This window comes from Paenibacillus sanguinis 2301083 = DSM 16941 (assembly GCF_000374825.1).
GTDB lineage: Bacteria > Bacillota > Bacilli > Paenibacillales > Paenibacillaceae > Fontibacillus > Fontibacillus sanguinis.
The window spans coordinates 79,048-136,718 of sequence record NZ_KB895378.1 but is presented as its reverse complement, the minus strand read 5'-3'; the positions used below and the strand labels follow the sequence as shown (position 1 = coordinate 136,718).

The following is a 57,671-nucleotide window of genomic DNA, read 5'->3' as shown; positions in this document are numbered from 1 at the left end:
GCAGAGAATTCGGGGAAGATTTGGGCATCCCGCCATGCTTGAACAATAGGGCGAAACCATTCGTCGACGCCGGGACCGCCGCCCCAGGAGTTGTTGACGACATCGGGAGCCAGCTCGGGATGCAGGTTGCCTTCAGCATCTACCGGAGCCAGCAGCCATTGCCCACCGTCAAGAATAATGGCGTCCGTGGTGCTTGGGTTGAAGATGCGCACGGCAATCCATTTTGCCCCCGGCGCAACCCCGATCTGATTAGAGCCGTCCGGCTCTGCTCCAACCATGGTTCCCATGGTATGTGTGCCATGGCCATCCGTATCCGCCGGCAGGGATGCGCCGCTATGCGGATCGTACCAGTGCAGCTCGGGGTCGACGATATTGCCGGAGGCGTCGAAGCCACGCCATTTGCTCTGCAACGCGGGATGATTGTAATCCACCCCGGTATCCAGATTGGCTACGACAATACCTGTTCCGTCGATGCCCCTATCCCATACCTGAGGGGCCCCGACCTGGTCGATATTCCATTCGACACTGGCCGGGCTTGGCGAAGCCGGATCAGCATGGGTCGCTTCCTCCACCTTGGAGGAAGTGGCGTCCGGTGCGGATTTATCAATTTCTACCTTCTGCAGGTAGCGCTCTTCATTGGGCAAGATTTTCTCCACTTCGGGGAAAAGGGCGATTTGCTCCAGCACCTCCTCGGTGCTTGTCACGGCGATGGCATTTACGATAAAGTAGCTTTTGTACTCCTTCACCTTGCCAGCTTGCCGGGCTTTTTGCAAATAGCTATCCAGCCCCTGCTGGGTACGGGAAGCGGTGGCGCGCAAAGCGCTGACAACGGAGCTTCTAGCGGCTAGCTTGGCCGCCGAAGGCGTGGCCTTCTCTAGCTGCGCCTTCTGCAAAGCCTGCTTGGCAACGGAGGCTGTATCCGTTTGTTCCTTGAATTTTACGAGATAAGTCACATAATCATCCTGCTTGAACAGGGCTTGCAGCTTGTTATCGATTTTCGCTTCGGCAATTTGGGGAGCATTTGCCTTCAGATTGATTTGGCCCGCAGCGTCGGAGCTTTCGGCATAGGTCGAGGGAAGAAAAGTAAGCACAAGAAGGACCGACATACCGAGTGAGAAAGATTTGCGGAATTTTCTGAATTTAAACAACTTTTCCACTTCCTTTACTTGGTTTTGTGCTTTGGACATGTTCTGATGGTTCCATCAAGTTGCGGACTTGTTTGGACTTTACTTGGATGTGGGGTAACGACATGAGGGCAGTGAAGCAGATCATATGTTTTTTTCGATCACCTCCTTAAACATAGAGTAGTGATTCGATTTTCCCATAGTCTGGTTGTGAAGGAATTCTAACATGAAATAAACGTTAAATTTCCTTTTTTCGTAAAATGAGGTATAAATCGAGGTGATAGAGCTAGTATATATCTGTAAAATCAAGGTTACAAGTATTAATTTATGAAAAATATACATTTTCTCTCATAAAAATAGGGATATTTTACTAATTTCTCTTAAACTTTCGCAAATGTGTGTTAGCTATCTTGACATTTGTTGGTTTACACTTTAGATTTGGTTATAACAGGATATTGCGGATGAAGATCTTGGGAGAGTCTGCCCGAATGTGTGGCGGCACCGAAGGAGCAAGGAGACGGCGATGCAACCCGTCACCCGAATCTCTCAGGTACAAGGACCAGGATCGGACGCCACTCTGGAGAGAGCGTTAAGCCACCCAAGAGGTACGTGCCACTGCAACGAGAACTTCGTCAGTGGCGTTAAACTTTCAGGTAACGGGGACAGGGAGAAGGGCAGCAGCCTTTTTTCCTGTCCCTTTTAATTTGGAGACGGCCTGAGGGCAGTCTCGACATTCGGGAGAGATCAACGATGCGTTTCAAAAATGTGTTCTCTATTATTGGACCTGCGATGATTGGGCCATCCAGCTCGCACACGGCGGGGGCGGTACGAATCGGGAGGTTTGCGCGGCAGGTATTCGGCGGTCAGCCGGATATCGCAGATATTTGCTTCTACGGCTCTTTTGCCGAGACTTACAAAGGGCATGGAACAGACCTGGCTGTAGTGGGAGGAATCCTTGACTATCGTACAGACAATGAAGGAATTCGTGAATCCCTGCAAACGGCAGAGGCTCAAGGAATCGAGGTGCGATTCTCCACCGGAGTCCTGCCCACGGCCCATCCCAATACGGTCAAGATTTTGTTGTCGAACAAGGAAGGCCGGCAATCGGAGGTGATTGGCGCCTCCATTGGCGGAGGAACCATTGTAATTCGCAGCATTGATGGCTTCGAGGTCAAGAGCTCGGGCGAGCTGCCAACTCTGATCGTGGCTCATGCCGACCGGCAGGGCGTACTGGCGGGCATCACGGCATTATTCAGCCATGCTGATGTCAATATTGGTTACATCACGACAGATCGGAAGGGAAGAACGACCGAGGCATTGACGGTTGTAGAGGCCGACTCCGGTATCCCCGCGCAGCTTGTGCAGGATGTCCAGCAACTTGCGCATGTTAGTCGTGTATCCTATATACATCTGAAGTAAAGAAAGGATGGGACCGATGCGGTTTCGGAATTTACGGGAATTAGTAGATTTATGCGAGAAGGAATCCAAGACCATTTCAGCCATCATGATCGAGGATCAAGCGGCGGAAAGCGGCCAGACACAAGCGGAAGTGCTTGCTGCGATGGGTGAATATTATCAGATTATGAAGTCGGCTGTGCATAAGGGCTTAACAGAGGACATCACCTCGACAAGCGGATTAACCGGAGGGGATGCCAAGCGGGTTGATCAATACCGCAAGGCGCAGCAAGCTTCCGTCGGAGACAGCGCCAGTCAGGCGATGGCCTATGCCTTGGCGGTATCTGAGGTGAACGCCTCGATGGGGCGGATTGTGGCTACACCTACGGCAGGATCGTGCGGAATTATACCGGGTGCCTTCGTCAGTGCACAGGAGCGCTTTGGTTGGGAGGATGAGCATCTGGTTCGTGGTTTATTTTGTGCCGGGGCTATAGGGTATGTTATTGCCAACAACTCCTTCATTTCCGGAGCAGAGGGCGGCTGTCAGGCCGAGGTAGGCTCCGCCATCGGGATGGCGGCGGGTGCCATGGTTGAACTGCGAGGAGGAACCCCGGAGCAAGCGGTGCATGCCGTAGGGCTGGCGCTCAAAAATACGCTGGGACTGATTTGCGATCCCGTCGGAGGTCTGGTGGAAATTCCTTGCATCGTGCGTAACGGCTTTGGTGCAGTGAACGCCTTGGCCGCGGCGGATATGGCTTTGGCCGGCGTTCGCAGCGCCATTCCGTCCGATGAAGTCATTGACGTGATGCTGGAGGTAGGCTTAGCGATGCCAAGCCGACACCGGGAGACAGCTCAGGGAGGGCTGGCCCAGACACCAACCGGTCGTAAAATTATGAAGGAACTGCGCAACTCCAAGCAACCTCTATAAGGGAAGAGCCTTTGGCTGTCTCCCGTTCAGGACCGTAACCTCATATGGAGGGGAGGTCCTTTTTGCGTATGGCTGGCATTGGCGCAGCAACATATCTGTTATTCTTTTACCGTCATAATTGTGTATAATGTTTGCGGAATTAGCAATCGCGTTATGTGGAATGGAAGGGATGAAGCAGCCATGACGAATATCCTGATCGTGGAAGACGATATGAGCTTGAATAAAGGGATTGCACTTACACTGGCCCGCGACGGGGTTGTGGCGGAGCAGACATACACTTTGGCTCAGGCGAAGGAACGGTTTGCACGGGGCGGCATTGATTTGATTGTTCTTGACGTGCGCTTGCCCGACGGAAGCGGCTTTGATTTTTGTGCGGAGGTAAGAGCGTCGTCTCAGGTACCGGTTATATTTTTGACCGCCAATGATTTGGAGCCTGACATCGTGACCGGTTTTGAACTGGGCGGGGATGATTACGTAACCAAGCCATTCAGCTTAATGGTATTGCGCTCACGAGTGATGGCAGTGCTGCGCCGATGTGACCCGGGACGAGAAGATAAGCTGCTGGCCGGGGAACTGTCGCTTGATTTTGGGAGAATGGAATTTCGCAAGAGTGGGCAAAGCCTTTCGCTTAGCGTGACAGAACAAAAGCTGCTGAAGATGCTTGTGGTTCATCGCGGACAAATCCTTACCCGGGAGCAGTTAATTGAAGCAGTATGGGGGCAGGATTCGGCGTTTGTGGATGAAAATGCGTTAACGGTAACGATCAAGCGGCTGCGCGCCAAGCTGGAAGAGCAGCCTGCTGCGCCAAAATGGATCAAAACCGTCTATGGTCTGGGGTATATGTGGACGGAGGAGGGGGGACGATCATGAAGCGAATAGTCATCCGGTTAAGCTTTGGCCAAATCTATGTCTTGCTGTTTGCGCTGCTGGCCGTATTATGTGCGGGTTGCGTGGGAGCGGGCGGGATGCTGGCAGGAGCAGGCGGCTCGTTTATCCAACTGGCTGTTTCCTTTGGCGTTGCAGCGGTGCTGCTGTCTGCCTTGTTCGTCTGGGCGTTGAAGACGAAGGTCACCGCCATATTTGCCAAGGTGGACGAGATGATCGATGCGGCGATGAGCGGACGGAAGCGGCAAACCGGTTACGAGGAGACGAAGCTGTCATCATTGGAGCATAAGCTGTATCGGTACATGCAGCTTATGCAGGAACGGGAGCGGCAAGTACAGGCTGAACGGGGACAAATTCAAACGCTGGTATCCGATATTTCGCATCAGACGAAAACGCCGCTGGCAGGTATTCGGCTTTACAGCGAGCTGATGGGAGAGCTTCCACAGCTAGAGGAACAGGCGCGAATGTATGCGGCTGAAATTCAAGCCGGGGCCGCCAGGCTGGATTGGCTGATTCGATGCCTGTTCAAGCTGTCCCGACTGGAAACAGGGCTAATCACGATTCAGCCCCGCTTGTCTTTGCTTACGGACACGATCAAATCTACGGTCTCCTCAATTCAGGCTGCGGCAGCCAGGAAGGATATGGATATTCAGATTTCCTGCCCTGAGGTCATCTATGCCATGCACGATTCAAAGTGGACCGGAGAAGCACTGTTTAATCTGCTGGAAAACGCCGTGAAATACACCCCTAGCGGTGGGGAAATCCTGGTCACTGTGCAAGAAGGGGAGATGTTTGTCCGTATCGATATTGCCGATACCGGACCGGGTATCGCAGAGAGTGAGTGGGCCCATATTTTCCAGCGTTTCTATCGAAGCCCAAGGGTTGCGCAAGTGGAGGGCATCGGTATTGGACTCTATCTGGCCCGGGAGATTGTGATGGCCCAGGGAGGGTACATGAAGGTCATGTCCAAAGAGCAGCAAGGCTCCGTCTTCTCCGTCTATCTTCCTGCTATTCTGACCTGATGTGGAATGTGACAAGGGCGTTACTTTTGAGACACGGTACAGTTAGATTGGTTTGCTAAAGTGGGTTTGTACCCGAAAGGGACAGACTTTGTTAAGCATAGGAGGTGGCGGGTATGCCTATCGTGCAAACCATACAGTTGAAGAAGCATTACGGCCAGGGAAGCACCGTGGTCAAGGCGCTGGACGGTATCAATCTCAGCGTTGAACGGGGAGAATTTGTAGCCATTGTCGGAACCAGTGGAAGTGGAAAAAGCACGTTGTTGCATATGCTCGGCGGGCTGGATCGGCCGACGCAAGGCCAGGTGTTGATTGATGACCATGATTTGTTCGCTATGGATGATGAGGAATTAACGATTTTTCGGCGCAGGTCGGTTGGCTTTATCTTTCAGAGCTATAATTTGATTCCGATCCTGAACGTCTATGAGAACGTGGTGTTGCCTATCGAACTGGATGGGGCGACAGTGGATCAGGCCTATGTGGATGGCATTATCTCGGCGCTGGGGCTGGAGGGGAAGAGAGATCGTCTTCCATCCAATCTGTCTGGCGGACAGCAGCAGCGGGTGGCTATTGCCCGTGCGCTTGCGACCAAGCCGGCTATTGTGCTGGCAGATGAGCCAACCGGCAATCTGGACAGTAAGACCAGCCAGGAAGTGCTCATTCTGATGAAGCAATTAAGCGAGCGGTTTGGGCAAACGATTGTGATGATTACCCATAATGAGGAAATTGCCCTGATGGCAAATCGGGTTATTCGGATTGAAGACGGGCTGGTTCAGAATCGCTCCAATGTTACCGGGGAGGGGCAGAAATGATTGCCACGAACAACCGTCAGGCCATTCGACGCCTTGCTGGTCAAAGCTTAAAGGCGAACGTTGCCCGGAATATCGTTATTATCTGTGCCATCGTATTGACGACGCTGCTGCTTACGTCGGTGTTCATGCTGTCTTTTAGTCTGAACGAATCCATGCAACGAACCCAGATGAGGACGTCGGGCAGCGACTTCCACGGCAGCTTTAAATATTTGCCTTCCGAGGAGGCCGAGCTGATCCTTCAGCATCCTCTGATCAAGGAATACGGCAAATCGCTTATGGTGGGGCAGGCCGTTGGAGAGAGCTTCCGGGATTACCCGATGGAGATTAATTATATTGACCAAAATGAGGCCAAGCACAGCTTCATTCAATTTACAGCCGGAGGCTTGCCCGAACGGGAGCAGGAAATTGCTCTCAGTGATTGGGTCCTCCAGCGGCTTGGCGTGATCCCCGAGTTGGGGGCCAAGGTCAAGCTGGACCTTGATATCCACGGACAGATCGTAAGCAAGGAATTTATAGTCTCCGGCATATACCCCTCGGATAAAAATCTGCCCATGGCGGCATTGGCTTTTGTCTCAAAGCCATTTGCCGACAAAAATCTGGCCCACATTGACCCCAGACAATCGCGACTGCAGGGCAGCTATGAAAATACGACCCGACTGGATGTCATGTTCAGCAATTCGCTGGGAATCGAGAAGAAGCTGCAACAAATTTTGGCGGATACCGGGGTGGATGCTCCCTATGGAGTCAACTGGGCTTATAGCAGTGTAGGTTTGCAGGAGGACCCGGAGAACGTAGTGCCGTTCATCGTCCTCATTCTCGTCATTATGCTGAGTGGCTACCTGCTAATCTATAATATTTTCCATATTTCTGTAGTAAGGGATATCCGGTTTTACGGATTATTAAAAACCATTGGCACCACGCCACGTCAATTGCGTCGCCTGATTACGATTCAGGCACACCGGTTGTATCTTCTGGCGTTTCCCTTTGGTCTTGCTCTGGGCTACGGGCTGGGGGTCTGGCTCATGCCCTTGGTATTGCAGGCTTCTACGGAGCGGGTGGAGTCAGCCTTGTCAGCGAATCCGCTGATCTTTGCTTGTTCGGCATTGTTTGCCTATGTAACGGTACGTGTAGCAGCCAGCAAGCCAGCCCGAATGGCTGCGAGAATCGCACCGGTCGAGGCGGTGAAATTCGCCGGAATCGGTAGCCGCATAGGAGGGGGAAGCAAGCGGTCCACGCATGGGGCCAAGGTTTACCGCATGGCGTTTAGCAATCTGCTGCGGCAGAAGAAGAAGCTGTGGCTGATGCTGGCCTCCTTGTCGCTTAGCCTGATTTTGTTCAATATCATCTTTACCGTCATCTCTTCGTTCAGTATCAATCAATATCTGAACAGCTTTATCGCAGGCGATTTGGTGGTCAAGGAAAATGGCGCTGATTCAAGCGGCGGAGCAGAGATCGCGTTAACAGAGGAACTGTGCCAGCGCCTGAGTGAGGTCGAAGGGGTCGTCAGTGTGGATAAAGTGTACTACAGCTCCGATACCCTGAAGCTGAATACGGGAATTCGCCAAATACTGGAGCCGCTGGCGGCCAGAGAGGACCCGGAAGCACCCGTATTATCCTCGATCCTTGAGAGAGGCGAGGTTCCGTTGCAGCTTCATGGTCTTGATCCAATATGGTACGGCGTAGTTGGGCCGCGTGATATCGTAGCCGGCAGCTTTGACGCCAAGCGCTTTGCGTCAGGCGATTACGTGGTGATCACGGAAGCGCTGCTTGGTTCAGAAAAATATGCTAGCTATTACCAGCCGGGGGACAGCTTTATGCTAGATACCGGGAAGAGCTATGAGGTGATGGCGGTGCTGCAATCAGACGGGCTGTATGCCGCGGGAACACAATTTTACGAGCTTGGCGGGTTTAATGTGTATTGGCCGTCCCAGGAATTCGTCAACGTAGTCAAGGATCCGGTGATCTTGTCAGCGACCGTTAATGCGGAAGCCGGGAAGCAGGGGCAAGCGGAAGTGGCTGTTCGATCAATGCTGGACTCCAGTTCTAGCCTGATGGTCAAGTCCCGGGAGGACTACAAGGAAGAAATGCAAAGCTTCATCCGTATTTTCCAGACGATTGGATATGGATTAAGCCTGATTATTGCCTTAATCGGTATTTTAAATTTTGTCAATACGGTCATTACGGGCATGCTCTCTCGCCGGAACGAATTCGCTATTCTGGAGAGCATCGGCATGACCCGCAAGCAGTTGAAGAGTATGCTCATGTATGAAGGACTTTATAGCGTAGCTTTGACCGGACTGGTAGCTGGCACAGCAGGACTGGGCTTGACTTATGCGGTGGCTAAAGGCATATCCTCCAATCTGGCCTTTACGCAATTTCAAATGCATCCACTGCCTTTGCTTGGCACGCTGCCGGTGCTGGCTGTGTTGGCCTTGATCGTCACCTTGGCCGCTTATCGAAATATGTCCAAGTCCACGATGGTGGAACGGTTGCGGGAAGCCGAATAATACAGGTGAGCAAGCTTGTACTTTTTTTCTTTGCAGGGAGGTCCAAGGCATTATAAACTGAAGGCAGTTGCTGAAGTTGGACAAGAGAAAAGGAGGCACATTCATGCTTACAATCGATTTGTCAGGGAAGGTAGCTCTGATTACTGGAGCCACGGGCCAGTTGGGACGGGTGATGACGCGTACGCTAGCCGCTTGTGGGGCGAAGGTCATCATTCATTTTATGAGCAATGAAGCCAAGGCGCAGGAATTGCTGCAAGAAGTGGAGCAGTCCGGAGGAGCAGGGATGATGGTCCGGGGCGATATCACCAAGGAAGCGGACATGGCAGCTATTCGGCGGCAGGTTCAGGCAAAGCTTGGCGACCCGGATATTGTGGTAGCGAACGCGGTTATTCAATATGGTTGGACCTCTGTTCTGGAACAGTCCGCCGAGGATTATGTCAGTCAATTTGCATCCTGTGTCCTGCAAAGTGTCTTTTTAGCCAAGGCCTTTGTCCCGGGAATGATCGCCAAGAAGCAGGGAAGATTCATCGGCATTAATACGGAATGCGCCATGCAGAATTTCCCGACTCAATCCGCCTATGTAGCGGGCAAGCGAGGCATGGATGGTGTGTACCGCGTGCTTGCCAAGGAGGTTGGAGAGCATGCGGTGACGGTGAATCAGGTAGCACCGGGCTGGACGATTGGCGAGCGGGACCGCAACTTGTCGGAACGCAATGACGCAGATTATATAGACGGCGTTCCGCTTAAGCGGCGTGGTGAGGACCAGGAGATCGCCAATATGGTAGCCTACCTGGCATCCGATCTGGCGGCATTTATTACAGGGGCTTATATTCCGGTCAACGGCGGCAATGTGATGCCAGCTATTTAGAATTCAGAATATGGTTATCGGGAAGACTGGTAGCGCAAGGATAAGGGAGATACCTTAAGCCTTGCGCTTTTTTTGTTGTTACTCCTTCATTGAATTATTAAATATATATTAAAAATTGGTGACACAGGTTAAATGATAAGCTATAATTTACAGGTGTAAAATAGATGTAACAGTGGTTTGAAATAAGTGATACAGGATAGCGGTTCCTGAGGAAGGGGAAGATGCATATCATCACTTTGGAGCATGTCAGCAAAACCTATAACCTGCAGGATGGTGTGCTGGAGGCGGTGCAGGACGTGTCTTTGCATATTCCGAAGGGAACGATACACGGCATTATTGGAGTCAGCGGTGCAGGCAAGTCGACCCTGCTGCGGATGATGAATGGACTGGAAGTCCCCGATCAGGGTCTGGTAACCGTGATGGGTCAGACGTTGTCCGGGTTGGATGAAGGTCAGCTGCGGCAGTTGCAGCGGTCCGTGGGGATGATTTTTCAACAGTTTCATTTACTCGGCAACCGGACGGTTGGCGGTAACGTTGCTATCCCTCTTGAATTGTCCGGTGTTCCCAAACGGCAAAGAGCCGAGCGGGTGCGGGAATGCCTGCGGTTTGTAGGACTTGAGGATAAGATCAGCCAGTATCCGGCAGGGCTAAGCGGAGGCCAGAAGCAACGGGTGGCGATTGCCAGGGCGTTAGTAAGCCGCCCAGAGCTTCTGCTATGCGATGAACCCACTTCCTCGCTGGACCCGAAGACCACCGCCGAAATTCTGGAGGTGCTGCTTCATATTCACCATTCGTTAGGTGTGACCATTGTGATTGTTACCCACGAGATGGACGTAGTACGAAGTATCTGCCGGGAGGTATCCGTGATGGAGAACGGACGGCTGACCGATGCCTTTGCCTTGAAGCCGGCAGAGCTTGAGCCGGGCCAGCAGCTGCCATTTACTGCTTCTTACCGGGAGCAGCTGCTGGGGAGAACGGAGGGGCGCGGTGTTTGACGTAGCCTTAATGTGGGAGAGCTTCCTGCAATATCGCTCTCAGATTGGCGAGGCGATTGGCGAGACGTTCATTATGGTCGGGATTGCGATGCTGGCCGCAGTCTTGCTAGGGCTTCCGACGGGAACGCTGCTGTTCCTGACCGGCAAAGGGCAGCTCTACGAGAACAAGCTATGGTCCAATCTCTTGAATGGTTGTGTCAACGTCATTCGTTCGTTCCCGTTCCTGCTGCTGGTGGTGTTCATGATTCCGCTTACCCGGCTGATTGTCGGCACAGCGATTGGAACGCTGGCCGCCTCTGTTCCACTGGCGGTTGTGGCGATAGCTATTTATGCCCGGTTTGTCGAGCAGTCGCTGCTGGATGTGCCACGGGGGGTTACCCAATCAGCCCGCTCCATGGGGGCCTCGCCGCTGCAAATCGTATTTAAATTTCTATACGTGGAGGCGCGCTCCGGCCTGGTGCTGGGTCTTACCTCTTCGACGATCAGCTTCATCTCCTACTCGACGGTGATGGGGGTGGTCGGGGGCGGGGGAGTGGGTGACTTCGCTATCCGCTACGGCTATCAACGCTTTGAAACAGAGCTGATGACCGCGGTGATTCTGATTATGATTATTTTGGTGCAAGGCATTCAATTTACCGGCAATACGCTATCCCGGTGGCTGGATAAGCGTTGATCCGAATTATATTTGGAGGGAGATAAACAACATGAGAACAGGAAAATGGCTGATCCCGCTACTGGCGATCATACTGGTGCTTAGCGCTTGCGGAAATACGAACGGGGGCGCTGAATCGCAGACTAATAGCAAGCAGGCGGGAGGGAACACCGGGGTAACTGGCGCCGATGCTGCCGAGCCAGCAGATAGCTTGACGACATTGAAGGTAGCCTCGCTGATTCCGCCAATGACAGATATGCTTGAACTGATCAAGCCGCAGCTTGAGGAAGAGGGCATTGCTCTGGAGATCGTTGTCCTGTCCGACAATGTTCAGCCAAACGATGCACTTGCTAATAACGAGGTGGATGCGAACTTCTTCCAGCACGTACCGTATATGGAGCAATACAATGCCAGCAAAAATACAGAGCTGGTGGCTGTTCAGCCGGTGTATCATGCTGTATATGGCGCTTACTCCAAACGTTATCAATCCATAGATGAGCTGCCGGACGGAGCCACAGTGGCGATTGCCAGCGACCCGTCCAACCTGGCTCGTTCCCTGATTATGCTGGACCGGGCAGGGGTGATTAAGCTGAAGGATAACAACAACCTGCAAGCGACACAAGCCGATATCGTGGAGAATAAGCATAACTTCAAGTTTGAAGAAGTGGACCTGCTGATGTTGGCCCGGATGCTGGATGATGCCGACCTGGTGCTGATGACTCCGGCCTATGCCAGTCCGGTGGGGCTTACTCCCAAGAAGGATGCGCTGTTGACAGAAACGACTGAATCCGCCTTTGCCATTACATTGGTGGCCCGCGAGGATAACAAGGATTCAGAGCCGATACAGAAGCTGGCGAAGGCTCTTTCCGGTCCGGAGATCAAGCAATTTTTGGAGGACAACTATGGGGAGATCGCTCTTCCTGCCTTTGAATAAACGTTGCTGAGCTAATGTTCTGAAGATTAGGCTTGCCGGAAATGGGCAAGAGGAATATAATTAGTTTGTGATTTTTGTAACAGAGTGATATTTAATTCATAAGGTATGATAATAGCAACTTGAGTAATCAAAATTTAAATGAATATGGTCTTCGGGGCAGGGTGAAATTCCTGACCGGCGGTGAGGCTGTTTGCAATATGAATGATGCAAGCAGTTCAAGCCCGCGACTCGCAGTGGTCCTTGAGGATGACTGCGACTGACTTGGTGCGAATCCAAGGCCGACGGTATAGTCCGGATGAGAGGAGATCAAACAAGCAAAGTTTGAACAAGGAGCCATGCGCTCCTGACAGGCTTATTTGGTCAGCCCCCGCAAAGCCCAGCAATGGCGCTACGGGGGTTTTCTGCGTAGACCCCATATTCAAGAAGGGGATAGTATCATGAAGAAGGCAAATATCAGTGGCCTAAGCCAAGCTAGTACAGCGAATGTCAACTTGCAGGCTGGTGGCAATACGGGGGCTCTGCCTGGTGCGGTTGGCGCAGGCCAGCGCACATCGTCTCAAGGAACTGCAGAACGAAAATCGCGGAGCGGATTCTGGCTGGTGGTATTGGGTGCAGCCCTGTGGGGGGTAGACCCGCTATTCCGGATTATCCTGCTTAAATCGCTCACCTCGGCTCAGATTGTGTTGGTCGAGCATATAATTATCGCTTTAATCGTCTTTCCGGTGCTTTGGAGGAATCGTTCGGACTTTAAGGGAATTGGCTGGCGGCAAGGCGGCGCCCTGCTGTTCCTCTCCTGGGGCGGCTCGGCCATGGCCACTATTCTGTTCACCACAGCGCTTGCTAGCGGCGATGTCAATGCTGTACTGTTGCTGCAAAAGATGCAGCCGTTATTCGCCATCATCCTGGCCAGCTTATTGCTTAAGGAGAAGCTGCCGCGACATTTCTTCGGTTTGCTGGTTATCGCATTGGCTGGCACGTATCTGCTTACCTTCGGATTTACAATGCCGATCGGCCATCTGCACGATTTTGTGCAGATAGGAAGCTTGCTTTCGCTGGGCGCCGCAGCCTTGTGGGGCGGCTCCACCGTTATGGGTCGACTGATGGTAGGCCACATGAAGTATGAAACGGTGACCTCGCTGCGCTTCGTCCTGGCGTTGCCCTTGCTGCTTGCGATCACCTGGAACGAAGGAGCGGCCTGGAACTTGCCGCAGGGCGCCTCGCAAATGGCTGCATTGTCGCTGAATATGCTGGGCCAGGCACTGCTGCCTGGATTGCTGAGCTTGCTCGTATACTATAAAGGTCTGACTACGACCAAGGCCTCGGTCGCTACGCTCGCTGAGCTGAGCTTCCCGATGGTTGGCGTATTGGTCAACTGGGTGGCCTTCCAGGAGATGATTACGGTCGCTCAGGCTATCGGGTTTATGCTGATCTGGGGAACGTTGTTCCTGATCTCCCGCCAGAGTAATCCGCCAGAGTTACAGGCAAAGCGATAAACAGAAGAACCAGCCTATCGGTTGAGATAATTAAGAAGCCCATCAAATTTGCCGGACGGCAAGCGTTGATGGGCTTTTCTTGGCTTCCCCAAGTGGCTGGCCTCCTGTCTATTTAGTGATAGATATGATAGTTTAATTGTAACCAGCTATTTCGCCTTAAACCCATGCCCAAACGGCTAAGTCATTTACCCAAAATGAGCATAGCGGGAGCAGGCGTCTGGCATAAGTCTCAAACTATAGGCGTAATGAATATACAGGCAGGAGGAAGAAGGATGATAAAGCCTGAAATTACGGAATTTATGCTGCCGGATATGGACTCTACCTTTAAAATATTTGCAGCTCATTTGCGCACTGTCACCGGAGAGTGGTCCTACCCGAAGCATAGTCATCCGCTTTTTGAAGTGAATTTACTGCTGGAAGGCTGTCAGGAGATCGTCGTGGGAACAAAGCGTTATGTTCAGGAGGCTGGAGACCTTCTGCTACTTCGCCCAGAAGAAATTCATGAGAGCCGGGCGCTGGGGTCGGAGCCAATGACATACTACTGCTTGCACTTTGATGTCGATGAGCGCATGTTGCGAGAGCTGCTGTATCGCCAGGAGCCGGCACTGTACACCGCAGATAGTCCCCTGTCCCGGCTTGTCCGTCCTAGTCTGGATAGGCTGATTGAACTTACCTCACATGGGGCAGATGCAAGGCTGGCGGACAAGATGAGAACGTTGGCGGCGGTGTTCGAGCTATTCGCCGGTCTAAGCGAAGGGCTTGCTGAAAATGAAGAAGGCGGTGCAGCCATTCGGATGAATCGGCTTGCGGCAGAGATTGCGTCAGGTCTGGAACGCTGTGTAGAAGAGGCGGCTGTTCGCGGGGAGGGAGTCACTTTGCAGGAAACTGGAAGCGCTGCCGACGATCGAGAAGTACAGGAGACGGTCGCCGCAGTGACGGCCGGATTGGGTTATAGCCCCTCGTCCTGCAACCGGATATTTCGCAGTGTGTACGGCATGTCCCCACGCCAGTATTTATCCGCGCTGAAGCTGAAGAAGGCCAAGCTGTTGCTGCTGGAGCCGCAATTATCCGTAGAATCGGTATCGCTGCGGCTCGGCTATAAAGACATTGCCCATTTCAGCCGCCAGTTCAAGCGCTGGACCGGGGAATCCCCCCTAAAGTTCCGTGGAAAATTTCATGTTTAGCCCGTGATTTGTCCAGATTTTCAGAATCAAAACAAAAACCAGAGGTTGACATGATCCATTCTTTGGGAGCAAATCAAAAACGAATATACCTCTAACCGGAAATCCTCATGCTAATTCTCCTGTATTTCACCAAATATCACATATAACGGGAAAAACTCATGCTAATTTTTGGCTTTTCCCCAAAAATCGCCCATTTTATGATGATTAGCATGAGGAAATCCATATAAATCCCCGATTTCTAGTGGATTTGAGCCATTAACGGGAGTTTTTCCCTATAAAAGAAGAGGAATCCCCGAATAGAACCTGGGAACCAGCGGTATTCAGCGAATTCTTGGGATTCGTGCAATGCGCCTTATAAGTCTTGCTAACGATCAACCGCTAATTTTTAGATTGAGCTGATTTTCAAGGTATATAAGTGGGAATAAAAAAGGCAAAACAAGCAAGCGAGAAAAATGATGTCTAAAGAAGCTTATGAAGTAGATTAAATTTTACATAAATCAGTATGAATTATAGGACTTGCGATAACATTCTCCTGTTATAATTCCCAGGAATGATCTTTGAACATTTGGGGAGGAATCAGGTTGAAGAAGAGTCGCAAGGTATTTTCTTTATGTATGGCCGCATCGATTGCTGTATCGTTGATCGGACCGGTTGGGGGAGCCGCTGCTGCAGAAACGGCGAAGCTGGCACAGGATGCTGCTGCGGACAAGCTGCCAGCCGCTTTGCAGAACCCTGCATCAGATGCGCTTGGCATCAGGAAAATCGCTTCCTATTCAATAGGAACCTCTAGCGAGGATGGCGGCGTGGCCGAAATTGTCCGTTACAATCAGGATAATGGGAAATTTTATGTAATCAATGGTTCATCCGAGCCGCCAAGCATCGATATCGTTCCGCTGAAGACATCCGGTCAACTTGGCAAAGAGGCAACGATTAACGTCCAGGCCTTGGCTGAACAATCCTCAGGGTTCAAATTTGGCGACTTGACGAGCATCGATATCAATACGACAACCAAGCAAATTGCGGTGGCTGTGCAGGAAGCTGACGCCAATAAGGCGGGCAAAATTCTTGTATTGGATTATGCCGGCAAGCTGGTGAAGGAATATGCAGCCGGGATACAGCCTGATATGGTCAAATTTACATCCGATGGCCGCTATATTTTGACTGCTGATGAGGGCGAGCCGCGTGTGAAGGGCATTGACCCTGAAGGTAGTGTTACAGTGGTAGATACGAAGGAGAACCGAATTACACATGTGAAATTCGACGACCCAACCGTAATTGATGACAAGGTGCATATTCGCGGCACCGCCAATCAGGCCGGAATCATTGCGGGAGGCGGCTCAAAGGCCGATGCTGTGACTGATTTGGAGCCGGAGTATATCGCCCTTTCCTCTGATGAGAAGACGGCCTACGTATCACTTCAGGAGAACAACGCGATGGCTGCAATCGATATTGCTGCAGGAAAGGTCCTATCCGTGAAGGGATTGGGCTTCAAGGATCTGAGTGATCCAAGGAACTCCCTTGATCTGGTGGAGGACGGAGAGATTCGTTTGGAGAATGTGCCGTTTTCTGGCATGTACATGCCAGATGGGATTGATGCCTATACGATAGGTGGGAAGACGTATCTCTTCACGGCTAATGAGGGCGATGCCACCGAATGGGATGGGCGCGTTGGGGTGACGAAGCTTAAGGATTTGGCCGGACTTAACCCCGACTCCAGGGCAGCTCAGTTTCTGAAGGACAAAGGTGAATCCTATGAGGACGTAGAGGTAGCCACGGATATGGGGCCGAACGGTGTTTACATGTACGGTGCCCGCTCCTTCTCAATCTGGAATGCTGATGATATGAAGCAGGTCTATGACAGTGGCAACGAGTTTGAGAAGATAACCTCCGAGCGTCTGCCAGATGTCTTCAACTCCAATCACAGCAAGGTGAATAAGGACAAGCGGAGCCCCAAGAAGGGACCTGAACCCGAGTATATTACGGTGGGCGAAGTGGATGGCAAGCTTTACGCCTTCACCGGTCTGGAGCGCATCGGTGGTGTGATGGCCTACGATGTAACCAACCCTGAGAAGCCGCAATTTGCCGCCTATCTGAATCCACGGGATTTTACCAAGAAGCTGGATACGGACACGGGACCGGAAGGGCTGGAGTTTATTCCGGCCGAGGCTAGTCCTACAAAACGTCCATTGCTGCTCGTAGCCAATGAGGTAAGCGGCACGGTAGCGGTGCTGGAATTGGGAGCCCCTAAGGCACAGAAGCCGGCTTCAGGAGAGACCTGGAAGCTTACGGTAATGCACACGAATGATACGCATGCCCATCTGGCTGAGGTAGCCAGAAGAGCAACGCTGGTGAAGCAGATTCGGGCTGAGGAAAAGGATAGCCTGCTGCTGGATGCCGGGGATGTGTTCTCGGGAGATTTGTATTTTACCAAATGGTTTGGCTTGGCGGATCTGGCCTTCATGAATATGATGGGCTATGATGCGATGACCTTCGGAAACCACGAGTTTGATCAAGGAACGGGCGCGCTGGCCGAGTTCGTGAAGAAAGCTCAATTCCCGCTGGTCAGCTCAAATATTGATTTCAGCACCAATCAGGACATGCTGCCATTGCTGAAATCGCCAACGACCCTGGATGCTGCAGCACCTAAAACAACAGCGCAAGCTGGTGTCTATCCTTACGTGGTGCTTGACGTGAATGGTCATCAGGTAGGTGTATTTGGCCTGACTACGGAAGATACCGCGGAGACGTCCAACGGTGGCAAGGAAGTGAAGTTCAATGATGCAACCGCTTCGGCTGCTGCAACCGTGGCCGCGATGGAGAAGGAAGGCTTGAATATCATCATCGCTCTGTCGCATCTTGGCTATGCACGGGACCAGAAGCTGGCCCTTGATGTGGAAGGCATTGATCTGATCGTGGGCGGTCACACTCATACGAAGCTGGATGCTCCGCAATTTGCGGTGGATGATGTGCATGGTACGCCAACGGCTATCGTGCAAGCCAATGAATGGGGTAAGTTCCTGGGACGTGTGGATGTGGTCTTTGACAGTGAAGGAGTGGTATTGACAGGCCCGGGACAAACAACCGGACATCTGATCGCTGTTGATCCGAAGCAAGTCACTGAAGATGCTACAGCGAAGGAAGTGCTGGCTCCTTATAACGAGGAACTGGAAGAACTGAAGAAGCAGCCGGTAGGTCAAGCAGCTGTGGTGCTGGATGGTGTACGTGAAAACGTGCGCTCCAAGGAAACCAATCTAGGGAACCTGATCGCCGACGGGATGCTGGAGAAGGCTCGTCAATTGAAGGAAGCGGATGTGGCTCTGATGAACGGGGGCGGTATTCGCGCCCTGATCGATGAGGGCGAGATTACGATGGGTGAGTTGCGTACGGTTATGCCTTTCGGCAACACGCTGTTCGTGCTTGATGTGACCGGTCAACAGCTTAAGGACGGGCTGGAAAACGGGGTGAGCGGCGCCAAGTCGGACGATCTGCCCGGGAAATTCCCGCAAATCGCAGGTATGACTTTCAAATGGGATCCGGCACAACCGGAGGGACAACGGGTGTTCGATGTGCAGATCAAGCAAGAGGATGCTTATGTTCCACTTAATCCTTCGGCAAAGTATCGCCTGGCAACTAATAGCTTTGTAGCAACGGGTGGTGATGGTTATGCTTCCTTTGCTCAAGCGATTGAGCAAGGGGCGTATCACGAAGATCTGGGATATCCCGATTATGAAATATTTATGGAGCATGTGGAGCGGCTGGGCGGTTCAGTAAATCCACTGGTGGAAGGTCGGATCACCGAGCAAGCGAAGCCTGCCGGAGCAACCGATGAATCGCCGTATGCTCATCTGGAAGGGCATTGGGCCAAAGCTGCTGTGGAAGCATTGAGCGCCAAAATCCCGAGCCTTGCAGATCATGGGAGCTTTGTACCGAATCAGGCTATCAAGAGAGGCGAATTCGTCTCTTGGCTGGCAGCAGGTCTCGGTCTGCAGCCGGATGCGGCGGCAAATTCCTACACGGATGTGAGTGGGGAAATGGCTGGGGTTATCGGGGCAGCGGTCAAAGCGGGCATCCTTGCGGGCGGCAAAACGCGATTTGCGCCTGAAGATACGCTTGGCCGTGCGGACATGAGCGTTATGATTGCTCGTGCCCTGCGTTATGCCCAGGCGGCTGATGACAAACCGGCACAACCGGCTACGGCTGCTTTGAACCGTTACAAGGACCAGGCGTCCATTCCGAGTGAGGCGGCGGCCGATATCGCTTGGCTGACGGAGCAACATATTCTCCAGGGCGATCAGCGTCAGCTCTTTGGAGCGAACGAGCGGGCAACCCGCGCTCAAGCTGCCGTGATTCTCGTGCGCTTGCTGCAAGCATTGGACATCATTCAATAAGTTCATAGCAACTACTTGTTGCAGGAACCATACAGACTGCGGTCTGTATGGTTCCTTTGTTTTTTCTACGAGAGATAAGGGCCGGGAGCACCTGGCCGGGAATGTTCGGGGAACTGTCACAGATCGCAGGGAGAAGCTGACGGGCAGCGGCAAATCTATCGACGACTTTATCTTAGTATGTTATTATGAGAGTCTGATAACGTATTAACGAACTAAAGCGTCGGTCGCTGAATTTGACGAAGGTTGGATGAAGCTAGGGGCTGAGTAGCGGAGCGTACGTAGTGGGTACGTGAGCAACTCAAATGTTTCTGAAAGAAACATACTACGGAAGCATATGCTTGGCCCGGGTGAATTCAAGATTCGACGTCGAACTTACTTCTTGAACAGCTTCGTCCTGGGAAGACGATTTTTTGAACAACCTCTATAAAGTGCGAGTTCAAAAAATCGGGTTTACAGGACCGAGAAGGTTGGATGAAGCTTGGGGCTGAGTAGCGGAGCGTACGTAGTGGGTACGTGAGCAACGGAAGTTCCGGGTGAATTCAAGATTCGACGTCGAACTTACTCCTCGAACAGCTTCGTCCTGGGAAGACGATTTTTTGAACAACCTCTATAAGGGAGAGAACATGATGATGGGTAGAAAAATTGTAGTATTAAGCTTGATCTTGGGACTGATGTTAACCGTGTTAGCGGGGTGTGGCGGCTCTGCCAAAAATGACAATAAGCTGGTTATCGGCATTGATGATAAATTTGCGCCGATGGGCTTCCGTGATGAGAAAAATGAAATTGTAGGCTTCGATATCGACTACGCCAAGGCAGCGGGCGAGAAGATGGGGGCAGAAGTCATTTTTCAGCCTATTGATTGGAAGGCCAAAGAATCCGAGCTGAACAGCGGGCGGATCGATCTGATCTGGAATGGCTACACGATTACAGAGGAGCGCAAGGGGAAGGTTCTCTTCACCAAGCCGTATTTGAAGAACAGTCAAGTGGTTGTTACCTTGGCTGACTCGGACATCCATACACTGGCTGATCTGGCTGGCAAAGCAGTGGGGCTACAATCCTTGTCTTCCGCAGCGGATGCTTTGAACGCCGCACCGGTTAAGGATCAAATCAAATCGGTGTCGGAGTTCCCGGACAATGTGCTTGCTCTTAGCGACCTGAAGACGAAGCGGCTTGATGCAGTCGTTATTGATGAGGTCGTGGCCAGATACTATATGTCCAAGGAAGAAGGCACCTTCCAGCTATTGGAGGAATCGCTGGCTCCCGAAGAATATGGCATCGGTGTGAAGAAGGGCAATGAGGAGCTGCTGAACCGGTTGCAGCAAGCGTTGGATGAACTGAATGCGGACGGTACGGCAGCTCAAATCTCACAGCAATGGTTCGGCGAAGATAAAGTGCTGAAATAGGAGAACACAGATGAGCCTGGAATATATGATTAGTATTGCAGGGCCGATGCTGGAGGGTGCACGAACTACGATTTTACTGTTTGCGCTGGCGATAGCTACCTCGATCCCGCTTGGCTTTGCCCTCACCTTTATGGTTCGCAGCCGGATCAAGCTGGTTGCCTGGCTGGGGAGCGGATATATTTATGTCATGCGCGGAACCCCGTTGCTGCTGCAAATGTTGTTTGTCTGCTTTGGCTTGCCGGTGCTTCCGGTTATTGGGGAATATCTGGTCATGGATCGCTTTGTTGCCGCATGCCTGGCATTTACCCTGAATTATGCTGCTTATTTTGCCGAAATCTTCCGCGGAGGATTGCTTGCCATTGATAAGGGGCAGCATGAGGCCGCCAAAGTGCTGGGGCTTACCCGCTGGCAAACGACGACCCGGATCGTGCTGCCGCAGATGCTGCGAATTGCTTTACCGGCCATTTCCAACGAGTCGATTACCTTGGTGAAAGATACGGCTCTGCTGTATGCGGTCGCCGTGCCGGAATTGCTGCATTTCGCCCAAACGGCGGTTAACCGTGACTTTACAGTCATGCCGCTGGTCTTGGCCGGTGTTATCTATTTGCTGATGACGCTGGTGCTGACCATATTATTTAAGGCGCTGGAGCGAAAGTATAAATTTGAGTAACGTTAGAGGACTGGAAGGATGAATATGGGGATTGTGGAGCTTGCCAATGTCAAAAAGAGGTTTGGAGCTTTGGAGGTGCTGCATGACGTATCCTTCAGTGTGGATGCCAGCGAAGTTATCGCCGTAATTGGCCCTTCAGGATCGGGGAAAAGCACTATGCTGCGCAGTCTTGCCCACCTGGAAGAGGTGGACGCCGGCAGCATCCGCATTGGGGAGGACTATCTGGTTAAGGAAGGTCAGTATGCGAGGCCGGCTGCAATCAAGCAAATGACGGCGCGAATGGGGATGGTGTTCCAGCATTTCAATCTGTTCCCGCATCTTTCGGTACGAGCTAATCTGGAGCTGGCGCCCAGGCTTGTGAAGGGCTTGCCTCCCGTCGATATTCGTGACAAAGCTTCGGAGCTGCTCCAGAAGGTAGGCTTGCTGGACAAGGCCGACGTTTATCCATCCCGGTTGTCCGGAGGGCAAAAGCAACGGGTAGCCATTGCGCGGGCATTGATGATGAATCCGGAAATTCTGCTGTTCGATGAGCCAACCTCGGCATTGGACCCTGAGCTTACGGGTGAAGTGCTGCAGGTGATGAAGCGGTTGGCCGAGGAACGGATGACGATGATTGTAGTAACGCACGAGATGGGCTTTGCCCGCGAAGTGGCGGATCGTGTTCTGTTTATGGCTGATGGAGCATTTATTGAGTCCGGTAAGCCGGAGGAATTGTTTGAGCATCCGCAGCATGAACGAACTCGCTCTTTTCTGCAACGGGTATTATAAGCAGTGGGGAAAGCCAATCACTGGCTGAGGAAGAAAGCAAGGCAGGCGGTTGCCGCAAGACTTTCAGAAGCAACAAGAAAACAGCGGCAAGGCCAAGGGTGGTAAAATCCAGCCTCGGCGCTTGCCGCCGTTTTGTCATGTCTGCGTTACTTAACCGAATACACGCCTTCCTCATACCTTAATGTGTAGACGATGCCTGCATCACTTAGTACAGCTTGCCCGATGGTATCCTTCACGAGATGCTGCTTGCTGCCGTCTGCTCCAAGCTTGTAAATACCGGGGGCGTAGCCCTCAGCGATATAGTAAATGCCCGTCTCTCCGATGTAAAGGCCAAGATCGGAATCGCTGGTCTCTGGCAATCTGGCCAGTTTGGTCGCTTGCCCTCTGACCGGATTATAGCGATACAGCTCTGTGCCCTGGTTCCCCTTCAGGGTGTAATAGAAGAGGTTGTTGTGTACCTTCAATACATTAATCTGATCTGGTGTGATACGTTCAGGTTGGCTTCCGTCCAAGCCAGCACGCATCAGTGCTCCGGTATTTCCATCCAGATAATAAACCTGCTCCTGAACGATCCAGAACCGCTGCGTGTTCGCGATGATCTGCTCATGCTTGCGTTCGGTCAAGCTGATACGGTATAAGGCAGTGGTGTCGTCGGGCTCACTATCCTTTAACCCGAGGGCATACAGCGAGCCATTCTTCAAGATTAACGAGGTATCTCCTGTGTAGCCGACACCTCCGTGTTCATATGAATGACGTATGATGCCGTATGCATAGCCGGGTTCTCCAAGCACGACCGACTTGCCTGAATTGGCATCAATCCGATATAAGTTATTTGCTGGATCGCCCATCATCTGAAAATCGGTATAGTACAGATTAGTCCGGTCTTTGACAAACCCAATCATGCTCTTCATCGATCCCATTTGTTTCAGTGAGCCGTTCTTCACTTGGTAAAGGGTATCGCCGCCCATAGTCGAGTCTCCTTGATGGAGATTGACATATAGCTCGCCATCCAGTATCTGCACATCGGACAGCCAACCCCAGCCCGGCGAGATATCCCAGCTTCCCAGCGAAACGATTTTGCGTGGCTTAAGGGTGGAGAAATTGTAAGCGTAAAGGGAGACTTCATCGTTCACCTTAGATAAGTAATAAAAATCGTCTCCAGTGATCTTGGCCGAATAAAATAAAGGTTGTCCGGGGACCTCAACACGAACATTTTTGTTGTTGGAGGTCTGACGGAATAATTGATCTTCGACGGCATTCCCATTATTGCGGTAAAAGGTCTTCATGAAATAGTTAGTATTGTTAACCCGGGTTAGCGGTGTTGCTACCTTATCATAAGCAATCGGCTGGCGGGGATCCGTTAATTGCTTCTTGATCGCAGCTTGAACGGCTTGCGTTTGCGGATGCTTCACATCAATTGTTTCATCGCCAATGAGAATCAGCCCGTTCAGCCAAGTGATCTGTTTGCCGAGCGCAACTCCGGCATCACGCAGAGGCAGCATGACTCTCCCATTGATCATTTGAGCGGGAACGTCAAGGGCAACCGACTCCCCATTCACCTGCATGCTCTTGTTATTGAGCTTGAACTTGACGGTCTTCTTCTGTGTGGGATTGCTGAGAGTGATGTCGCCCGGATTCTTGGCATCCCAGATGACATTCCACATTCCCTCATCAGGGCCTGTGCTTTGCTCGGCCAGATAGCCCATCAGACGTATGGGAACGAGCACGCGCCCATTTTTTTGTACGACTTGATAATCCCCGCTGATTTCTCTTTTTTCTCCCCGGACAAAGGCCTTGCCCTTATAGTCAGATGGGATGATCGACAATGTATTAAAGGCTTGCTGCAAAGATTGGCTGCTGGTCTTGGTTACGTCCTTTTGCTCGGCGGCATCAGCCCCCACGGTTCCGAGACTTAAGCAAGCTGCCAAACATAACGACATCCATTTGCTGTTCATAAAAATCTCCCTTCCAGAAGTGTGTTACCACCATACATCATTTAAACGCAATTTACTTGTCAAAAGTTGCTATCACTTATGGAGAAGGATGATGTAAAATCGAAAATACAAGGCAGTTTTAGATGGCGGGATGGAGGAATAGCGGATGATGAAGAATTATGCTTCGGCCACCGTCGTATCCACGGCGTGTAATTATATAATGGTACGTGAGGAGGGCTTCACCCATACTTATCGAACATTTTTAAAATTACGGGAAAACGGGCCGCTTGAGCTGCGGTTCTGGCATAGCAATGCGGTCGATTCCACCTGGGATACGGGTACAGTGGCCAAGGGCGGTCTGCTTGGCGGCAACTGGCGTATTGAGGCGGCTTATATCGCTGATGGCGGAGCTGTGGCGGATGGTTCGGTTATGAACGGCTCACAGGTTCAGGTTGCCTTTGACGGAAACGCTATCAGGGAGGTGACGCCGGGCGAGCAATTCTGGAGTGATCCCGTATCGATCGATCTGCCGGAGGGGCATCTGCTGGCCTTTACCTGGACGATCACGGCACCGAAAGGGACAAGCGTGCCTTACAATACAGAGCAAATGCTCGTCAGCGCTTATGATGCTCCCGGCAATCAGGCCGGGATGGCAGGCGCCGATGAGTTTAAGGCTTCCGCCAACCTGCTTGTGCTGCCAGCATTTATCGGATATGTGAAGCCGGTGCGACAACGGCTGATTTTTCTCGGTGATTCCATCACCCAGGGGGTCAGGACGCGTCAGGACGGCTATGAGTATTGGGTGGCCCGAATCGCCGAGGGATTAGGAGCCGACTACGGGGTGTGGAATCTGGGCTCCGGCTGGGCGCGGGCTTATGATGCCGCGGGAGATGCCGCCTGGCTGGGCAAGGTGAAGCTGGGGCAGGTTCCGGGCTCCGGTACTCAGGTTGTATTGGCGCTTGGAGTCAATGACATCGATATCGGGGCGCGGACGGCGGAGGAACTGTTGGCTGACTTGACGTCGATCATTTCTGCATTGCGGAGTCATGACCCTTCCGCGGAGATCATTCTATTTACCGTGCCCCCGTTTAATTTCAAAGATGAGCGGGAGCAGCATTGGCGTAAAGTCAACGAGATACTTCGCAACTCCGCACTTCCGGGAGTAGACCACGTGTTTGACATGGCGGCTTTGCTGTCCAGGCCGGAGCCGGAGGCCCACCTGGAACGTCGGGAATTCATGAGCTCTGCGGATGATCCGCATCCGAATGGAGTTGCAGGTCAGGTCGTTAGTGATGCTTTCCTCGCTTGGTGCAAGAAGGGTTAAAGCAAATAGCACGCAAAGCTGGAGTTTTTCAGCTCCAGCTTTGCGGCGAATCGGAATTGATAGGTGCCCCGAGAAATGTCTATGAGCGTCCACTTTGACATTTTTATGGGGGGACATTTTTATGGGGTTGACGCATCCTGCGGAATAACGGATAATAACATGCAGTGTTCAATTCGTATAACTCCGCCAGTCACGGGGCGGGGGTCTCTACAGGAAGCCGAACTTCCTTGCTACGAATATCAGATCGCAGTTCAAGCAACTGGACGGTCTATATTCCGGCAAGGGAGTTTTTTTGCGTTGGTGAACCTGCGATGAGCACGATAATTTATGCACAGAAGGAGATTGTCATACGTAATGAGACATAAATGGCTTGTATTTCTAGGCGCTGTCAGCTATGGAGTGTTGTCTACTATCGTGAACAAGGCCTACGGTCAGGGATATTCGCTCGGCGAGGTGGTTGGCAGTCAACTGCTGACAGGCTTTGTGTTGATCTGGCTGCTGGCTCTTTTTGTTAAACTGGGTGAGCGACGCAGGGAGCAGAAAGGCAGGGCTTCGGCTGTTCCCGGCTCTGGCGTCATGAAGCTGAGTTGGAAGCAACGCTTGATTTTGCTCGCTGCGGGTGCGCCCACGGCGATTACGGGGCTGCTCTATTATCAATCCTTGCATTATATCCAGAATTCACTGGCCATCGTGCTGTTGTTCCAGTTCACCTGGATGGGGGTGTTGCTGCAAACGATAGTCCAGAGGAAACGCCCGCATAAAATTGTCATGTTCACCTTGCTCATCCTGTTTGTAGGCACTTTACTGGCCGCCGGCGTATTTGAACGGAGCAGCGGTGGTTACGATTGGCGTGGCATCGTATTTGGCCTGTTGGCGGCCGTCAGCTATACTTTGTTCGTGCTGCTGAGCGGAAAAGCGATACCTTCTGCTCATCCGGTATATCGCAGCGGATGGATGATTACCGGCGGCATGCTGCTGGTATTTCTACTGTTTCCGCCAACCTTCCTGTTCGATGGAACGCTGCTTCAAGGCTTGCTGCCCTACGGATTTTTCCTTGGCCTGCTGGGAGCCTTTCTTCCCCCCTTGCTGTTTGCCATCGGGGTACCGTCGACAGGCGAAGGGATGGCTGCAATTCTTGGTGCTTCCGAGCTGCCGGTAGCGGTGCTGCTGTCCAGTGTCGTACTTCATGAGCATGTCAGCGGCATTCAATGGTTTGGCGTCCTGCTGGTATTGCTGGGCGTCGCGCTGCCTGAGCTGTATAAGCAGCGGCGGGAGGGGCCACGGCAAAGCAACCCGGATTCTGTTGATGGTTCGGGCCAAAATTCGGATGCCCAAGTGACAAGCTGACGTATTCATTCAAATAGGAGGGTTGAGCTTATTTTCCGCGAAAATCCCGCGGTGACTCGCCCGTCAGCTTCTTGAATACCTTGCTGAAATATTTGACGTCGCGGAAGCCAACCATCTCGCCGATTTCATGCAGCTTCAAATTCGGATTGGCCAACAGCAGCTTGGCCTTGTCAATCCGATATTGACTCAGATAGTCGGAGAAATTAATGCCGAATTCCTGCTTGAACTTCCGGGATACGTATTCCCGGCTTACATAGAACTGTGCTGCGATGTCCTGCAGGGATAAGTCAGCTTGATAATGCTGCTCCACATATTGCACGATATCAGCCATAGTGTGCTTCTCCTTGGCTGGCTGCCGGGAAAGCAGCATTGCTGTTTGTTGGATAATCTTTAATGACCATTCCCGCCATACATAACGGGAGAAGGTGTAGCTATCAGGATTGGGCATCGTAGTGACTGCACCTGCTGGTGCAGAAGCACCTGATTCTTCAGGAAGCTCCTCCTTGAGCATGGCCTCTGCCTGCTCGCCAAAGGTCTCCTGCATAAGCCTGGTCTGAAACGACAAAATATCGTTTCTCCAAATCCCCAGCAGCTCGGGAGTGACCTTGCCGCTGCGGCAAAGTTCATCGATCCATCGCTCGGCTGCAGCCGTCATTTGCACGGGATCGGAGCTCATTACAGCGAGCTTCCAGTCCTCTTGTACTTTGGCGAAGCTTACGATCGGCTTGCCGGATGCCATAGTGGATGCTCCCGTGGTATTCAAATGAATGAAGCGATCGGGCTCAAGCAAATTACGACGGCGCAGTACCGTCAATGCCTCACTATATTGCTGGGGAAGGCTGGAGGGCAGAGGTCCTGTCTGGCCTAACCCGAAGTGCAGCCGCCGCTGCAAGGTGCGGTGCAGCCCCTGATTGATCTGCTCGGCTTGCTCGAAGGCCTGCTCGGTCCGTTCCCAGATGAGCAGGAGAATCTCCAAGGGTGCCCCCCAATGCCTGAACGCAATGCCGGACCGGCCGGGTAGCAGGAATTCATTGCAAATATTAATGAGAGCGAAATGCAGCAACTCGCTATTATGCCCGAAGCGCTGCTGAAGAATGGTATCCCCGGCATCAATCTGGCAGAGCAGCAGGCGGGCAGATGTTGCGGATGGAGGAATAACCCCTTCCTCCCGCAAGCGGCGCAAGGAGGCCTCGGCCGAACCGGGATCATCAATCAGGGAGGAGAGCAGCTTCTCCCCATATACAGGCTTGAATTCATTGAGTCGAATGCTCTGGTACTGCATATCCAGACGCTCCTGCTCCTCCTCGCGCCATTGGTTTATCGCTTTGGCTACCGCAGCATTGATGGCTGCGGGATCGATTGGCTTGAGGATATAATCGACCCCTCCATGCCTTACGGTGCTGCGCACAAATTCAAAATCGTCATGTCCGCTGACCACGATAAATTTCACGTTCCTGGCATGCTCGCGCACCCAGGTCATCAGTTCAAGCCCATGACCCGATCCCATCATCATATCCATAATGATAAGCTGTGGCTGGGCTGCCTTAATTAGGTCAATGGCTTCATTGCCCCCGCCTGCTTCCTCAACATCGCTTATACCGTGGCTTTCCCAATCGACCAGCAAGCGCACAGCCTTGCGAACTCGTACCTCATCATCGACAATTAAAGCTCTCATGCTCTCTCACTCTCCATCTCTATCGTACGGTGCGGCTTCTACCGCAGGTATTCTCAGTATAATTTGAACGCCGCCCGCCTCAGGCGGGCTGATCGCCAAGGAAGCCTCTTCTCCATAGACTAGGCGCAAGCGTGTTAACACATTGACCAGGCCGATGGAAGATGGCGGATCGGTCTTCCTGGTCTGTGGGTCGATGGAAGTTTCCTTATCGGGGTACTCTGCTGCTTCCTTCAGCTTGCTCTGCAACAGCGCAAGCTTCTCGGGCGGGATAGGTGCTCCATTATTATAAGCAATAATGGTCACGTAGCCCTCCTCGCCAAGGAATGCCCGCAAGCCAACGAGGCCATCCTTCTGGGAGCGATCAATGCCATGCTTGAAATAGTTCTCCATAATCGGCTGGAGAATCAGCTTGGGCATGCGCAGAGCCAGCAGTTCCTGGGGAATATCCGCTGTGAAGGAGAATCGTCCCTCGAAGCGTTCCTTCTGCAGCTCCATGTAAGCTTTGACATGATCTAGCTCGTCCTTCAAAGTCACGAATCGGTCGCTATTGTGCATGCTGTAGTGCATCATTTTCGCCAGTGCCGAGATCAAGGTGTATATTTGCGGGACTTTTAACTCCAGAGCAAGTGTACCGATGATCTGCAAGGTGTTGTTTAGAAAGTGCGGGTTGATTTGGGCCTGCAAGGCCCGAAGCTGATTGTTCTTACTGGACAATTCCAGTTTGTATTCTTTTAGAATGAAATTGTTGATCGTGTCCAGCATCGTCCTGAAGCGCTTGGTGAGCAGACCGATCTCGTCTTTCCCGGCAGGCAACACATCCACATTGAGGTTGCCCGTTTGCTGCACCTCGTTCATATGGCTGGATAGGCGTTTGATCGGGGCCGTGATTCTCAAAGAAATAATGATCGTGGCCAGAATGATTAGAATAAGCGACACGGCCAGCAGTAACAGGTTGATACCTGCTGTTTTAATGGCGGTCTGGGTCAGGTAAGCTACGGGGACTTGCTTGACCAGTGTCCAGTCAGCTCCCACGCCTGAAATCTGGTGGTAGACGAATACACTGCCTTCTGTTTCAAAATTTCCGCTTGGTTCACTTGCTCCAGCGATTTGCCGGGTGTACCATGGCTCTTCAAGTTTGTTCCCGATCTTGCTCTGTTCATCGCTATAAATGATGTAACCGTTATCATCTAAAATATAAATTTTTTCCCGGCTTTGCTCATACAACTGATCGACAATGTCGCTCAAAGCAGACAATTTAACATCGATCGACAAGTAGCCAATAATACTGGTGGAAGGTACTTTTTCAATCTTGCGATGCACGGTAAACACCGGCTCGGGCGGGTATCGCCAGGATAAGGAGACCAGCCCGTAAGTATGGCTCATATGGCTGGGCTGTATCCATACGCTTTTTTGCCCCTCGCCAATAACATCGGCATAGGGGTCCACGTTGAAGTTGCGCTGGGGTGTATTTTGCGATACAATCGTAGCCTTTCGGCTGCTATGCTCGTAAAGGTAAATTTGGAAGATGTCTGGCACGGATGTAGAAATATTGGATAACACGGCATATACCCGTGAATTGCTTTGGACATCTTCATAGCCCCCTTGCACCAGATTTGAAATGTTGTAAATATTCGATGAGGTACGGTTGATATCATCCAGCAGGTTAATCAGATTACGTCCCCCCTGATACAGAAGGTTGACATCTTCTGCTGCAACGCGAGCCTTCAATGAATGCGCTGTGTAGTAATAGGTAACGACCATCGTTGCAACAATGGGGATGGTTGTGGCCAGAAGCATAAAGACAATCAGTTTGGTTCGGATGCTGTTCCATTTCATAAGTATTCCAATTCTCCCGATCAATAAATTCCACCTGAGTGTTCACATTTGTAGGTGTGTTTAGTTGCTGCCCCAAGTCATAATAACAATACAACAGTTATTCGCTAGAAAGAAAGGGGGGCTGCGCCATGAATAACAAAAGAGCGTCAGAATGGGGACTTCAGTTATTTTTCGTAGGACCTGTGCTCTTGTTCTTTATCATCATCATGGTAGTTCCATTCTTACTTGGTATGTATTACGCAATGACCGATTGGAATGGCGTGGCAAGTACAGTAAATTGGGTAGGCTGGGATAACTTTAAAATTATATTTACAAACGATCCTGATTTCTGGTCTTCTTTTTGGTTTACTACCAAATTCACCGTAGTAGGCATCGTGCTTACGAATATCGTTGGTTTCTTCCTTGCTTATTTTTTGACCAAAAGGTTGAAGCTTCGGAACATTATGCGTACGATATTCTTTATGCCTAATGTCATCGGCGGCCTGTTGCTGGGATTCATCTGGCAGTTTATTTTTATCAAGGGTTTTAACACGGTGTATGAGTTGACTGGATGGTCCTTTTTCGGTCTACCATGGCTCGGGGATGAGACAACCGGGTTTTGGGGAATTATGATTGTGTTTGTGTGGCATACAGCCGGATATTTAATGGTCATTTATATCTCTTCCTTAACCAATGTTCCTTCCGAGGTTATGGAGGCCGCAGAGATTGATGGTGCAAGCCGCTGGCAAATGCTGCGCAGCATCATTATACCGTTGATTATGCCTGCGGTGACGATCTGCTTGTTCTTGGCTATCTCCTGGGCGTTCAAGATGTTTGACCTTAACCTTTCGTTAACGAAGGGCGGACCATTTAAATCTACGGAATCCGTGGCTATGAACATTTATAATGAAGCGTTCCAAAATAACCGTTATGGTTTGGGAACGGCCAAGGCGATTCTGTTCTTCATCATTGTGGCGATCATCACGATGTTCCAGGTTCGTCTGACGAAGAGCAAGGAGGTCGAAGCGTAATGAAGAAATATAACGGCAGACTTTTGACGACAGAAATTATTATGGGCATTGTTGCCTTGGTCTTCCTTTCGCCTTTCTACTTCCTGTTTGTCAATTCGGTCAAGCCCTTCGGGGAGATCATGTCTGATTCGGCGAGCTGGCCCAAGGTGATTCAATGGGAAAACTATGCAAGGGCCTGGGAGCTTACCCGCTTCCCGGAAGCCTTCACTAACTCTCTGATCATTACTGTAATCAGTGTAGGCGTATTAGCACTAATCAGTGCGATGGGTGCGTATCGCATGGTACGCTCCAACACCTTGTTCAACCGTATTTTGTTCATGCTGTTCATCGCATCGATGGTTATTCCTTTCCAGACAATCATGATGCCCTTGTTACGAGTAGTTAATGAACTGGGAGTTAACAACTCGCACTTTGGGCTAATTATGACTTATCTTGGTTTGGGAGCACCGATGGCCGTCTTCCTTTTCCATGGATTTGTTAAATCGATCCCGCGGGAAATCGAGGAAGCTGCCACCGTTGACGGTTGTACGGGAATCAGTGTATTCTTCCGCATTGTGCTTCCGATGTTGAAGCCGATGCTGATGACAACTATTGTGCTCAACTGCTTGTGGGTGTGGAATGATTATCTGTTGCCTTCATTGATCTTGCAGCGTCCGGAAATGCGGACGATACCGCTAGCTACATTTTCATTCTTCGGACAATACAGCAAGCAATGGGACATTGCACTCCCGGCTCTGGCGTTAGGTATTACACCAGTGGTTATCTTCTTCTTGTTCTTACAGCGTTACATTGTAGAGGGAATCGCAGCGGGATCGGTCAAGGGTTGATCCCCGGCCCGCTGTTTCCAATAAAATGAAAAACAGATTAGGGGGAATTAGAGGATGAAAAAGCCTAAAAATCTTGTCATGGTATCTGTTTTATTAGTCATGTCATTACTTGTTGCAGCTTGTGGCAGCGGAAATTCTGCAAACGGTACCAATAAGGGTGGAGAAAGTCAAGGCAATGGCAGTCAGGAACAAAAGACCGTGACGGTCTTCCAATTTAAAACCGAGATTGTTGAAGGTCTTAATGAATTGAAGGTAGAATTTGAGAAGGAATACCCTAACATCAAGCTGGATATCCAGACTGTAGGCGGGGGAGCCGATTATGATGCAGCCTTGAAAACAAAGTTTGCTTCCGGTGATGCTCCTGATATTTTCTCCAATAATGGATATGCCAAATTGGATATGTGGGAAGAAAAGCTGGAGGATTTGTCTGATCAACCTTGGGTTGGCGATCTCGTGCCGCTGGCGGCTGAAGCGATTACCAAAGGCGACAAAGTCTATGGCTTGCCGCTTGACCTTGAAGGATTTGGCTTCGTTTACAACAAAGACTTGTTTGCCAAGGCAGGGATTACTGACACTCCACAAACCTATTCGGAGCTGGAAGAGGCAGCAAAGAAATTACAAGCCGCAGGAATCACTCCTTTCGCTAATGCTTATCAGGAATGGTGGTTGGTAGGCAGCCAGGGAATCAGTGTTGCTTTTGCTAACCAGGATGATGTTGATGGCTTTATTAAAGGGCTGAATGAAGGAACCTCTTCCATCGTTGGCAACCAGCATTTTGCCGATTGGGCCAAGCTGATGAAGTTAACCCTGGATTATGGCAACAAAAATCCACTTACCACCGACTATAATACTCAGGTGACTATGTTTGCTAATGGAGAAGTGGCCATGATGCAGCAAGGGAACTGGTCGCAATCCATGATTGATGGCATTACACCAGACATGAATATCGGTGTACTTCCTATGGCAATTAATGATGATGTTGAGAAGACGGGCAGAGTGACCATTGGTGTTCCGGTGAACCTGGTCGTCAATAAAGACTCCGATGCCAAGGAAGAAGCGAAAACCTTCCTGAACTGGCTGGTTACTTCGGACGTGGGTAAGGAGTATATTGTGAAGAAATTCAAGTTCATCCCGGCTATGACTACGATTGAAGCTACTCCAGAGGATATGGGACCCATTGCTACTGATTTGGTGAATTATATAGATGAAGGCAAAATTTTTGCTCACCAAGCAGGCAAATATCCCGATGGGGTTGCTCAGGAATTCGGCAGTGCTATTCAGCAATACCTGGCAGGTAAGAGTGATGTAGAGAACTGGCAGAAAAATATGCAAGCTGCTTGGGACAAGTTGAAGTAGAATTATAATGCGACCTCAAAAATTGGGGCTTACAGGAAGTAATACGAGGCAAGCCACCTCTCTCTGCAAAGAAGGGAGAGGTGGCTCTTCCTATTATAAGGGGAATGGATATTATGCGGCCAACTACCAAATCAGATCAAGTTCAAATCGGAGTCGTCTATTACCCGGAGCATTGGGAATCGCAGCTTTGGGAAGAGGATATTCGGCTGATGGAAATTACGGGGGTGAAGGTGGTCCGGCTGGCAGAATTCGCCTGGAGTCGTCTGGAGCCGTCCGAAGGGCAGTTCACTTTCGCGTGGCTGGATCAAGCCATAGATTTGTTTGCGGCGCATCAAATCCAGGTCGTTCTGGGCACACCCACCAATACACCACCACGCTGGCTGACGGAGCTGGCCCCGGATATCCTGCCGATAGATGCCAACGGTAACACCCATCATCCCGGCGTTCGGGGGCATCGGTGCTACACCAGCGAATCACTGCGTTTGTACGGCTCGCGCATGGTGGAGACGATGGCCCGGCGGTACGCGGATCACCCTGCGGTCATTGGCTGGCAGACGGACAATGAGTTCTGGGTCATTGATTGTCATTGCGATACTTGCAGCCTGCGTTTTCGCGAGTGGGTGCAACGCAAGTATGGCTCGCTGGAGGACGTTAACCGGGAATGGGGCACCGTGGTCTGGAGCGGGGAGTACAATGACTGGAGTCAGGTAGGGGTTCCTTATGGCGGCTCCCGACATCAGAATCCCTCGTATCTGCTCGACTTCACCCGCTTCCAGTGGCAGGCCATTACGGAGTTCCAACGCGGGCAGATCGAAATTCTTCGTAAGTATTGCCCAAAGCATTTTGTCACGCATAATCTGCACTCTTACCCACAACGTTTGGACTTGTACCGAATTGGAGCGGATCTGGATGTGGTCTCTTTCGATTACTATCCGAATACAAATCCGGCCAAGCAGGCTACGGCCCCATATAGCGGGGCATTGTCTTTAGATGTGACACGCGGTGTCAAGCGTCGCAAATTCTGGATTATGGAGCAGCTTAGCGGCCCTCCAGGCGCCTGGTTCCCGACATGGCGCGCCCCATATCCTGGATTGATTCGAGCCTATGCCTGGCAAGCGATTGCCAAGGGAGCGGATACGGTGGTGCATTTCCGCTGGCGTTCTGCTCTGGCAGGAGCGGAGCAGTTCTGGCACGGCATTATTGATCACAGCAATGTGTTGGGACGCCGATTTACAGAATTCTCGCAATTGTGCAGCGAGGTGAATACACTGTCTAAGGCACTGGAGGGAACAGAACCACACCATGAGGTGGCTATTTTGTTGTCCCATGAGCAGTTAGAGGCGCTTCGCATTCAACCGCAAGCTGAGGGCCTGGATTATTACGAGAATATCAAGGACTTCCACCGGGCTTTGACGAAACTGGGGATCGGCTGCGATGCACTGGAGTGGACCGAGGATTTACAGGGCTACAAGCTGGTGATTGCGCCGGGCTTGTACTTAATGAATCCTGAGGTCGCCGCCAGGCTGGAAGCCTTTGCCGAGTCAGGAGGTACACTCATCTTGACTACGCGTACCGGGGCCAAGCATATGAATAATCAACATGTAATGATGCCGCTGCCAGGGCTGCTGGCTGCCGCTGCGGGGGTGACTGTGGACGAGTACGATCCTATCGGACAGGATGCGCATCAAATTGTAGATGCCGAAGGGCATACCTATTTGGGAACACAGTGGTGCGATCTATTGAATCTGAAGGGTGCGGAGCCTATAGCCTTCTATGATGAGGATTATTATCGCGGGCTTCCCGCAGTAACGGTCAACCGCTATGGGCAAGGACAGGTCTACTATCTGGGGATTCACCCGGAGGAAGCCTATCTGAAGCGGCTATTGGGTCAGATTGCCGAGATGCGGGGAATTGATTGCCCGGCCACTGACTTGCCCGACGGTGTGCAAGTGGCGGTCAGAAGCGGGGAAGCCGGAAGCTTCTTGTTCGTGCTTAATCTCTGCCGCGAGGCACGTCAGGTGACACTGAATGCGGACTACCGCAGCGTGCTTCATGGGCTGGATCGGGACAGAACCTTGCAGCTTGAGCCTTATGGCGTAGATATTTTGCAATTGCGGTGAAAAAAAGGGGAGCGTTGGCCAGATGCCGATGCTCCCCGTTATTTTTCTAAATGTAACGCCTGACTTTACTCATATAATGCTTGTATTGTTGTCCAAATTTCTGTAGACACCAGCGCTCTTCGGCCAGGATAATCCAATGCCCTGATATTTGAAAGACCATCACGATGACAAATAGTAGAAAGGACTGTGTAAGCAATGCACAGCCTAAAAAGTAAATAAAATAAGCTATATACATCGGGTTGCGGGAGAGCCGGTATAATCCATCAAGATTCATGCCATTTGCCGCCGGTTTGGCAAAATTGACAACAGCTGCAAGACACAGCAAGATACCTAATCCATAGGTTGTCAATCCAGCATATAGCCAAGGTTTTTCAGTCGTAACCTTCAGGAAAAAGGGATAGATCAATATTAGAAGGTTTGAAATCTGGTAACACCAGTAGGCGGCCCTTTCTCCTCCAATCAGCGGAGCGAAGAATGCGGCACGTCTCAGCGCTTGCTTGCCCAACAGGCTTAAAAGTCCAAATCTGATCAGTACAAAAGGAATTAATAAAAGGAATCCGTTCATAGCAATCTCCTTATTGGATACGGACTTATACCTAACTTGCCCATGATATAAATAAATTTATCATGTCAAGTTGAAGAAAGCTATTGCCTCCTTTGGGTGTTGGCTTTGTCTTAATCTCCCAGAAGCAGCCGGGAGAGCTCGGCATAGCTGGCAGCTGGCTCGTGGGGGTGTTGTCCTTCCGACTCGGGCTGAACTCCGCGATGGTTGAACCAAAGCATACGCCATCCCGCTTCACTGGCGCCTACCACATCGTTGCGCCAGGAGTCGCCGATATAACAGCATTGCCCGGCAGGCAAATGGAGCTTGGCGGCAACATGCTCAAACAATCGGGGGTCTGGCTTGGTGAGGCCCACGGCCCCGGATATAAAGATCAGCTCCGCCGGAATCAGGCGGTCGATCCCGAGGATACGGATTTTTTTCCATTGATGCTCTGCCGGACCATTGGTAATCAGACCCACGGTGGCCTCCAATTCCTGAAGCCTGAGGATCAGTTGCTCCGCTCCCTCAAACGGGCGAATGCGGAACTGGCAATCGATATAAGCCTTCTGAATGGCAGCTGCCTGTTCCTGGGTCAAGGTAATATCAAATTCCCCCAAGGTGCGGACAAAGCGTTGTATTCGCATATCCTCGATAACCTTGCTTTCCGTTGGGGTTCCCCCCGCTTCACTGGACAGCAAGTCGCTATAATAGCGCATTCGCTGATAAGCAGCCTTGTACGGGAAGTCTTGCCCGTGAAGCAGCACCTGGTCCATAGCTGTGCGAAAAGGCTCCAGATGATCGTACAACGTATCATCTACATCAAAGAAAATTCCATGATTGCTTAGGCTTGTCTTCTGATCTGGCACTCTTCTGCTCCCTCCTTGTGTCTTAATGCCCAGTATACCTCAAGATGGCTGCGTCGTGATAGCGGCTAGTGAGGCTTACAGGAGACCTGGACGGCTTTTTCTCATATTTAAGGTGGTATAAGGAAAATAACTTTATCGCAATAAAGGTATGTTGAGGATAAGGCAGTATTTTAGAGGATATGTATGTAAGGCAGGTAATGAATTTATGTACTGCCGAAAATTTGCATCATCTTGGGATAGAGCGTTTTTTTCTGGTTTTTCCATAAGCCCCGAGGACTTTTATACTTAAAGTACGTGTTCTGAAAGTCGGGGATACAGCCCCAGGATGACTTTCTGGAACTACTGCTTGTACAGAAGAGAGAATCCAAAGGGAGTGGAAGCTATTGAGTCAAGGTGAAGCGTTGGAACGCCGTAGTGAATTGCTAAAGAGACGAATTGGCCAAATGATTGCGAAGGAAAATCAGCATGGGCTGGGCCATCAGGATAGCCATTTGCTGCAACGATTTATTCGTGAGCTGCATCAAACGGAGCATGAACGCAATAGCAAATAATGTACCTGTGAAATGTGTTAACAACACCCCCCTTCGCCACCAGCGGAGGGGGGTGTTGTAGAATGACCTTGACTAACTAACCTATATATTGGGATAAAGAGATGAGTACGGTCACAGTAATAAGATTAAGAAGGGTTGAGATCAGCACGGTCTGCGAGGCAAAGTCCGGTTCATTATCGTACTCTTCGGCCAGAATGGTGCTGTTAACACCACTTGGCATGCCTGAGGCGATGAACAAGGCTTGTGCGGGGATTCCCTTCAAGCCTAACAGGACAATAAGCAGATAACCGATGACCGGTCCAATCAACAGCCGTAAGGCTACGCTGAGATAAACGTCCAGCCTGTCCAGTCTCAGCGGGTACTTGACGATCTGCGCTCCCAGGGTAAGCAGGGCAATGGCGACCATGGAATCGGCTATATAAGACAGCGGCTTGGACATGAAGTAAGGCAGGGGCCAGTCCAGAACATGCAGCAGCATGCCAAGCACAAGCGCATAGGGAACGGGCATTTTGAGGAAGCCGATCAGGGCGGCCTTTAATGTACCGTCGGATTTGGCCCGCTGAACGCTCATTACGCCATACGTGAACGTGACCAGGCTCTGGAAGGTCATCACAAGTGCCTGAACGGAAGTGGCGAGAGGATCACCCCGGAAGGCTAGCTGGTTAATCGGCATTCCGTAATTGCCGGAGTTATCAAGAATCAGGCTGTTGGCGAATGCCGCTCGCATACCCTTGCCGAATTTAAAGCGTCGGCTAACGAGTTGACTGATGCCCAGCAGCAACAGAACATACAGGATATAGAAGCCGGTTACGCTCCCCAGCAGCTCCGGGGACATTTCCGATTCATACATACTCAGGAAGACTACGGCCGGGGTTACGTAATAGAAATTAATTTTGGCGAGGGTGTACAGGTCCATCCTGAACGCTCGTTGCATGAGAGAACCCAGGCCAATCAGCACAAAAATAGGTAAGACAACTTCAAGGATTATATCGCCAATCATTTCTTGCTGTTCACTTCTTTCTGTAGAGGTAGTTCAAAAAGTCGTCTTTCCATGACGAAGCAGTACAGGGAGTGGATTCGACGTCGAATCTTGAATTCAGCCGGGCCTTCCGTTGCTCACGTAGATCTGTCTACGCTCCGCTACTCAGTCCCTAGCCTCATTCAACCTTCTTGGTCCTGAAAACCCGACTTTTTGAACACATATTAAAAGAGGTAGTTCAAAAAGTCGTCTTTCCATGACGAAGCAGTACAGGGAGTGGGCTCGACGTCGAATCTTGAATTCAGCCGGGCCTTCCGTTGCTCACGTAGATCTGTCTACGCTCCGCTACTCAGTCCCTAGCCTCATTCAACCTTCTTGGTCCTGAAAACCCGACTTTTTGAACACGCACATATATATAAGTTCACCACACTTTTATTGATCCTGGCGGTTCACTTGAATGCGCTGTGGCTTGCGCCGAACCAGGAGTTGTCCCAGCACTTCGGAGAGAACCAGTCCAATGGCAATCGAACCGGAGAGAAGGAAGGCCTGAGCGGCCAATTGAACGGCCAGATTATATTCATTCTCCACAAAGCTCCGCATAGCATCATAAGCAAGGCCGCCGGGAACCAGCGGAATGATACCGGCAACGCTGAAAATGATGACCGGCTCCTTGTACCATCTGGCAAAGTACTGCCCCACTACGCCAACCAGGAAGGTGGCGGTTACGGTTGAGAAGACGGCCTCCATGCCCATACTATGCAGTAACAGATATATCATCCAGCCGATTACACCGGATATCCCGCATTGCAGCAGCGTGCGCTTAGGGGCATTAAACAGGATGGCAAAGGCGGCAGAGGCTATAAAGCTGGCTACGAGATGGATGATCCAGAACATATAGCAATGATCCTCCTTCCGGATAGACTATGGTCAAATGATCCTAGCATGGCACGCGGTTAGCTTCATAGGAGAGTAAAGACGACGGCGATGCCAGCGCCAATGGCAAATGCCGTGAGGAAGGCTTCCGCTCCTCTGGATAAGCCGGATACCAGATGACCAGCCATCAAATCCCGAACAGCATTGGTAATGAGCAAGCCGGGAACGAGAGGCATCACGGAGCCAATGATCACCTTGTCCAGCATATGTCCGAGATGAAGCTCCAACAGGAATGTGGCAAGCAGGCCGATGAGCAGCGATGCTACGAACTCGGCAAAGAACTTAACCTTCACCAGCCGATGCAATAGCAAAAAAGCGGCAAAGCCCAAACCGCCACAAAGGATGCCGGGCAGGAAATCGGCCAGGGAGCCGCGGAACATCAAGGTAAAGCAGCCGCTGGATATAGCGGCTGCTGCAATTTGCATGGACATGGGATAAGCGGGCTTGACCCGTTCAATTTCCAGGAGTGCGGCATAGGCTTCGTCCGCACTCAGTTCTCCGTTGCCGAGCTTGCGGGAGATGTCGTTCACAGCGGATACCTTCTGCAAGTCGGTGGTGCGGGCTATGATACGAATCAGCTTGGCCGATTCCGCTTGCCCTGACTGAAATAAAATTCCTGTTGGCGTTACGTAGCTGTCGGCTCCATGTAGTCCCAACGCATCCGCCATTCGTGTCATCGTATCTTCCACGCGGTAGGTCTCCGCGCCGCTTTGAAGCATGATTTTCCCTGCCAGCAGGCATACTTGTACAGGCTCCTGCACCTGAGGTGCAGCTGCGTCGCTCATCCCGCTCACCCTTTCATCTATGCGATTATACCATGGAAGACGTCATTATAGTATGAGCGAAAATTTATAATTGACGTTGCAATATGGTATGCTAACATTGCTGTCAAACGGACATTAGTGAGGTACTTCAGATGCTGCAGGGCTTATTCAACAATTTCACGGTGATCACGACGTTTATTTACCTGGGTCATATTGTGAGAAGCAAGGTGTTCAGCCACTCGGAGAATACAGTATATACTCGTCTGCTGCTTGGTGCCGTGCTCGGCTTGCTTGGCGTATTGCTTATGTATTATGATTTTCCTCTATCCTCGCAAATAGTTGCAGACTTCCACCAACTCCCCATTCTAATTTCCATTCCTTTGGGAGGTTGGTTGTCGGGAGTGGTTACTACAGTTATTATCGTCCTCTACCAACTGATTTATCTGCAGGGCGTGGCCGCCATTTCTCTCATCGGACCACTTTATGCGTTTATAACGCTGATGTGCGGGCTGATCATCATACGATGGCGGAAGACGATTACGTTCAAGCGTTGGCTGGTGGCTTTGGGATTGTCTGCGTTGAACACGGGGATTTTGCTGAGCGTTCTGCTTGAGCATCGTTCCTGGCGGGATATCGCTTTGTATATATTTTTGTTCCTGATTGCCGGTATCTTCATTCATCTGATGCTAACCCATTTGCGGGAAGCCGAGGATTCGGTGAAAATGATGCAGGAGGCGGCCAACCGCGACTTCTTAACGAGCTTGTTCAATTCAAGGGCGTTTGAAGCCATCATTGAGCAGAAGATGGCAGCGACTAACTGTGATCATATTCCCTTCACCTTGCTAATCGTTGATATCGATTATTTCAAGCAAGTTAATGATACGTATGGGCATCCGGCGGGAGACGCCGTGCTGAGACAATTTGCCGATGTTCTGAGGGAGACCTTCCGCCCGGGAGACCAGATCTCCCGGAAAGGGGGAGAGGAATTTTTCATTCTGGTGGATCGATGCAGTGCGGAACAGATCGCGGCAATTGCCGAGCGGTTGCGCAGTACTGTGGAGCAACACCGATTCATTCTGGAGGATGGACAAGAGTTGCAGTTGACGATTTCAGCGGGGAGCGCCACCTATCCAGACATCGCGGGCGAAGAGCTGGTGACAAAAGCGGATCAAGCTCTGTACCAAGCGAAGAAAGCGGGAAGAAACAGGGTATACCGGGCCGAATAAGGTCCGTTTTTACATTTTTAATCCTTGCGTTGCCGTTCGCTTGGCGATTGTTCGGCATCGGGCAGAGATTTACTGATTCCCTGGACCACTTGGGTATCATGGGGGAGAAGATCATCGTTAGGGATATCGTTCTCAGGGCGATATTCCTTCAACAGCTTATAGCGCTCATATTCAAAATCTGCGGCGGTTTTATCCTCGTATGAATTCATGACAACTCGCTCCTTTTTTCACCTGATATAAATGGAGTGTTCCCGATCATCGGGTCTTTCACTCATAAGAGGTTTCGTTCCCTGGAATAACCCTTAAGTTCCCATTGCTGTCTAAGTCCAAATGGTTGACTTCTCGTAAGCTCGCGGCTACAATTGCCAATGATTAGCAAGAGAACTGGGCTTAAAGCTTGATTAACAAGCCTAGGGAGGTAAAAGGATGATTACGATTTATGATATTGCGCAAAAAACCGGATATTCTGCGGCTACCGTGTCCAAGGTGTTCAATGGCTATTCCGATGTCAGCGAGAAGACTCGCCGCAAAATATTGGATACGGCCGCTGAGCTTGGCTATATCCCGAATGGCCATGCCCGCTCATTAACGACCAAGCGTTCATGGACGATCGGCGTGTTATATATCGAGCCTTCTGGCGCGGGTATTTTGCATCCCTTCTTCGGGGGCGTTATTGAAGGGTTCAAGCAGGTAGCTACCGCCAAAGGGTATGATCTCATGTTCTTGTCCAAGGATATTGGAGGCAGGGAGCATGGCTACCTGGAGCATTGCAAGATTCGCGGCATTGATGGAGTTGTGGTGATCCTGCCGGATGCGACAGATCCTTATTATGAGGAGCTATTGAATGCCAGTCTTCCATGCGTGCTGCTTGATCAGCAATCTATGGTCAAGAGTACGGTGTACTCCGACAATGTGGAGGGCAGCAGGCAGGCTGTGAAATACCTGTATGGCTTGGGTCATCGGCATATTGCTCATCTGGGCGGGGGACCCACCTTTGCGGGGGGACAACGGCTAGCCGGATACATGGAAGCTATGCAGGAGCTTGGCTTGCCTGTGCTTCCGAAGCATATCGTACAAGCCAGCTACGATTATACGGTGGAGAGCGGAGAAGCGGCGATGGAAGAGCTGCTACGGGCCAGGGAGCGCCCCACCGCAGTCGTTGCTGCGGGCGATAATTTGGCTGTTGGCGCCATGAGGGCGATCAAACGGCATGGCCTTCGTGTGCCTGAAGACATCTCGCTGGTCGGCTTCGACGATATTCAAATGGCCCGGTATTTGACACCGGCGCTAACCACGATAAGACAAAATACATATGCACTTGGCAGCAGGGCCGCCGACATGTTAATCTATTCCATAGAAGACGGGGAAACTGTCCAGAGCGACATCATCCCGGTGAAGCTGGTGGTACGCGAGTCATGCTGTGCCATTTAGTCCAGCTTGACCGTTTTTTTTCCAGCATTTCCGAAACCGGTTTCGGACGGCGTGGTTGCCAGGTTCTTGGGATATGTTGATGGGCTTGCAGCCTGCACACACTTATAGAACGGAGGAATAAACGAATGTCTAGCTATAGCTTCGACCAAAATGCTTTTATCATTGATCAGTACGACCGGGCCAAGCCCTTCTCCAGCTTCCTGCCCGGGCTTGCCGGATTAAAGGGAATTCCCATGTGGACGTTCTACGTCAATCGCGGGCAAGGAATTTGCAGCTTTGGAGTACGGGACAAGAACAGTCCGATTATGGAGTTCTCGCCTGCCAGTATTACGTATCAATCGGTTGCGATGAAGGGATTTCGGACCTTTATCAAGGTGGCCGGGGGCGAGGGGATTTATGAGCCCTTCCAGAGCGCATTTCCCGACAATTCGGCTGTCCGCAGCATGCGTATTCTGCCCAATGAGCTAGTGATATCTGAGGTGAACAAGGCACAGGGGCTGGAGTTGAAAATCACTTATTTTCAGGTGCCCAACGATGACTATGCTGCATTGGTTCGCCAAGTCGAGATCACAAACATTTCTGACACGCCGATCCGGCTGGAAATGCTGGACGGCTTGCCGGAGATCCTTCCTTACGGTGTAGAGAATGCCGGTTATAAGGAAGTCGGGAATTTGCTGCGAAGCTGGATGGAAGTGGGGAATATGGACAAAGGGATCCCTTATTATCGCGTCCGTTCCAGTACTCACGATGAGGCTGAGGTCAGCGAGGTGCAAAGCGGACATTTCTACCTGTCCTTTGGCGATGATGGCCAGTTAGTACCGACGATAGCCGACTTCTCCGTGATCTTCGGGGAGAATACGTCGCTGGCTTATCCCGAACGGCTTGCTTCCGCGGGACTGGCTGCGCTCATGGCGGAGGCTCAATATTGCACCAATAAGGTGCCATGTGGATTTTCCGCTCTGCAGGCAGAGCTTGACCGGGGAGAAAGCCGACGTTTGTACACGCTGATTGGGCACATCGATAGTGTAGACCGGCTCAATGCGAAGGCAGCCTCCTTGACGGATCCAGCTTATATTGCCAGAAAATATGCTGAGGCGAGAGAGCTGACGGAAGAGCTAACGGCTGACATTACCACGAAGACAGCCTTGCCGCTGTTTGATGCTTATTGCAAGCAAAGCTATCTGGACAATTTCCTGCGTGGCGGATATCCGTTTATTTTTGAGAATGGACGGGAAGGCTTTGTTATCCATCTCTATTCCCGCAAGCATGGCGATCTGGAGCGTGACTATAATTTCTTCTCGATCGCCCCGGAGTATTACTCCCAGGGGAACGGCAATTTCCGCGATGCGAACCAGAATCGCCGCAATGATATTTATTTTAATCCCCGTGTGGGGACATTCAATATCCGGACGTTCTTTAGTCTGATTCAGGCGGATGGATACAATCCACTCTCTGTGGAGGGCACCAGCTTCCGCGTACCGGAGGAGCGAAGCGGAGAACTGGAGGCGTTCCTGAACAGGGCGGTGGCCTCAGGGCATAAGGAACTGGCGGAAATCTGCCGGAATTCGTTCAGACCGGGCAACATTATTTCCTATGTCATCTCCAGTGGCACAGGGCTTAACGTAGAGCAGGAAGAGCTATTAAACGGGATTTTATCCCTCTCCGAGCAGCATATTGAAGCATCCTTCGGGGAAGGGTATTGGTCCGATCATTGGACGTACAATATGGACCTCATTGAGACATACCTTGACGTCTTCCCCGATCGAAAGGAAAAATTGTTATTTGCAGAACAGGACTATACGTTCTTCGATAGTCCGGCCCGGGTGCTGCCGCGCAGTGAAAAGTATGTGCTTAGCGGGGGCCATGTTCGCCAGTTCGGCTCCTTAGTCCATGATGAAGAGAAGCTGAGCCGATGGGGACTGACCATGCAGGCTACGAACTGGCTGAGAACAGGGCAGGGTACAGGCGACATCTACCGTACGAACCTGATCGCCAAGCTGGTGGCGTTGGGACTGATTAAGTTCGCCACCCTTGATCCTTATGGCATGGGGATTGAAATGGAAGGCAATAAACCGGGCTGGAATGATGCCATGAACGGCTTGCCGGGCTTGTTCGGCTCGGGAATGAGCGAGACGTTCGAGCTGCAGTGGTTATTGCGGTTTGTGCATCAGGTATGCCTGGAGCAATGTGAACGCGAAGTTATGCTGCCGGAAGAAATGGCGGAATTGCTCAAGGATGTAGGCGTACTGCTGGAAGATCATTTGACTGGAGTGTCGGATGCTTTTACCTATTGGGATCAGGTAGCCGGAGTGCGCGAGCGGTATAGGGAGGCCATTCGCTTTGGTATTCGCGGAACAGAGGAAAGCTTCCAGCTCAGCGTGGTTGCTGATCTGACAGCGCGGATGCTAGAGAAGCTGGAACGGGGTATCAGGCAGGCCGTGGACATGGGCAATGGGCTGACGCCGACCTATTTTGCCTTTGAAGCAACCGAGTTTGAGGCGGTTGTTAATGAACAAGGAGAGCCGGTAATGAGCGGCTACGGCTTGCCCAAGGCTGTAGTGAAAGCTTTCCACGCGCGTCCCTTGCCTCACTTTCTGGAAGGGCCTGCACGCTGGATGAAGGGGGCCAAGGACCCGGTTGAAGCGAAGCGGACATACGAGCTGATCTATAGCAGCGACTTGTTCGACAAGAAGCTGGGGATGTACAAGACATCGGTTAGCCTGGCTGAGGAAGGACATGAAATCGGGAGAATTCGCGCCTTTACCGCAGGCTGGCTGGAGCGGGAATCGGTGTTCATGCATATGAGCTATAAATATCTGTTGGCATTGCTCAAGAGCGGCCTGACGGATGAATTTTTTGCTGAAATCAAGACTTCGCTGGTGCCATTCCTTGATCCGGCGGTCTATGGACGAAGCACGTTGGAGAATTCCTCCTTCATCGCTACCAGCGTCAACCCGGACCCGGCTACGCACGGGCGTGGCTACGTGGCCCGGCTAAGCGGCTCAACGGCAGAGTTCCTTAGCATGTGGGTTACGATGATGGCCGGGCAGCAAATCTTCCGCGTTCAGGACGGAGAATTACAGCTACGCTTAAGCCCATTGCTCCCCGGCTGGATGTTCGATGAAGCGGGTAAGGTATCCTTCCGGTTCCTCGGCGCAACCGAGGTGAGCTATCACAATCCAGCGAAGAGAAACACGTATGGGGAAAAGGGGGCAGCCGTTCAGCGGCAAACCCTGTATCAAGCCGATGGACATCCCGTAGTGATCGACGGTCCCGTTATTCGAGGGCCACTGGCCGAAGCGGTGCGCAACGGGCAGGTTGTCCGGATTGAGGTGGAGCTAGGTTAGTATAGCAATGGTGTAGTTATTTTCAATTAAATAGAGGACTCTGAGTTTCTGGCTCGTTGTGTGAAAGAATCCATCTCATGGTTTGTGAGGTGGATTTTTTTAAGTTTATAGAATTTATAAGTTTTCAGCGGAGCTGAACAATCCTATAATCGCAAGAAAAACTACCGCTTAACGTGGTTTGACTTCAAAGATAGTACATCAATAGATGTTTTTTTATGGTTCAAAATCCCTATTTATCAACTATTTTGAATTTCCGATAAAGGGGAGGTAAGCAAATACGGAATATGGAAGTGGAGGAAAAGTGTATGAGGATCAAGAGAGCGCTGCTATCTTGCCTGGCTGTAATTCTGGGGCTTGGCAGTCTGGGTGTGGCGCCGGGAGCAACAGAAGGAGCGCCAAAGTCAGTGATTCCGACGGCGGCGGTGTATCGGTCTGTAGCTGACGTTGTAGCTGGCAAATCGTTCAAAGCTGCTCAGCCAGCGGTTACGGAGGCTGCTTATACGACGGTGACGGACAGTGTTTATTTGATGGCAGACAAAATCGAGCTGGTAATCTATCCCGGTCAAAGTGTTCAGTTCACCAATGATACGAACAAGCTTTTATCCGTCAGGACGGATGCCAGAACCACCAACGATATCCGCTACGATTACGTCGCCTACAATGGTGATGGCAAAGTGAGTGCCGACGATATAGCCCATACCAGCAGCGCCAGTGTATATAGCAGGGGTGGGACCACTATAATCACCGTGGACTATGCCTCGCCCTTGACCGTCAGCTTCAGTCCGGAGCTGACGTATTCCTATTCCCCGGTTCCTGCTCTACTTAAGAAGACATTGTCCAAGGGGGAGAGCTATCTTTTCTCCAATCAGGCCTATGCCTCCCGGTCAATTATGAGCGATGCGACCGCAGCGAACGGAAAAAGATACGATTACGCGGTCTATCAGGAAGATGGTTCTTTGAGAAGATCGAACTTCGAGGTTTCTATCAAGCCTAGCTTCAGTGTAGGAGATACCATCATCCTGACTGGAGCTTCGGATGAGCCTGTTACGGTCGCTGTTCCATACGAAGGCTTCTTTGGTTACGAGACGGATGAACCTGCTTATGACAGTGTTCCTTTATCGCAGGGCGAAAGCTACATCTTTACCAATGTAGGAACGAAGCAGGACCGGGTGGAGCATTCCGGAACGGCCAAGGACAAATTTGACTACGTAGTATACAACGAAGACGGTACAGAAACCTCTCGAGGCAGCAATACCACTACCTTGCCGCTGGTGGCCGTAGGCCGATATGTCGTGCTTACCTTGATTACGGAGAATTCGCTTCGGGTAGGAGCGCCTTACCGAACCTTTATGGGAGGAGACCGGCGGAATGACGCAATTAGCCGTGTGACTCTGTCGCCGGGTATCTCTTACAGATTCACGAATAATGGCACGCTTACCAATCCAGTGAACAATAATGCAAGAAAGGTCAGTGGACGCTACGATTATACGGTCTATAAAGCGGATGGAAGCTATTATTCGCAGGGCTTTGACGCGATCAGTACGCCAAAACTACCCGCAGGCGGCTTTGCCATCATTACGGTGCAGGGGACGGCGGGTATTACCTTTGATTATACGGATGACTTCACGGCGGAGCCTAGCAGTGAGCCTTCGCATTTCCGGGTGACACTCTCGCAAGGGGAGAGCTATGAATTTCGCAATATATCAAGCAATCGGCGTACGCTCAGAACCAACGCCAGTTCCAGCAACCGGTTTGACTGGGTGGAGTATTACCCGGACGGATCCCAGCAGAGCAAGAGAGCCAACACGTACACCGACCCTGTAATCTCTGGTGGTAATTCGATCGTCGTCACGGCTGTGTCCGCTCCGGTCACCTTTGGGGCGAATTACCGACTGTTCTCCTGGCAGGGCAAGCCTGGCGAAGCTATCTCCAAGCAGCTTATTGGCTTTGGGGAATCCTATCAGTTTGCAAATGGCGGCTCCAAAAGCATTACTATCAATAGCAATGCTGGTGATATAGGGGGTCATTTCGATGCGGCGATCCATGCCGAGGATGGCAGCGTGTATAGAGTAGGCTTTGAGGACAGGGGAGATGTGGTGATTCCGGCAGGTGGGTACGCCATTATTACAGGTCAATCCGCAAGTGCAATCACGATTTCCTATACCGATACGATTAGTGTAACGCCTGCGGCCTATCCGGCGTTGCTTCGAGCGAACGTAACGCCGGGTTCCTCCTACACTTATCGAAATATCAGTTCAGATATGCAACGTTTATATAGTAATGCCTCAACAAATGTGCTTTTCTCTTATGTGATCTATCGTCCGGATGGAACTGTTGATAGTAAGGGCTCCAGACGTTATTCTTCTGTGCCCGTATCCTCAGGCTATTCCATTACCGTTACCCCACTAACAGCTTCTATTACTTTCGGTGGTGTGTATACAGCCTTTACAGGTGCACCGGGTGAACCTCAGGAGAAGCCTCAGGTGACTTTAAACAAAAATGAAAGTTATGTGTTTACCAATTTGCAGCCAAGCACCCAAACGCTGAGCAGCGATGCACAGGCCAGTCAAGCGGCGTTATTTGATTATGCGATCTACCTGTCAAGCGGGGCCGTGGACAAGGCGGGGTTCGATCAGGTCGGGAATCTCTCCGTCCCCACGGGGAGTCAAGTGGTGGTAACGGTGACGACAGACCCACCGGTGACCTTCACTTATGGGGAGGGTTTTCAGGCCGACCCAAGCTCAGAGGCCGCGTTATTGAAGCGGGTGCTGGAGCCAGAGGATCAGATCGGGTTCAAGAACAAGAGCAGCTTTGCCGAAAAGCTGCTGACCAATGCGAGCCTTTCCGAGGCCCGATACTTCGACTATACGATTCTGGATGCCAGTGGAAGTGTGGTGGGTGAAGGGGAGCAGACCGCGACCTCGTCCCCTATCCCTGCTGGCGGGACCATAGAGCTGAAGATGACCTCGGCGAACCCGGTCCTTTTTGCCGCACCTTATCGCAATTTTCAATTTGTGGAAGTCCAACATGATATCTTTGAAGAATTGCCGCACCGTCAGGTGCTTGAAGTGCACAAGGCGGCAGGACAGGGCGGATATTACCGATTCCTGGCGCCTGAAGCGGGGCGTTACCGCTTTGTGACCAAGGAATTTGCCGGGATGTCTCTTGACCCGGTCATGACCTTGTATAGCGAGCCTGATCTGCTTCATCCTTTGGCTTCAACCGATCAGGAGGATGATTCCTTTGGTCTTGATTATACGGTGCTGGAGCTGGACCTGGAAGCTGGACAAGTCTATTACTTGAAGCTGTCCGAGAAAAATGCCTTGCCTCTTGAGCTCGAGTTGATGGTTTCAATCATGGCGCTAGCACCCGAGGCGACCTATAATTATCATCCCGATGGCCGACTGACCCAAATCGTGTTTCCTACCGGGGATAAGCTGATGTATGAATATGACGTGAAGGGAAATTTGCAATATCGCACGAAGAAGGTCTTTCCTTTTGAAGCATGAAATGGACCTGTGAACCAATGACGATGAATTTTCGGAGGGATGTAACGATGTGGAAGAAGGTCATAGGATTCGTACTGTCCCTGTCGCTGATGGGGACGGGCATGTTTCAAACCGTATCCTTCGGTGCAGGAACCCAGCTGCAAACGACGCCGCAGGTGGCTGAGCGAAATACCCTGCAGGGAGATCTGCTCACAGCTTCCGGGATCATGCAGAAGTTTAAGGTGAGCGAAGCCTGGGTGGACGGGCAATTGTCGCAAGGGTATACGTTATATCAAATAGATCAGGCACTACAGCAGGGCAAAGAAGGCTATGCGTCAGCGATCGTGACCGATCAACCGGTACGTCACATGGAGCGAGAGCTGGCTCTGTTATCTTCCAAGTCCAGCCTGGTGCCAGATGCTGTGGATCAGGGGGAAATGGCTGCTCTGCCTTTGGCATCGGCTGCGATTTATGATCAGGCGGCTCTGGAGCAGCTATCGCTGCTGGATGAATCTTCCCTGTACGAGCTATCGTATGGGGAGGATGCGGTAGCAGCCTCGACCGGGGATGTGAGGCTTCGCATAGCGGACCTTACGCTGCCAGGCTCCCTGTCTTTTACTTTGACACGCATGTACGATAGCAGCCGAGCCAGTGAAGAGATAGGGGTAGCTCTGGAGAACGGGGCTTACGTCAACCAGACGAAAGCGCGCCGGGAGGAGCGGGACTCTGCGCTGGGCCGGGGATGGAGATGGGCGCTTCCCTTCGTGGAGGAGCGGGAAGGCCAGCAGATTCTGGATTTTCCGGGTATTGGACGTTACCGGCTTACAGCGGATTTGAAGCTGCAAGGATACCCTTGGGGTGACGTCATACTGATGGAGGACGGTACGCAAACCGTCGGTGAGCTGAAAAGTACCCTGAAGCTGTCCGTATTAAACGGTCATCACTATTATTTCAGCGCTTCCGGCCATCTTATACTGATTACGGATAACTACGGGAACCGCGTCGAGTTGCGTTATACTCCGGGAGCGTCACATGGAGCAACGGTGCTGTCCAGCATCCAGAATAGCGATGGACAGGAGCTAACCTTCACCTATACGGCGGGACGGATGACCGTTGCTCTAACCGGGACCCCGCGAAAAGTGGAGTATGTGACCGCAGTAGCTCATGAACAACCTGTCTTGAGTGAAGTGAAGGACGCCCTGGGGCGGAGTACGAAATATGTTTACGATTATCCGGAGTCCCGTTACAACTTTCTGGCTACTTTAAAGGAGGAGGAGGCCCTCCAGCCTGTGAAGCATTCCGCCTTATTGCGGCGGGTGATGCACCCGGGTTCGGGGACAACGGAGCTGGACTATACCCCGGCGCTCAAGCACCTGGGCGAGTATGCCACGGAGGTTGTTTTTAAGGTCAAAGCGCGTAAAAGCCTATATTCCACGCCACTTGGAGATGTTGCTCTGCACCCTGCTGCATTCACCTACTCGGGAGAAGACTTGACCAGCTATGGACAAGATGCATCCTGGACAACAACGGTGGTTGAAGCGGATGCCACGAGCAGCTTGAAAATTCGTAAGTCATTGGGAGGAAGTGGACAGCCTGATCTCCTTTACCTGGATGAACAGCAAAGGGCAGAAGCATCCACAACCTATCGACAGCAATATCGTTATGACACGGTATCCGGCTGGAATCTTCCGATTCAAGTGACGGAGAGTTATCAGCAAGGGGGAAGCGAGTCCTCGCCTCTAAGTGTCACTTATCAATACAATGAACGGGGGCAGGTGCTGGCTGAGCAATGGAGCACGGGACAGGAGCAGGCTTATGAGTATACGGCTTCTGCGGAGCCTTACTTCTGGTCCTTGCCCCAGCAGGCTCAGACCCAGGTGAACGCAGGGCAAAAACGAGTAGAGCGCTATCGGTATAATGCTCAGGGAAGCCTGCTGCAGGTGGCCGTAAGAGAGAACAGTGCCAGTGGCAAGCTGCTGGCGCAGACGGACTGGACCTATGATGCTTATGGTCATCCAGCTACGGTGATCGTGAAGGATGATGCGCGTACCAATTTAGTGAACTATACGTATGCCTCACCGTATGGGAAGCATCTGTTAACGAAGCAGTCCATGCTCGTTCATGCTGCCAGCGGCAGTGTGAGCAAAGCCGAACAGAAATTTTCCTATGGCCCGGCAGGGGAACTGCTCACGGCGGCGGATGAAGCCGGGGCGGTCACCGCTTATACGTATGATGCCTTAGGACGAATGATTCAGACGTTATACAGCGACCAGAGCACGACCCAGATAGCCTATGATGATGATCGCCATACCGTGACCGTGACGGGGCCGGAAGGGATCACGACCCTGGAGCAATATAATCCATTTGGGTTGCTGATGAAGCAGGTTTTGGGTGAAGCCATTTTTGAATATACCTATGATGAAGCTGGTAATCTGACGGAGCATACCGATGCCGAGCAGAATCGTACGAGATATACGTATGACGGCTTTGGCCGTCCCACTAAGACCTTGTATGCCGACGGCTCGCAAGATGTGACGACATACGATATGGTGAACCGGACGGTGACTTACCAGGATCCCGCCGGGGTGCAGTATCGCGAGCAACTGGACTTGCTGGGAAATACGCTGGCTGTAGAGGAAGGGAAGGGCGGAGCTTTTGTCACCTTGGAGCAAAGCACCTATAATCTGGAGGGCCATCCGGTCACGGTAACGGACGGTAAGGGGCAGCAGACTACGTATCAGGTAGATGCGCTGGGCCGGGTTGTTGCCATTACGGACCCTGAGCAGCGTGTGACGAAGTATACGTATAGTTTGGCCGGTGATTTGATCCGGGTGGACTATCCGGATGGGACTTCTGTCAAGAAAGAGTACAACGAGGTTGGCCAATTAATCCTCCAAACGAATGAACAAGGACGGGTCGAGGCCTATTACTATGATACCCGGGGCAATCTGGTTCGCTTTCTCGACCATGCCAATAAGTTGACCAACTATGAATACAACAAAGATAACGTGCTGACGAAGATAACCACACCGGATCAAACGATCGCGTACACCTATGATGCCATGGGACGCCGCACGGGCATGACCGATGGAACGGGCAGCACGACCTATAGCTATGATCCAAGCGATGGTGCATTGACAGGCATACGTTATCCGGACGGAGCCCGGATCGATTATGACTACAATAAGCAAATGAGAACGGGCTACACGTTTACCGATGCTTCAGGGCGAGCTACGGGAGCCAGCTATACGGTGGATCCTATGAACCGGGTCAGTGCGCTGGAGGTTGTCCAACGGGCAGCGGGAGCAAGCCGGTCTGCCGGAGATGCTGTCTCATCCTTGGCGTCGCGAGCTGTTCCTTCGGTCAATGGGGTTCTGGATCGCATGACCTTTGATTATCAAGCCAATGGGCTGCTGCAACAAGGCGCATCAGAGAATGGGCCAGGCACCTCCTACCGTTATGATGGCTATGATTTGACCGGAATGACGATTGAGGCCGGAGCTATGGCTCGCGCCAAGCAAGCAGCCAGCTTAGCCGGGGAGTTGGGCGCTGATACAACGGGCGTAAATGAGGCCACTGATGCTAGCTTGTCAGGCGAAGCCGCGGCTTTGGATCGGCCAGGTTTCAGTCAGGGTGGAATGGGTCAGGAGCGCAATGATGAGGGTCAGTTAGGGAAATCAACAGGGGCGCAGGCTACCGAGACAGAAGCTGCTACAGAACCCACGGTCACAGAAGCGACCTATGCGTTGTCCACACCAAGGGTAGCTACCGGGCATTCGTTTACGTACCAGTATGATCGGAACAAGAATATAACGGGACGAACGCAAAATGTAGGGTTAGATGTGTTCACGTATGAGGTGCTGAATCGGATTCAGCAGGAAAGTGGGCTTAGTGGGAGCAAGAAATACGCCTATGATCCACGTGGGAATATACAGCAGGTAGAAGGGCGCACTTTGCGTGGTCTGACGGATGCGAACTTCACCTTTGACAGCCTGAACCAGCTAACGCAGGTGAAGCTGGAGAACGGCAAGGAAGTAAGCTATACGTATAATGGCGACGGTTTGCTCTATGAACGAGTAGAAGGAGATCAGCGGACCCGTTATTATTATGATGAAGAAGCCAAATTGATCGCTGAGGCAGAGGTGAAGGGTGGCGCAGCTAGTGTTAGCTATACCTATATCTATGATTTAGGCGGCCGCCTGTGGTCCCGCGTCGATCAAGCGACCAGCGGAGTGCAATACTACGAGCTGAATGATCATGGGGATGTCGTGGGGCTGTTCCAAAAACAGGCTGACGAAATCTATTATGTTCACATCGGGGATGAAATCATCGAGGTTACCGGTGAGCATCCGTTTTGGTTGGATGGCAAGGGATGGACGTTCGTAAAAGACCTGAGAGTTGGAGACTTGCTTGTTTCGAGTGATGGTTCTAAACTTGCAATAGATAAGATTGAGAAAGAGCCGCGAGAAGCAACGGTATATAACTTTGAGGTTGCGGGCTTTAGTTCTTATTTTGTTTCTAACCTTGGTATATGGGTGCATAATTGCTCTATTTTTGGTTTCAAAGTAGCTGATGTACCCAACATGAGCAAGTCACAGCTTCTTGGCAATCTTCCTGATGGATGGAAATATACTGATAATAATGGATTTGTTCATGTGTAAGATGCTAGTGGTGCTATCCGAATGAGAATAGACCCTCCTGATAAAGTCACGAAATATGACCATGTTCATCTTTTTGATGAAAAAGGAAATCCATTGGACATTAATGGTAATGTTGTTGATAGAAAGAGTCCTGATGCTCATATTCCGTATAAAAAGTGAGGTTAATATGGAGTCTAAACAGCTTTTAAAAAAAATTGAAGATATGCATTATTGGGATGCGAGGGTTATTAGTTTGTCTACTGATTTTTTTGGTGATGAACTTGTCTTGGTGTATGAGGATTCTGATGGTGATGTAGTTTACAAATTTTTGAATTGCTATCAGATAAACTATAAACATGCATTAGAATATGACAAAGAAAAACCAATTCGTGAGTTTACAAGATTGCAGCTTCCGTATTTCCTGCAAAATGTTGAACTTGAAGATTATCTTCACGAGGAAACACAATACCTAAGATGTACAATTACAATGCCTCCATTAGAAATTAGTATATTAAGTAAAGAGTGTATTGTCTTTAGAAAGTAACAGTAACTGACCTTGAGGGCGGCAATCCTCAAGGTCTTTTCTTTTACCCCACCCAGTGCCGAATGAATCGGGCGGCAACGTCCCCAAGAACTTAACCCTCATCACCTCCGTATGATATTTATCCGAAACAACTGTACGCACATACAAAATGCTTGAGAATATAACCCTTTTCTCTTAATCTACATCCTCAACATAGCCTTAAAATCATCAGATACCACCTTATTTGGATTCTAAAACCTTACACCAAGCCAAATGAGTAGCGGCGGCAGGGGAAAAGACCGCAATCAGCGGCAAGGAAATCGAGCGTTGAACAAGATTCTGTGGGGGCTAGCCGTAAGACAAGTTCAAACCGCTAGAACGTCCAAGAAGCCACTCAATCCGCTTTTTCATGCGTATTACGAAAAACGACTAGGCGAAGGCAAAAAGAAGAAACAGGCAATCATCTGCATTATGAGAAGGCTTGTGAACATCCTTTACAGCATGATGAAGAATAAAACGGAATACAGGCTTACATGGAAGTAGTTCAACTGCATCGAAATGAAAAGAATACGACTTATAAGCTGTCGGTGGGCAATCAAATTATTGAGACAACTGACAATCATCCATTTAGGGTGGATAGCAAGGGATGGGTATTTGCTGTTGATTTGAAGGTGAGCGATGAACTAGTTCAAAGTAACGGAAATCATTTAAAGATTGACAATATCGAAATCGTACATCACGATGAAAAAGCAAAGGCATACAACTTTACTGTTGCCGATTTCCATACGTATTTTGTAAGCAGTTTAGGTATTTGGGTTCACAATATTGATTATGGTTTTACTTTAAGTAGTAACAATATTCAACACATTGGAAAACATATTGCGAGCGATTTTGCGAATCAAGTACCGTATCTTTCGGATAAAGCACTAGCGTCAAAGTTGAATAAAAACTCATTCTTTAACCCTAGTTGGACTAAGGAAGATATCATAACAGGCGTTCAAAACGGTGCAAATGAAGCAATTAGTAAGGGATTCACAAGTGGTTACTATAATTACTCTTATAAAGGCGATACCATTCAACTTTTCTTCAAGGATGGGAATTTTGATACAGCATTTGGTTCACATAAGTTAACTCCGGCTGATTTCGGGAGGTAGTCAAATTTGTTTGAGATAAAATACCGAATTATCGTTGATGTGGATTATTGGGGAAAAATGAACTTAGAGCAAATTGAAAAGGAAGGAGGGATTGAGGGCTTCTTTCAGTTAAACCTACACTCAGAAGAATATGGTTATTACCATAATAGGGAACTGGCAGAGGGTGAAGAGGGTTTTGACATTATTTCAACTTGGTTATCAAATCTATTAGAAGTGTGTCTGTTAATAGGTGATACTAAGTATATAGCCATAAAGGACACAGAATCTTACAATACATGGCTTGAATTTATTTCTGCTGATAATGACTTACTAGTGAGTGTGGTTCAGTCGGACAGCTTCATTAGTGAGTATGTCATTACCAAGCCTATAGAAAATCGAGTTTATCCCGAATGGAGAGACATCAAAGTCAACAAGAAGAAGTTTATCGAAGAGGTAGTTAATAAAACGGATAATTTTATTACTGACCTATCCCAAATAAACCCTCTCCTAAGTATGAGCCAAAGAATAGTTCAATTACAATCACTGCTCGACAGAGCAAGTTGGTAGATATTAAGAGACCTTGGGTGCGACAACCCTCATTGACGTAATTGTCACCCTCGAGGAATGGGATATCATACTAGAATTAAATAAGTCTATTCTGAAATATTAGCAGTGAGGTGTACCCCCCAAGTGTAGATATTACAATATTCTTGGGGGTTAATGCCATATGGATACTGGAAATAAAGGATGAATTATTACAAAAAGTGAGATGTTTCACTTTGATGTATATGAGGTGTATTTATGAAATTTATATATAATATTCTATACATTATAATATTAACATCTTGTGGTACTGTTCAAGCGTTTATGGCTAATTCAACTTTACCTGGACCAGATCAATTTAAATATGAACTTGGAGTCAAGAAGATGAATTACTCTAGCCGGGGAACTAACGTTTTTTATCCTCAATTTACTACGGTGCATGACCTGGAGTTTATGAAAAAAATGAATGAAATAGTTAAAGAGGATATTACTAAGCTTTATAACGAAATTGATCCAAATCTTCATTTGGAGATGGATTATGTAATTACTCAATTTATGGATAGTATTATAAGTATTCAATATTCGGGACTCATGTATGGGGAGGAAATGCCCTATCCAACAAATCTCTTTTACACAACTAATATTAATACAGACACAGGTGAAAAGGTGAATTTGCAAGATATAGTAAAGATAGATCAAAAGTTTGTCAGCCTCCTGAAAAATGGTCATTATATTTATGTTAGTGATGAATCTAATGAGGAAATTGAAGCGTATGTTAGAGAATTATTTACTAGTTATAGTGATGAAGAACTTATTTCATATTTGAACCAAGCGGATCGAGCTTATGACTCTAATCCGTTAGGGATATTCTCTTACTATTCGCAAACAGTTGGATTAAGTTTGCAAGTTCCTCATGCCCTGGGAGATTATGTGGAAATTGAAATTAAATTAAGTGACTTGGAAGTTCGCAAGAAGATGCCCTAAGGCTCAAACGATTGAAGAAATTGGCATACCTTCATTGTCCATGTTGAGGAAGGGAAGGCTAGCAGCAGGTTGAAATAACTGATTATCGCTGTCTAGAAGGTCTCAATGCCTTTTTAGGCGGCTTCTTTTTTGCATGTGGAGCCATGATGGTGGTGGAATCGGCTGCGGTCGAACCCACGGTCACAGAAGCGACCTATGCGTTGTCCACACCAAGGGTAGCTACCGGGCATTCGTTTACGTACCAGTATGATCGGAACAAGAATAT

General features: G+C 50.5%; 42 protein-coding genes, 1 pseudogene and 3 riboswitches (1 of these 46 running past the window's edge). Of the genes and pseudogenes, 33 read left to right on the top strand and 10 right to left on the bottom strand.

Annotated elements, in window-relative coordinates:
• Positions 1-1,148 carry the beginning of a S8 family serine peptidase gene (locus tag C557_RS0106715; protein WP_026263338.1) on the bottom strand. 4,282 nt of this gene lie to the left of the window's left edge, so only the first 1,148 of its 5,430 coding nucleotides appear in the window; its start codon is at positions 1,146-1,148; its stop codon lies off the left edge, out of view.
• A gap of 437 nt (positions 1,149-1,585) precedes the next feature.
• A riboswitch (glycine riboswitch) is annotated at positions 1,586-1,696 on the top strand.
• Between the two features lie 178 nt (positions 1,697-1,874).
• Here C557_RS0106715 and sdaAB point away from each other — a divergent pair.
• The 16 genes from sdaAB to C557_RS0106635 all read left to right on the top strand — a co-directional run bounded on the left by sdaAB (position 1,875) and on the right by C557_RS0106635 (position 22,025).
• Positions 1,875-2,543, top strand: coding sequence for an L-serine ammonia-lyase, iron-sulfur-dependent subunit beta (gene sdaAB, locus C557_RS0106710; RefSeq protein WP_018751071.1), 669 nt, complete (start codon positions 1,875-1,877; stop codon positions 2,541-2,543).
• Positions 2,544-2,559: 16 nt separating this feature from the next.
• Entirely contained in the window at positions 2,560-3,447 is an 888-nt protein-coding gene (gene sdaAA / locus C557_RS0106705; RefSeq protein ID WP_018751070.1) for an L-serine ammonia-lyase, iron-sulfur-dependent, subunit alpha, read from the top strand.
• 180 nt (positions 3,448-3,627) lie between these two features.
• The gene (locus C557_RS0106700) at positions 3,628-4,317 is read left to right on the top strand and encodes a response regulator transcription factor (protein WP_026263337.1); all 690 of its coding nucleotides are present in this window, start codon (positions 3,628-3,630) and stop codon (positions 4,315-4,317) included.
• Entirely contained in the window at positions 4,314-5,354 is a 1,041-nt protein-coding gene (locus C557_RS0106695; RefSeq protein WP_018751068.1) for a sensor histidine kinase, read from the top strand. The genes C557_RS0106700 and C557_RS0106695 overlap by 4 nt, the downstream gene beginning before the upstream one ends.
• Before the next feature lie 113 nt (positions 5,355-5,467).
• Positions 5,468-6,163 (top strand): ABC transporter ATP-binding protein, encoded by a 696-nt coding sequence (locus C557_RS0106690; RefSeq protein WP_018751067.1) that lies wholly within the window; start codon positions 5,468-5,470, stop codon positions 6,161-6,163.
• Positions 6,160-8,670, top strand: a complete 2,511-nt coding sequence (locus C557_RS0106685; RefSeq protein ID WP_018751066.1) for an ABC transporter permease — start codon at positions 6,160-6,162, stop codon at positions 8,668-8,670. The genes C557_RS0106690 and C557_RS0106685 overlap by 4 nt, the downstream gene beginning before the upstream one ends.
• A gap of 103 nt (positions 8,671-8,773) precedes the next feature.
• Positions 8,774-9,538: an SDR family NAD(P)-dependent oxidoreductase gene (locus C557_RS0106680; RefSeq protein WP_018751065.1), complete on the top strand. Its 765-nt coding sequence runs from the start codon at positions 8,774-8,776 to the stop codon at positions 9,536-9,538.
• A gap of 227 nt (positions 9,539-9,765) precedes the next feature.
• Positions 9,766-10,533 (top strand): methionine ABC transporter ATP-binding protein, encoded by a 768-nt coding sequence (locus tag C557_RS23090; protein WP_240472935.1) that lies wholly within the window; start codon positions 9,766-9,768, stop codon positions 10,531-10,533.
• Positions 10,534-10,543: 10 nt separating this feature from the next.
• Positions 10,544-11,206: a methionine ABC transporter permease gene (locus C557_RS0106670; protein ID WP_026263335.1), complete on the top strand. Its 663-nt coding sequence runs from the start codon at positions 10,544-10,546 to the stop codon at positions 11,204-11,206.
• A 31-nt stretch (positions 11,207-11,237) separates the two neighbouring features.
• On the top strand, positions 11,238-12,119 hold the full coding sequence (locus tag C557_RS0106665; RefSeq protein ID WP_018751062.1) for a MetQ/NlpA family ABC transporter substrate-binding protein: 882 nt from the start codon (positions 11,238-11,240) through the stop codon (positions 12,117-12,119).
• Positions 12,120-12,262: 143 nt separating this feature from the next.
• Positions 12,263-12,430, top strand: a riboswitch (FMN riboswitch).
• Between the two features lie 126 nt (positions 12,431-12,556).
• The gene (locus tag C557_RS0106660) at positions 12,557-13,612 is read left to right on the top strand and encodes a DMT family transporter (RefSeq protein WP_018751061.1); all 1,056 of its coding nucleotides are present in this window, start codon (positions 12,557-12,559) and stop codon (positions 13,610-13,612) included.
• 272 nt (positions 13,613-13,884) lie between these two features.
• Positions 13,885-14,796, top strand: a complete 912-nt coding sequence (locus tag C557_RS0106655; RefSeq protein WP_018751060.1) for a helix-turn-helix domain-containing protein — start codon at positions 13,885-13,887, stop codon at positions 14,794-14,796.
• A 581-nt stretch (positions 14,797-15,377) separates the two neighbouring features.
• Positions 15,378-19,184: a choice-of-anchor I family protein gene (locus tag C557_RS23085; protein WP_020608492.1), complete on the top strand. Its 3,807-nt coding sequence runs from the start codon at positions 15,378-15,380 to the stop codon at positions 19,182-19,184.
• Positions 19,185-19,813: 629 nt separating this feature from the next.
• Positions 19,814-20,587, top strand: a complete 774-nt coding sequence (locus C557_RS0106645) for an amino acid ABC transporter substrate-binding protein (RefSeq protein ID WP_026263334.1) — start codon at positions 19,814-19,816, stop codon at positions 20,585-20,587.
• Positions 20,588-20,597: 10 nt separating this feature from the next.
• Complete coding sequence (locus C557_RS0106640; RefSeq protein WP_018751058.1) at positions 20,598-21,257, top strand: amino acid ABC transporter permease; 660 nt, start codon at positions 20,598-20,600, stop codon at positions 21,255-21,257.
• A gap of 24 nt (positions 21,258-21,281) precedes the next feature.
• Positions 21,282-22,025 carry an amino acid ABC transporter ATP-binding protein gene (locus C557_RS0106635; protein ID WP_018751057.1) on the top strand — a complete coding sequence of 248 codons (744 nt, stop codon included), beginning with the start codon at positions 21,282-21,284 and terminating at the stop codon, positions 22,023-22,025.
• A 146-nt stretch (positions 22,026-22,171) separates the two neighbouring features.
• Here the strand turns inward: C557_RS0106635 and C557_RS0106630 are convergent, their stop codons facing one another.
• On the bottom strand, positions 22,172-23,980 hold the full coding sequence (locus C557_RS0106630; protein ID WP_018751056.1) for a stalk domain-containing protein: 1,809 nt from the start codon (positions 23,978-23,980) through the stop codon (positions 22,172-22,174).
• A 145-nt stretch (positions 23,981-24,125) separates the two neighbouring features.
• Here C557_RS0106630 and C557_RS0106625 point away from each other — a divergent pair, with 145 nt between their 5' ends.
• Together C557_RS0106625 and C557_RS0106620 are read left to right on the top strand one after the other, a co-directional pair.
• Positions 24,126-25,283, top strand: a complete 1,158-nt coding sequence (locus C557_RS0106625) for an SGNH/GDSL hydrolase family protein (protein WP_018751055.1) — start codon at positions 24,126-24,128, stop codon at positions 25,281-25,283.
• A gap of 153 nt (positions 25,284-25,436) precedes the next feature.
• Positions 25,437-25,536: riboswitch (purine riboswitch) on the top strand.
• A 101-nt stretch (positions 25,537-25,637) separates the two neighbouring features.
• Complete coding sequence (locus C557_RS0106620) at positions 25,638-26,630, top strand: EamA family transporter (protein WP_018751054.1); 993 nt, start codon at positions 25,638-25,640, stop codon at positions 26,628-26,630.
• 28 nt (positions 26,631-26,658) lie between these two features.
• Here the strand turns inward: C557_RS0106620 and C557_RS0106615 are convergent, their stop codons facing one another.
• The gene (locus C557_RS0106615) at positions 26,659-28,305 is read right to left on the bottom strand and encodes a response regulator transcription factor (RefSeq protein WP_018751053.1); all 1,647 of its coding nucleotides are present in this window, start codon (positions 28,303-28,305) and stop codon (positions 26,659-26,661) included.
• 6 nt (positions 28,306-28,311) lie between these two features.
• Positions 28,312-30,141: a cache domain-containing sensor histidine kinase gene (locus C557_RS23080; RefSeq protein WP_018751052.1), complete on the bottom strand. Its 1,830-nt coding sequence runs from the start codon at positions 30,139-30,141 to the stop codon at positions 28,312-28,314.
• A 128-nt stretch (positions 30,142-30,269) separates the two neighbouring features.
• Here C557_RS23080 and C557_RS0106605 point away from each other — a divergent pair, with 128 nt between their 5' ends.
• The 4 genes from C557_RS0106605 to C557_RS0106590 all read left to right on the top strand — a co-directional run bounded on the left by C557_RS0106605 (position 30,270) and on the right by C557_RS0106590 (position 35,454).
• Complete coding sequence (locus C557_RS0106605) at positions 30,270-31,151, top strand: carbohydrate ABC transporter permease (protein WP_018751051.1); 882 nt, start codon at positions 30,270-30,272, stop codon at positions 31,149-31,151.
• Positions 31,151-31,978, top strand: a complete 828-nt coding sequence (locus C557_RS0106600; RefSeq protein WP_018751050.1) for a carbohydrate ABC transporter permease — start codon at positions 31,151-31,153, stop codon at positions 31,976-31,978. The genes C557_RS0106605 and C557_RS0106600 overlap by 1 nt, the downstream gene beginning before the upstream one ends.
• 54 nt (positions 31,979-32,032) lie before the next feature.
• The gene (locus C557_RS0106595) at positions 32,033-33,334 is read left to right on the top strand and encodes an ABC transporter substrate-binding protein (protein WP_018751049.1); all 1,302 of its coding nucleotides are present in this window, start codon (positions 32,033-32,035) and stop codon (positions 33,332-33,334) included.
• Positions 33,335-33,447: 113 nt separating this feature from the next.
• Entirely contained in the window at positions 33,448-35,454 is a 2,007-nt protein-coding gene (locus C557_RS0106590; protein WP_018751048.1) for a beta-galactosidase, read from the top strand.
• 46 nt (positions 35,455-35,500) lie between these two features.
• Here C557_RS0106590 and C557_RS0106585 read toward each other — a convergent pair whose 3' ends face one another.
• The gene (locus C557_RS0106585) at positions 35,501-36,019 is read right to left on the bottom strand and encodes a methyltransferase family protein (RefSeq protein ID WP_018751047.1); all 519 of its coding nucleotides are present in this window, start codon (positions 36,017-36,019) and stop codon (positions 35,501-35,503) included.
• A gap of 110 nt (positions 36,020-36,129) precedes the next feature.
• On the bottom strand, positions 36,130-36,864 hold the full coding sequence (locus tag C557_RS0106580) for an HAD family hydrolase (RefSeq protein WP_018751046.1): 735 nt from the start codon (positions 36,862-36,864) through the stop codon (positions 36,130-36,132).
• Positions 36,865-37,247: 383 nt separating this feature from the next.
• Between C557_RS0106580 and C557_RS25150 the strand changes: the two genes are divergently transcribed.
• Positions 37,248-37,415 carry a hypothetical protein gene (locus C557_RS25150; protein WP_018751045.1) on the top strand — a complete coding sequence of 56 codons (168 nt, stop codon included), beginning with the start codon at positions 37,248-37,250 and terminating at the stop codon, positions 37,413-37,415.
• 76 nt (positions 37,416-37,491) lie between these two features.
• Here C557_RS25150 and C557_RS0106570 read toward each other — a convergent pair whose 3' ends face one another.
• From C557_RS0106570 to C557_RS0106560, 3 genes are all read right to left on the bottom strand, one after another.
• Positions 37,492-38,415 carry an AEC family transporter gene (locus C557_RS0106570; RefSeq protein ID WP_018751044.1) on the bottom strand — a complete coding sequence of 308 codons (924 nt, stop codon included), beginning with the start codon at positions 38,413-38,415 and terminating at the stop codon, positions 37,492-37,494.
• A gap of 411 nt (positions 38,416-38,826) precedes the next feature.
• Complete coding sequence (locus C557_RS0106565) at positions 38,827-39,312, bottom strand: threonine/serine exporter family protein (RefSeq protein ID WP_276202653.1); 486 nt, start codon at positions 39,310-39,312, stop codon at positions 38,827-38,829.
• A gap of 41 nt (positions 39,313-39,353) precedes the next feature.
• Positions 39,354-40,112, bottom strand: a complete 759-nt coding sequence (locus tag C557_RS0106560; protein WP_018751042.1) for a threonine/serine exporter family protein — start codon at positions 40,110-40,112, stop codon at positions 39,354-39,356.
• A gap of 131 nt (positions 40,113-40,243) precedes the next feature.
• Between C557_RS0106560 and C557_RS0106555 the strand changes: the two genes are divergently transcribed.
• Positions 40,244-41,317, top strand: a complete 1,074-nt coding sequence (locus tag C557_RS0106555; RefSeq protein WP_018751041.1) for a GGDEF domain-containing protein — start codon at positions 40,244-40,246, stop codon at positions 41,315-41,317.
• 17 nt (positions 41,318-41,334) lie between these two features.
• Here C557_RS0106555 and C557_RS0106550 read toward each other — a convergent pair whose 3' ends face one another.
• Positions 41,335-41,526 carry a hypothetical protein gene (locus tag C557_RS0106550; RefSeq protein ID WP_018751040.1) on the bottom strand — a complete coding sequence of 64 codons (192 nt, stop codon included), beginning with the start codon at positions 41,524-41,526 and terminating at the stop codon, positions 41,335-41,337.
• Between the two features lie 217 nt (positions 41,527-41,743).
• Between C557_RS0106550 and C557_RS0106545 the strand changes: the two genes are divergently transcribed.
• The 9 genes and pseudogenes from C557_RS0106545 (at position 41,744) to C557_RS0106505 (ending at position 57,406) form a co-directional block, all read left to right on the top strand.
• Positions 41,744-42,748: a LacI family DNA-binding transcriptional regulator gene (locus tag C557_RS0106545; protein WP_018751039.1), complete on the top strand. Its 1,005-nt coding sequence runs from the start codon at positions 41,744-41,746 to the stop codon at positions 42,746-42,748.
• A gap of 125 nt (positions 42,749-42,873) precedes the next feature.
• Positions 42,874-46,095, top strand: a complete 3,222-nt coding sequence (locus C557_RS0106540) for a hypothetical protein (RefSeq protein ID WP_018751038.1) — start codon at positions 42,874-42,876, stop codon at positions 46,093-46,095.
• Positions 46,096-46,400: 305 nt separating this feature from the next.
• Positions 46,401-49,604 carry a hypothetical protein gene (locus tag C557_RS0106535; RefSeq protein ID WP_018751037.1) on the top strand — a complete coding sequence of 1,068 codons (3,204 nt, stop codon included), beginning with the start codon at positions 46,401-46,403 and terminating at the stop codon, positions 49,602-49,604.
• Positions 49,605-49,651: 47 nt separating this feature from the next.
• A complete protein-coding gene (locus C557_RS25375) occupies positions 49,652-54,244 on the top strand; it encodes a polymorphic toxin-type HINT domain-containing protein (RefSeq protein ID WP_018751036.1) in 4,593 nt (1,530 codons plus the stop codon).
• A 166-nt stretch (positions 54,245-54,410) separates the two neighbouring features.
• Positions 54,411-54,767 carry a hypothetical protein gene (locus tag C557_RS0106525; RefSeq protein WP_026263333.1) on the top strand — a complete coding sequence of 119 codons (357 nt, stop codon included), beginning with the start codon at positions 54,411-54,413 and terminating at the stop codon, positions 54,765-54,767.
• Positions 54,768-55,016: 249 nt separating this feature from the next.
• Positions 55,017-55,289: pseudogene (locus C557_RS23070) on the top strand (IS110 family RNA-guided transposase); the annotation flags it as partial.
• On the top strand, positions 55,280-55,900 hold the full coding sequence (locus C557_RS0106515) for a polymorphic toxin-type HINT domain-containing protein (RefSeq protein ID WP_018751033.1): 621 nt from the start codon (positions 55,280-55,282) through the stop codon (positions 55,898-55,900). The pseudogene C557_RS23070 and the gene C557_RS0106515, both read left to right, overlap by 10 nt.
• Before the next feature lie 6 nt (positions 55,901-55,906).
• Positions 55,907-56,446 (top strand): hypothetical protein, encoded by a 540-nt coding sequence (locus C557_RS0106510; protein WP_018751032.1) that lies wholly within the window; start codon positions 55,907-55,909, stop codon positions 56,444-56,446.
• Between the two features lie 234 nt (positions 56,447-56,680).
• The gene (locus C557_RS0106505) at positions 56,681-57,406 is read left to right on the top strand and encodes a hypothetical protein (RefSeq protein ID WP_018751031.1); all 726 of its coding nucleotides are present in this window, start codon (positions 56,681-56,683) and stop codon (positions 57,404-57,406) included.
• Positions 57,407-57,671 lie beyond the last annotated feature (265 nt).

What these genes read in the sequence shown, in the direction of transcription:
- sdaAB (WP_018751071.1), top strand. Translation starts at nt 1,875, where the DNA reads ATGCGTTTCAAAAATGTGTTCTCTATTATTGGACCTGCGATGATTGGG.
- sdaAA (WP_018751070.1), top strand. Translation starts at nt 2,560, where the DNA reads ATGCGGTTTCGGAATTTACGGGAATTAGTAGATTTATGCGAGAAGGAA.
- C557_RS0106700 (WP_026263337.1), top strand. Translation starts at nt 3,628, where the DNA reads ATGACGAATATCCTGATCGTGGAAGACGATATGAGCTTGAATAAAGGG.
- C557_RS0106695 (WP_018751068.1), top strand. Translation starts at nt 4,314, where the DNA reads ATGAAGCGAATAGTCATCCGGTTAAGCTTTGGCCAAATCTATGTCTTG.
- C557_RS0106690 (WP_018751067.1), top strand. Translation starts at nt 5,468, where the DNA reads ATGCCTATCGTGCAAACCATACAGTTGAAGAAGCATTACGGCCAGGGA.
- C557_RS0106685 (WP_018751066.1), top strand. Translation starts at nt 6,160, where the DNA reads ATGATTGCCACGAACAACCGTCAGGCCATTCGACGCCTTGCTGGTCAA.
- C557_RS0106680 (WP_018751065.1), top strand. Translation starts at nt 8,774, where the DNA reads ATGCTTACAATCGATTTGTCAGGGAAGGTAGCTCTGATTACTGGAGCC.
- C557_RS0106670 (WP_026263335.1), top strand. Translation starts at nt 10,544, where the DNA reads ATGTGGGAGAGCTTCCTGCAATATCGCTCTCAGATTGGCGAGGCGATT.
- C557_RS0106665 (WP_018751062.1), top strand. Translation starts at nt 11,238, where the DNA reads ATGAGAACAGGAAAATGGCTGATCCCGCTACTGGCGATCATACTGGTG.
- C557_RS0106660 (WP_018751061.1), top strand. Translation starts at nt 12,557, where the DNA reads ATGAAGAAGGCAAATATCAGTGGCCTAAGCCAAGCTAGTACAGCGAAT.
- C557_RS0106655 (WP_018751060.1), top strand. Translation starts at nt 13,885, where the DNA reads ATGATAAAGCCTGAAATTACGGAATTTATGCTGCCGGATATGGACTCT.
- C557_RS0106645 (WP_026263334.1), top strand. Translation starts at nt 19,814, where the DNA reads ATGGGTAGAAAAATTGTAGTATTAAGCTTGATCTTGGGACTGATGTTA.
- C557_RS0106640 (WP_018751058.1), top strand. Translation starts at nt 20,598, where the DNA reads ATGAGCCTGGAATATATGATTAGTATTGCAGGGCCGATGCTGGAGGGT.
- C557_RS0106635 (WP_018751057.1), top strand. Translation starts at nt 21,282, where the DNA reads ATGGGGATTGTGGAGCTTGCCAATGTCAAAAAGAGGTTTGGAGCTTTG.
- C557_RS0106630 (WP_018751056.1), bottom strand. Translation starts at nt 23,980, where the DNA reads ATGAACAGCAAATGGATGTCGTTATGTTTGGCAGCTTGCTTAAGTCTC.
- C557_RS0106625 (WP_018751055.1), top strand. Translation starts at nt 24,126, where the DNA reads ATGATGAAGAATTATGCTTCGGCCACCGTCGTATCCACGGCGTGTAAT.
- C557_RS0106620 (WP_018751054.1), top strand. Translation starts at nt 25,638, where the DNA reads ATGAGACATAAATGGCTTGTATTTCTAGGCGCTGTCAGCTATGGAGTG.
- C557_RS0106615 (WP_018751053.1), bottom strand. Translation starts at nt 28,305, where the DNA reads ATGAGAGCTTTAATTGTCGATGATGAGGTACGAGTTCGCAAGGCTGTG.
- C557_RS23080 (WP_018751052.1), bottom strand. Translation starts at nt 30,141, where the DNA reads ATGAAATGGAACAGCATCCGAACCAAACTGATTGTCTTTATGCTTCTG.
- C557_RS0106605 (WP_018751051.1), top strand. Translation starts at nt 30,270, where the DNA reads ATGAATAACAAAAGAGCGTCAGAATGGGGACTTCAGTTATTTTTCGTA.
- C557_RS0106600 (WP_018751050.1), top strand. Translation starts at nt 31,151, where the DNA reads ATGAAGAAATATAACGGCAGACTTTTGACGACAGAAATTATTATGGGC.
- C557_RS0106595 (WP_018751049.1), top strand. Translation starts at nt 32,033, where the DNA reads ATGAAAAAGCCTAAAAATCTTGTCATGGTATCTGTTTTATTAGTCATG.
- C557_RS0106590 (WP_018751048.1), top strand. Translation starts at nt 33,448, where the DNA reads ATGCGGCCAACTACCAAATCAGATCAAGTTCAAATCGGAGTCGTCTAT.
- C557_RS0106585 (WP_018751047.1), bottom strand. Translation starts at nt 36,019, where the DNA reads ATGAACGGATTCCTTTTATTAATTCCTTTTGTACTGATCAGATTTGGA.
- C557_RS0106570 (WP_018751044.1), bottom strand. Translation starts at nt 38,415, where the DNA reads ATGATTGGCGATATAATCCTTGAAGTTGTCTTACCTATTTTTGTGCTG.
- C557_RS0106560 (WP_018751042.1), bottom strand. Translation starts at nt 40,112, where the DNA reads ATGAGCGACGCAGCTGCACCTCAGGTGCAGGAGCCTGTACAAGTATGC.
- C557_RS0106555 (WP_018751041.1), top strand. Translation starts at nt 40,244, where the DNA reads ATGCTGCAGGGCTTATTCAACAATTTCACGGTGATCACGACGTTTATT.
- C557_RS0106550 (WP_018751040.1), bottom strand. Translation starts at nt 41,526, where the DNA reads ATGAATTCATACGAGGATAAAACCGCCGCAGATTTTGAATATGAGCGC.
- C557_RS0106545 (WP_018751039.1), top strand. Translation starts at nt 41,744, where the DNA reads ATGATTACGATTTATGATATTGCGCAAAAAACCGGATATTCTGCGGCT.
- C557_RS0106540 (WP_018751038.1), top strand. Translation starts at nt 42,874, where the DNA reads ATGTCTAGCTATAGCTTCGACCAAAATGCTTTTATCATTGATCAGTAC.
- C557_RS0106535 (WP_018751037.1), top strand. Translation starts at nt 46,401, where the DNA reads ATGAGGATCAAGAGAGCGCTGCTATCTTGCCTGGCTGTAATTCTGGGG.
- C557_RS25375 (WP_018751036.1), top strand. Translation starts at nt 49,652, where the DNA reads ATGTGGAAGAAGGTCATAGGATTCGTACTGTCCCTGTCGCTGATGGGG.
- C557_RS0106525 (WP_026263333.1), top strand. Translation starts at nt 54,411, where the DNA reads ATGGAGTCTAAACAGCTTTTAAAAAAAATTGAAGATATGCATTATTGG.
- C557_RS0106515 (WP_018751033.1), top strand. Translation starts at nt 55,280, where the DNA reads ATGGAAGTAGTTCAACTGCATCGAAATGAAAAGAATACGACTTATAAG.
- C557_RS0106505 (WP_018751031.1), top strand. Translation starts at nt 56,681, where the DNA reads ATGAAATTTATATATAATATTCTATACATTATAATATTAACATCTTGT.